The organism is Vibrio sp. Vf1514 (assembly GCF_052076135.1).
GTDB classification, from domain to species: domain Bacteria; phylum Pseudomonadota; class Gammaproteobacteria; order Enterobacterales; family Vibrionaceae; genus Vibrio; species Vibrio furnissii.
In genome coordinates, this window is the sequence record NZ_CP197268.1 from 1 (window position 1) to 57,671 (window position 57,671).

A 57,671-nucleotide genomic window follows, 5' to 3' on the forward strand; every position below is an offset into this window, starting at 1 on the left:
TTAACTCAGTTTTTGTTCGACAAAGGCGAGAATTTCTTTCATCAGCGCGTCATCGACTTTTTTCAGATTCAGCGCCAAATTGGACCCTTTGCGCGAGTAACTGACGCGCCCTTTAACCAAATCGACTTTGTTGCTGACCGCGCGTTTTGGCGGAACCAGTTCTGCAATCCACTGTTCAATCGTCTCAGTCACCTCTTTGGTGATACGAGCCACGCCTTGTGATTGGCAGCGCTGCCACACCAAACCTTCCGCCTGATGGCACTTATTGAGCAACTCCGTTTGTTGCTCGGCGCTCAAATCGTTGAACTGCTTGTGCAGCTTCACGATGGTCGGACGGCCCAGTTCAACCACATTCGGGTACGCTTGCAGCAGCTCAAGGGGCAATGCCGCAGCTTTCAACGCGCCGCTCACCAACGCTTCGCTGCATTGGAACATTTTCGCGAGCGCTTTTTGATCTTCCGCTTCACCGCTATCGAGTTTGGCCTGCATTTCGCGCCCTTTCTCGTACAGCGACAACGGTTTGTGTGCGTTCGCGACATCCGACAAGAATTTCGCATGTTCGCCATTGATGTTGTCAGCGACGTAAACCAGGAACTCCTGATTGGCCAAAATACACGATTTACGGCGACGGCTGCCATCAAGTACTTCGATTTTGCCATCGGCCGTTTTGCGGCCCACGGCTGGGTATTGCTGACCGCGTTCACGCAGTGTGCTCAGCACGTCCGACAGTGCGTGTTCGTTGAGAAAAGCTTGTTCACGGGCGTTTTCCGCAAACACCGTGGTACGTGTCGCCACTTCTGCGGCCGGAATACGCACCAGTTCAAACGTCACCAGCTCTTCACCAGCCACAGACAGCTCAATCACTTGCGCTTGGGCCTTCGCCGCCGCCTGCGCTTCCTGTGGGGTTGACGCACGACGCTTGTCCGCTTTGCCAAAAAGTTTTGCGTTCAGATCCGACGTTTTAATTGCCATGTGTTACTTACCCCTGATTAAGTGAAGTCCAGTGTGAATGAAGTACGCGTTCCAGTTCCAGCGCGCTCTTTTGTACCGCATCTTGCGCGGTGGCTAAGGTTTTCTTACCCCCTTCAAAATCGCTGGTGGTTAAGTCAAACACGGTACTGTAGGTGTCGGCACACGTTTCAAAGGCGCGGCTGCGGGGAATGGTTGCCATCATCACTTGGTCGCCCAGCAGGTAGTTCATTTCCGTCAGCACGGAGACTTGCTTCTTGTTGTCGTCTTCAAACATGGTCGGCATCAAACGTACAAACTCCAGCCCTTTCCAATCGTCCGGGAACATCTCGTATACGGTTGGCAGGTGTTGGAAGAAGTTCACGGTTGACGCCCAGTCCAGACGCTTGGCCGCACATGGGATCAACAAGGCATTCGACGCATACATCGCGTTCCAAACCAGCGGGTCCACGTGGGGGCCGGTATCAATCATGATCACGTCAAATTCGTCAGCGATTTTGTCAATCAGCTTCTCTTTCAGCAGACGCACGATATCCAGCGACTGGTTTTGAGACAGGTATTGCCAAGCTTCGGCGTTAAACATGGCATCTTCTGGGAACGCAGAGATGGTCTTCAAGTTGGGATACTGTGTTGGCAGCATGACGTTCTTTTCCAAAAACGCCTTATCCACTTCAACGTCTTCCGGCACGTTATCCAGCATGATATCGACGGCAGAATAAATGTTACTGTGTTCAGCCAAGCTAATTTGTGGGTTTAAGAACAAACGCAGCGACCCTTGCGGGTCCAAGTCGATCAGGCAGATACGGTAACGCTTGTCGAGATTCAGCGCCAAGCAAGCCGCCAAATGCACAGCCGTCATCGATTTACCGGTGCCGCCTTTCTGGTTTTGGACGTTGATAATCCACGGTTTGTTTTCAGTATTCTTTTTACGCTGATGGAATTTAGGCACGCCCGCCGCATCCATGAGCATGTGCGCTTCCGCCAAAGAAATGGAGTAATGGTTCGCGTTGTTTTTAGTAAATTGATGCCCCGCTTCTTCCATCTTGGCGATGGCTTCATCAAGCTTACGACGCGTCAGTCCTGAACGGGTTTCCATTAAGGCTTTCGACATCGGAGGGAAATGCTCATCACGACGCTCTTCCAATACAATCTCAATGCGGTCCGCTTGAACCTGTTGAGTCAGTTCAGCGAGCGTATAGAGATTATCTATGGTTTGTTCTCTTTTCATAGCCAAATTCCGTAATTAGTGCCTATCAGCAAATAGTACAGCAATATTAACCATATACAACAAAAAGGTGAACAGACAATTTTAGATAAAAATCACATTAAATAGATTTTTAACACGAAATTCATTGAATCATGAAGATTTGCTGAATAAACCGCCCCAAAACTCAGCGGATAAATCCTCTCAAACTGCGTCAGATTTAAAATGTTACATCGTCACGTATTTACATTGTAAACCTCATGAACCACCTCGTGGATAACATCATCTCGATTTCCCACCGGAACGATTAAGTCAAGTGGTTAAATTACGGCGCTTGTCATTTCAATCTCCATTTCGTAACACTCGTTGCATTTCATCAACATGATGGCGCATCCATACACACTCATGCCATACGCGATACTGATTTGATCCAAAGAGGGCTCAGCCGAAAGCATGATCAAGGGGCTCTCATGATCATGTTTCCGTTTGAAATCTATCGCAAAGGAAGAATGATCAAGGGATTTTAATGCATCACACGTCATCGCCGAACCGTTGTTTCAAAATGATCCAAGATCGGATCAATGATCAAGAGATCATGCGTGCCGGAAGCATGTAAATTTCGCGCTGAATTACGGACGATGTCAGACAGAATAGGGCTTGTGGGCAATTCGCTGTGTCATTGGCCCACCGCAAGCGCCAATTGAACCAACAGGCCTAGCCTGCCATTCACCATGATCATGCTTTCGTCGATTCGTCGTTTACGCCTTGTATCACGGCATTTGTCAGTCAACATGCAGACCAACGGCACGAACGATGGAATCTTGTACGAAAATGGCCTTTTCAGCGCTTCTCTTGATCATGTTTCCGACCCCATGTGTCGATGAAACGACAAAACAGCCCGTCAATAGGGGAGAAGAACTCGACGATGAATCAGGGGGTTGTGGATAAGGTGTGCGTCCACCTTGATCATGGTTTAGGGAGTTCGTTGATCATTGATTCGTGATTGTCATGATCATTGATCGGGAAGGGTTTGATCATGCTTTCAATGACTTAATGATCATCGTTTCAGTAAACTCATGATCATGCTTTCGGGTGTCATTTTTAAAAGCATATTGAAAACAGTAAGTTACAAGCAATCTTTCGCTCGGATCATATAATCATATAGATCACTCTATATCAGAATAATCAAAAAGATCAGTTATTTAAAACCAGCAATTTTTTCTTTATTTATGATCTCTTTTTCTTTATTCTCTTGGAACTATAGCGATATTACGGCTAGTGTGATACGGATCTAATAATGACATCAGAAGAAAAGTTGCTGATCAAAGCACCCAGAAGCCACAAAGATGGTCATCTCTTTGAAGTTTCTGAAACCGCAGTGGACTGGATTGAACAATATCAGCATTTCAAAGGGGTGACGAAGAGTATCGTCGAACTCCTGAATTTGATCTCGCTGCGTGGCTTTCGCAGCAAAGATGGTCTGGTATCCACTACCGAATTGATCGATGCAACCGACGGTCAGTTAACACGAGCTGCTATTCAGCAACGCCTCAGAGCTGCGGTATCGATCGGGTTATTTAAACAGATCCCAGTGCGTTTTGAAGAAGGCCTCGCGGGCAAAACCATGTTGCACCGTTTCGTCAATCCCAACCAATTGATCTCGGTATTAGGATCCACCAGTTTGGTGACCGAATCGGTCAAGCAAAGTGAAAAGCGCAAACGTTCAAAAGCATTGGCGCAAACGCAGGTTAATCAACGCTTGCTCACCGAGCATGGCTTGAATACGCCGCCAGCGATGAAAGACGAGGCGGATCAGTTTGTGGTTTCGCCCACCAATTGGGCGGGGATTATTGACCAAGCACTGGCACCACCGCGTACACGTAAAAGCTACCAAAAATCCATGGTGTCGATTTCAGGCACACGTGCGGTGATCGAAACACGATCGTCTAAAAATATCATGACGGTCGACGATCTCATGACCCTGTTTGCGCTGTTCACACTGACGGTTCAATACCACGATCATCACCATGAAGATTATCAGCTCAACGCAAGCCACGTGCCAAACAAAACCCCGCTCTACATCACGGATATTTTGTCGCTGCGCGGCAAAAAGGACAGCGGCCCTGCACGTGATTCGATTCGTGACAGCATTGATCGCATTGAATTTACCGATTTCCAATTGCATGAACTGACTGGCCGTTGGTTGAGCGAAAACATGCCGGAAGGATTCAAGAGTGATCGTTTCCGTTTTCTGGCGCGCACGATCACCGCTTCGGAAGAAGCGCCCACAGAAGGCAGTGATGGTGAGATCAAGATCAAACCAAACCTGTACATTCTGGTGTGGGAGCCGTCGTTCTTTGAAGAGTTGATGACGCGTGATTATTTCTTCCTGTTCCCGCCAGAGATTCTGAAACAGCACACCTTGGTGTTCCAACTGTACTCCTATTTCCGAAGCCGCATGTCGCGTCGTCATACCGATGTGATGCTGCTGAGCGAGCTGAATCAAAAACTGGCACGTAACATTGAATGGCGTCGTTTCTCGATGGATCTGATCCGCGAGCTGCGCCGTTTGTCGGAAGGCAAGGGTAATGACGATCTGTTTGTGGTCAATCTGTGGGGCTATCACCTGACGATCACCACGTTGATCGACAAAGGCAAGTTGAGCGATTACCAAGTTGACATCAAATGCGATGTTGAGGAAGTGCTGCGTTATTCGCGGGCGAAAACCACCAACGCGGGTAAACGCAACATGGCGCCGACGCTGCCAAACCCGCTGCGTCACGAAATGGTGTCGAAACAGAAATTACAAGAGCTATCAGAAATCATCGATGGCGAATTTGAACCGATTCAGCGTAAATCCCCGTCACCACGAGGCAAATTGGGCCGTCGCGTGAAGCTGCGTAAGCACTTGGTCGAGATCAACGCAGACGAAATCACCATTACGTTATCGAAATATACCTCTCCAGAGGCCCTAGAACGCAGTATAACGGCTTTAGCGGCGATGACTGGACATGCGCCTTCATCAATCCGAGAAGAGTGTGTAGAGCTGATTGACAAGCTCGATTGGCTGCGCGTGGATGAGAACGTGATCCCGTATGAGACGTTGAGCAAGTTGATCGAGCTGTATAACACCCAAAATGACAACAAGCATTTGTCGATCGAGCGTTTGATCTCGGGGCTGGCCGTGCGACGGAAAGTGTGTAAACAGGTACACGAAGGGCATCTTGATGAATCTGTTTTTCGGGCATTAGATGAAGTTGCCATTGGTATTTGAAACGGAAACTACAGTATTGATACACAACGTTGACATATGTCTGACAATGTTAAGCCGTCGAGTGGTTAAAGTTTATCTCGAATAGACAACCTTTTGTCCTATCTGATGAATTAATAGATTGGCTCATATTGTTACATTCGTTCTGAATTAGTTTGCGAGTTCTTCCTGAGAGCTCGCTTTTTTTTGCCTGAAATTCAGCCGCTTACCGAAATAGACCTCTTTTACGCCTTGATCATGCTTGCGGATCGCCCGCCGATCAGCGCTTTTCCCTTGATCATGTTTCCTTGTTCCTCATCGCGATCCTGATCCGCTCGTTGCTGCTTGCTGTGATCGCGTGGTGTCATGACTCGCTATCATCCCGGCGCCGACGCGAGCATCAAATCACCATGATCATCGTTCCGTCTGTGAGCGGGGAGAAGAAGATAGGCTTGCCGAGAGGTGGCCTAGAAACCTCCGTTGGGCGTGCTAAAGTCAGAGAAGCATCGCGGGCATTTTCGGCTACGCATGTGTGTTTAATATGCCCATTGAGCATGCTAAAAAACTGAATGAAAAATCACCGCTGAGGCTAAGGGACACAAGGGATGGTGAGTGAAGAAGTGAGAGGTTGATCGGCTTCTTTTTTACGCGGGAATCCTTTCAATGTACTTCGACATTTTGGGGAGCGCAAAACATAATTGAGCCATTTGTAGATTAGATGTCTGAATCCTCGTTGGAATCACATTCTTGCTCAAATCTTCTTAACAAGAATTTGGGGCTTTGCTACAGATTACATGTCCCTGGCATGGTTTGTTCGGAGGTTACAATGTCCATTAATTCAATTGACCATGATGAAATGACTAACATCGCAAATAGTTGGGACTTCACGGAAGAAGTCGTCGCTCCACGCCCAATGAAAAATCTGAAATCAGCGGAAGCTCGTCGTCGTATCGAGACACTAAGAGAAATCCGTGAAAGTGGATTAACCATTGAAGAAGCAAAGGAATTGGGCCTGCTTCACTAAGCAGGACCAGTTGGCGAATTGAGAAGGGTGGCGAAAGCCACCCTTTGTATTTTTAATGCTTTTATTGATTAAAGCCGCTTAAACCGACATTTTGACTCTTAATTTTTTCCATTCCTATGATATATTTCGCTCCACGTTTTTATCGACTGTGGGCTTACTAATGTCTTTCAACCTCGCATTGCTAGATGCTTCAGAGAAAAACAAAATAGAACTCGACAAACAGGCTTCTTTTTTAGTTTGGAAGATGAAGCAGGCAAAAAGTGGATCAGAAGAGATCACTAAGCAGCTAACCAAACTGACTTCCGAGCAGGAAAAAGAGTGGTTTCAACATTCGATAGATAAATACAAACGAGTGATGGGCGTGGCATAACGCTTGGCTCTCAGCAGAAGCGAAGACTATCTGCTAAAATCCGTCGCATCAAATTTGAACTAGAGAGAACATCCCGATGGGAAGAAGTTTTGAAGTGCGCAAGGCCTCTATGGCGAAAACTGCAGGCGCAAAAATTAAAGTTTATTCCAAATACGGTAAAGAAATTTACGTGTGTGCAAAGAACGGTGGCAGCGACCCAGACATGAACTTGTCTCTGCGTCACCTGATCACCAAAGCGAAACGCGATCAGGTTCCTGCGCACGTGATTGAAAAAGCACTGGATAAAGCAAACGGCGGCGGCGGTGAAGATTACCAACCAGCACGTTACGAAGGCTTTGGTCCTGGCGGTACAAGCGTGATTGTTGACTGTCTGACTGACAACGGCAACCGTACGTTCCAAGATGTTCGCCAATGCTTTGTTAAAGTGGGCGCGAAGATTGGTGTGGAAGGTTCTGTATCGCACATGTTCGATCATCAAGCGGTATTCCAATTCAAAGGCGAAGATGATGAAATCATTCTTGAAACGCTGATGATGGATGATGTTGATGTCACTGACGTTGAACTCGAAGATGGTGTGATCACGGTTTTTGCGCCTCACAATGAGTTCTTTAAAACCAAAACAGCACTGAACGCTGCATTCCCTGATCTAACCATTGATGTGGAAGAAATCACGTTCGTGCCGCAAACCCCAACACCAGTGACGGGTGAAGACGCAGAGAAATTCCAGAAGTTCCTTGACCTTCTTGATGACTGCGACGATGTTCAGCAGGTATACCACAACGCTGAAATCGAATAAGCACGCAAAACAAAGAAACCGAGCCTTACGCTCGGTTTTTTTGTCTCTGCTGCTGCGGTTTTTTGACGTGATTGGGCGTGGAAAGCCAAGCGGCCAACTTGCGGATCTGCGGCAAGACGGTGAGGTTAAGAAGCAATGCGACCGGCCAGGCCACGCTAAAGCCACTGAGCCACACGGGCGGCCATTGGGCATTGAATCCCAGCTTGTACCCTGACAGCACGCCAGACATGATCACGGCCATGACAAACGACGTCATCAGTGCTGTTAGCCAAAACTGTTTTCGACTCATCATTCAGAAGTTTCTCTTTGGTTTCATCTTGGTGATATCTAGGATATAACTGTCCATAACTGAGAAAAATCACCAAGAAAAGAAGTATGAATTCCATATACGGAAACATTGATGATCTTTACTTGTTCTTCTGTGTGGTGGAAGAGGGCTCGTTGGTCTCGGCGTCAAAGAAACTGAAGTTACCGGTCTCAACCATGTCTCGCCGTTTATCGGCACTGGAATCGCGCCTCAACCTGCGCTTGCTGGAAAAGCAGGGCAGAGAACTGGTGGCGACGCAAAGTGGTCAGCAAGCCTTTCTGGCGATTCGCAGTGGCATGGAGAATTTGGAAAGCACTTTCAGCCAAATGCTCTCGGAGAGCCAAGACGTGACAGGCAGCGTCAAATTGGCGATTCCGCATAATTTTTACCGCGCGTTTGTTGGTCGTGTGGTGGAAGAGTTCGTGCGTCAGTATCCAAAAGTGAATGTGGAATTGGCGCTCAGTCAGGAGTCTGTGACGCCGGAAACCAACCGCGATCTGTTGATCACGTTCGAGATTGATCATCTGGAAGGCATGATCGCGCGGCCGCTGTTTCAAGCGCATCACGGCTTTTTTGCCAGCCCAGACTATTTAGCCACATGTGGGCCCGTTACGACGCTGGATCAACTGGAAGCACTAGATTGGATCTCGGTCGATCGCGCACAAGCCGTCCCGGTTTTCAGCGGTGACACGTTTGTGCGCTTGATTCACATCAAGCCCAAATTGGTCGTCAATGATATCCAAGCCATTGCGGGCGCTGTTGAACGCGGGTTGGGCGTGGCATCACTGCCATATCGCCATGTGTCACCCAGCATGAATATTGTACAGTTATTGCCGGATTATCATCGCAGTGCCAAGCGAGCACATCTGGTTTATCGGGATAGAAAGTATCAGCCCAGGGCGCTGACCTTGTTGGTGGAAGCGTTGCTTGACGCTGTCAGCACACGTGAGCAAGGCGCGCCCGTTGTAAAAGGAGATTAACATGAAAGTCAGTTTTATTGGTTTAGGGGTCATGGGGTATCCGATGGCAGGCCATTTGGTGAGCGCCGGATTTGACGTTTCGGTGTTTAACCGCACGCAGGCGAAAGCGCAGGCATGGGCAGCGCAGCACGGTGGGCGCGCAGCACCGACTGTGGAAGCGTGTGTGCGTGAGGCGGATGTGGTACTGATGTGTGTCGGCAACGATGACGATGTGCGGAGCATGGCCACCAGCGAACAGGGCGCGTTAGCGTTTATGAAGCCCGGAGCGATTTTAGTCGACCACACCACGACGTCTGCGTTGTTGGCAGAAGAGCTGGGCGCGGCGGCGCAGAACGTCGGTGTTCGCTTTATGGATGCTCCTGTGTCCGGTGGTCAGGCGGGCGCGGAAAACGGCGTACTCACCATCATGTGCGGTGGCGAAGCGGATCTGTTTGATGCACTGCAGCCTGTATTGAACGCGTATGGTCGTTCTTCGGTGCTGATGGGCGGTGTGGGTCAAGGCCAGCGGGCGAAAATGGTCAACCAGATTTGTATTGCGGGGGTGTTGAACGGTTTGTCGGAAGGCTTGATTCTGGCTGAAAATGCTGGGCTGGATATTCCCACGCTGGTTGCGTGTTTGAAAAACGGTGCGGCGGGTTCATGGCAAATGGAAAATCGCGCCGTGACCATGGCAGAGAACTCATTTGACTTTGGTTTCGCCATTGATTGGATGATCAAAGATCTGGGCTTTTGTTTAGATGAAGCTGAGCGTCAGGGCGTGCGTTTACCGATGACCGAAAACACCATCGCAGCCTATCGCAGCCTGTCTGCTAATGGGGAGGGTCGTATGGACACCTCGGTATTGATTAAAGCGGTCAAGCAGGCTGCCAAACAATAGCCCACCTTGTCGCGTAAAAAGCCCCAGAATTCGGGGGCTTTTTCATGGCGGTTTACAGTGTAAAACTGGTTAAACTTTAAACCGGGCAACCAGATCATACAGTTCGTGCGCGCGGCCGTTCAGCCCCTGGCTGCCTTGACGGTTTTCATTGGCCAGATCGGCGGATTGGCTACTTTGATCGGAGATCACCACGATGCGCTGTGAAATTTCTTGCCCAACCAAACTCTGCTCCTCGGTCGCCGTGGCGATCAGCGAGTTCATATCCATAATCGTCCCAATCGACTGCTGAATCTGCTCCAGCGCCTTGGCTGCGGCGTTGGCTTCTTGCACCGTAGAGACACTGCGATTTTGGCTGGAATCCATCGCGCGCACCGCTGCGTCGGAGGCGGCTTTCAACTGCTCAATCATGGCGTGAATTTCGCCGGTGCTGTCTTGCGTGCGGCTCGCCAGTTTACGCACTTCGTCGGCAACCACCGCAAAGCCGCGCCCTTGATCGCCTGCGCGCGCCGCTTCGATGGCGGCATTGAGTGCCAACAGGTTGGTTTGCTCAGCAATGTCTTGAATCACCGCCAGAGATGTTGAAATGTTCTTCACATCGCTCTCCAATTTGGAAATCACACTGCTCGCTTCTGCGACTTCCTCTGCCAGCGATTGCACCGAGCGCGCTGCGGTATCGACAATGGAATGCGCTTCTTTGGCATTGTCGTCGGCCTCTTTGGCCGATTGAGCCGCTTGGCTGGCATTATTGGAAATCTCGTGCGCGGTGGTGGTCATCTCCGTCATGGCGGTTGCCACTTGTTCGGTTTCTTCCCGCTGACCGGAAGCCAAATCATCGACCTGCGTCGCGCGCTGCGTCATCGAATTGGTTTCGTCCACCACTTGCTGCCCGACTAAGTTGACGCGTTTGATGATGTCTTGCAAGCTGGCGACAAAGGCGTTGAAGTTGTCACTTAACTGGGCAAACTCCGGCACGCTAAAACGTTCCATGCGTGCGGTGAGATCGGCATCGCCGCTGGCAAATGAGCGAATCGACTGATCAAACAGGCGCAGCGGATGCAAAATACTGCGGTTGATGAACATCGCGACAATCCCCACCAGCACCAGAATCACCACACTGACCGTGGTTAACGTCCATAAGCTGTGGGTCAACTTTTCCGACGCCAAGGCTTCCATTTCAGCAATTTCCGCATCGACATCATCGGTATAGAAGCCGGTGCCGATGATGAGATCCCATTGCGGCAGATAGACGGAATAACTTAATTTGGGTAACGGTTGGCTCTCTCCCGGTTTGGGGAAATAGTACGTGGTGAAGTCGCCGCTTTTGGCATTTTTGATCAGATCCCGCACCAGATAATTGCCTTGCGAGTCTTTCAAGTCCATGAAGTTATCGCCGAGGCCCGTTTGCCCTTTGCCGAGTAGCACACGATTCCCTTGGCTGTCGTAACCAAACAGATAGCCATTTTTACCAAAGGCGATTTCTTGCAGAATGGTTAAGGCCTCTTCGCGACTGGCTTGGCGATTTTTCAGTGGGGTAAGGGCGCTCTCTGCGATTTGCAAATAGGCTTTCAGCTCTGCTTTTTTCATGTCCATCATCGCTTCACGCGTGTTGGCCATTTGGGTTTTGCTCAGGCTTTGGGTTTCAGTGAAGGTCAAATACATCATGCTGATGGCAATGATGAGCAGCGGCACGATCGACAAAATGTAGAGTCGATGACGAATGGTTAAACTCATAGCGTTTCCCGTCCAGTAACAAGTGGGTGATGGTCTCGCGTTCTGATGAAGCGATTTATTGTTGTTTTACTCAGTAAGCGTAGCGCAGTTTTTCGACGGGGGAGGGGCGTTGATTGGATTTTGTTATTTGGGTCGACATTGGCCCTGCGGGCAGCGGCGCTGACCGGTCAGCCAGCCGGAGAGGGTGTAGCGGTGACGCGCAAACCATAAATAGGCGCGATCGGCGAGAGGACGAATCAAAGGCCAGCGCGTGAGGGCATATAGCCACGGTTTTCCAACCAGCGACCATGCCAAATGCAGCGTGTCCAATCCGCGTACCAAGCGACCTTGTGCATCGTAGGCCAGCAAAATACGCTGCGCTTCTTCAAGATCGATCGCCGGATAATCTGCCATGTCGGGGCTGTGGATATCAATCAGCGTGATGCAATTGTGAACATCTTGTTGTTTTAATGCGCACATTTCGCGAAAACAGAGCGGACAGCGCCCATCAAAAAAAATCGTAATTTGTGACATATTTCGAGCTTATTAACTTTTTTTCTTAGCACAAAAGTATGACAGTTTTTGATCTAAATCAAAGAAACTTTTTATAGATAACAGGTGTTTGAGGGGGATACCCCTGTTTTAGTAAAGGATTTATTTTACTAATGATTCCATTTATGAAAGGTAAGATTGCAATTTGATCTACTGTGATTCGGGTGTATTGCCCGCATAATGCGCCGGATGTAACAAAATGTTTCCGACTGTGACATTTGTGTTTTGGCGTGAGTTGAATTGTTGGACGTATGTCGATGTTCATGACTTGCGTGCACGCGAATGTTACCTCAAGTAAACATTTGTTCAAGCTCAACACACATAAAAATACTCATAAACATCAACCGCAGATTCCAAAAAGTGCCAACTTTTGTCGGTGGAAATCTGCAAATACAGTCGAGAAAGTCAATGGAAGCCTCAAGATACAAAAACATCTTGTCGAGAGCGGGATTGTTTTTTGCAATTTTGCTCCTCTCAGGATGTCAATCTGCTTTGCTTGATCCCAAGGGCATGGTAGGGGTACGTGAAAAAGAGTTGATCATCACCGCTCTTGTTCTGATGTTGATTGTCGTCATCCCCGTGATTCTGATGACAATTTACTTCTCCTACAAATACCGTGCGAGCAACACTGACGTAGAGTACACACCAGAATGGTCTCACTCGACCAAAATCGAAGTGGTGGTTTGGACGATTCCAATCATCATCATCGCGATTTTGGGTGTGATTACCTGGCGTTCTACGCATGAGCTGGAGCCATCCGTCCCACTCCAAAGCGACGTCAAACCGATGACGATTGAAGTGGTGTCACTGGACTGGAAATGGCTATTCATCTATCCAGAGCAGCAGATTGCTACCGTCAACTACGTCGCATTCCCGAAAGATGTTCCGGTGAAGTTCAAAATCACGTCTGACAACATCATGAACTCCTTCTTTATTCCGCAACTGGGCAGCCAGATCTACGCGATGCCTGGCATGGTGACTCGTCTGCACCTGATTGCGAACCACGAAGGTGAGTTCAAAGGTATGTCTGCCAGCTACAGCGGCGAAGGTTTCTCTCACATGAAGTTCGTGGCCAATGCATTGCCTGATCAACAGAGCTTCGACAACTGGGTGAACGACGTGAAATCACAGCCAAACAAGCTGCATGATTTCAGCGATTACCAAGCGCTAGCGAAACCAAGTGAAGACGTTCCTGTGACCTACTTCTCCAGCGTGCCTCATGATTTGTTCTCGGCTGTAGTGATGCAGTTTATGGGTTCTCACGACATGGGTGGCGAAGCGAAAGAAGCGCACGGTCATATGAACATGGCAGAACATAAAGGGTAACAAACGATGTTTGGAAGACTAACACTAGATTCCATTCCATATCATGAGCCTATCATCATGATCACGATGGCCGTGATTGCGATTGTGGGCCTTGCGGTCGTGCTGACCATTACGCGTATGGGCAAATGGCAGTACCTATGGAATGAATGGTTTACTTCAGTAGACCACAAAAAACTGGGCTTTATGTACATTGCGGTTGCGATGATCATGTTAATTCGTGGTTTTGCTGATGCTGTGATGATGCGTAGCCAACAATTATTGTCGTCAGCGGGTGAAGCGGGCTACTTGCCGCAGCACCACTACGACCAAATCTTTACTGCGCACGGCGTGATCATGATTTTCTTCGTGGCCATGCCGCTGGTCATCGGTTTGATGAACATCGTGGTGCCGCTGCAAATCGGTGCTCGTGACGTGGCGTTCCCTTACCTGAACAACTTGAGCTTCTGGCTGTTTGTTGTCGGTGTCATTCTGACCAACATGTCGCTGGCTGTGGGTGAGTTTGGCCGTACCGGTTGGTTGGCTTATCCGCCACTGTCGGGCATTGATGCCAGTCCGGGGGTCGGGGTCGACTATTGGATATGGGCGCTGCAGATCTCCGGTGTCGGTACGACGCTGACCGGTGTGAACTTCTTTGCGACGATTCTGCGTATGCGTACGCCGTCGATGCCGCTGATGAAAATGCCTGTATTCACTTGGGCATCGTTCTGCGCCAACATCCTGATCATCATCTCGTTCCCGATTCTGACCGTGACCATCGCGCTGCTGACGCTAGACCGTTACCTCGGGATGCACTTCTTCACCAATGATATGGGTGGCAACATGATGATGTATGTCAACCTGATTTGGGCGTGGGGTCACCCAGAAGTGTACATTCTGGTGCTGCCGGTTTTCGGTGTGTTCTCAGAAGTAACGGCAACGTTCTCGCGTAAGAAACTGTTCGGCTACACCTCGCTGGTGTGGGCAACAATCGTGATCACGGTTCTCGCGTTTATCGTGTGGCTGCACCACTTCTTTACCATGGGTGGCGGCGCGAACGTGAACGCGTTCTTCGGTATCGCGACCATGATCATCTCTATCCCGACAGGGGTGAAGATTTTCAACTGGTTGTTCACCATGTACCGTGGTCGCATTCAATTCACCACGCCGATGATGTGGACGGTTGGCTTCCTGATTTCGTTCTCTATCGGCGGGATGACTGGCGTCCTGATGGCCGTACCGGGTGCGGACTTCGTGCTGCACAACTCGGTCTTCCTGATTGCGCACTTCCATAACGTGATTATCGGTGGTGTGGTGTTCGGCTGTTTTGCCGCGATCACGTACTGGTTCCCGAAAGCGACCGGTTTCACGCTGAATGAAACTTGGGGTAAACGCGCGTTCTGGTGCTGGCTGACTGGCTTCATTCTGGCATTCCTACCACTGTACGCGCTGGGCTTTATGGGGATGACTCGTCGTATCAGCCAGAACATCGACCCTGAGTTCTTCCCGTTTTTGGCGGTGGCTGCCTTTGGTACCGCGATCGTCGCACTGGGCGTGCTGTGTCAGTTCATTCAGATCTACGTGAGTGTGCGTGACCGTAAACAGAACCTAGACCTGACGGGCGACCCATGGGGTGGCCGTACTCTGGAATGGGCAACGTCATCACCACCGCCGTTCTACAACTTTGCCGTGTTGCCAAAAGGCGACGAGTTGGATGCTTTCTGGTACCAGAAAGAGCGTGGTGAACACGATCTGAATAAAGAAGTGGAATACCAGCCAATTCACATGCCGAAAAACACGCCAACGGGCATGTACGTTTCTGCATGGGCGCTGATCTTTGGTTTCGCGATGATTTGGTACATCTGGTGGCTGGCGGCGATTGGCTTCATCGGTATCGTCGTGACCAGTATCAAGCACAGCTTCAATGAAGACCTCGACTACTACGTTCAGGTGGATGAAATTAAAGCGATTGAAGAAGCGCATCGTCAACGTGCCGCGCAAGCGACAGCGAACCCAGCGTCTGGCGACCAGGGTGACGATGAAGATATGGAGGTGACCTATGCACGCTAATGCTCACAGCGCACATGACCACGATCACCACGACACCGGTGGCATCAAGCTGTTCGGTTTCTGGATCTACTTGATGAGCGACTGCGTTCTGTTTGCAAGCTTGTTTGCAACGTTCGCTGTGCTGTCGAATGCGACCGCAGGCGGTCCAACCGGCAAAGAGCTGTTTGAACTGCCATTCGTTTTTGCTGAAACCATGCTGCTGCTGTTCAGTAGTATCACGTTTGGTTTCGGGATGATTGCGATGAAACGCAAAGACATCGCTGGCCTGAAACGCTGGCTGGCGGTGACCTTCCTGTTGGGGGCTGGCTTTATCGGCATGGAACTGTACGAGTTCCATCACCTGATTGCAGAAGGTGCAGGTCCGCAGCGCAGTGCATTCCTGTCGGCGTTCTTTACGCTGGTGGGCACGCACGGTCTGCACGTGACCTTTGGTCTGATTTGGTTGGCCGTGTGTTACTGGCAGCTGAATACCAAAGGCCTGAACGACATGATGGAAACCCGCTTTAACTGCTTAAGCTTGTTCTGGCACTTCCTCGATATCGTTTGGATCTGTGTATTCACCATCGTCTACCTACTGGGAGTAATGTCATGAGCAACCAACATGTAGATTCTGGTAAAAGCGAATACATCAAGGGCTTTATTGCGTCACTGATCCTGACCATTATCCCGTTCTACTTTGTCGCGACTCAAAGCCTGCCTGAAGCGGTGACTTTTGCACTGATGTTTGGTTGTGCGATTGTGCAAGTGTTTGTGCACTTTGTGTACTTCCTGCACATGGAAACGCGTACCGAAGATGGCCGTTGGAACCTGGTGTCTTTGATGTTTACCGCCCTTGTGGTCCTGATCCTGATTGGTGGTTCAATCTGGATCATGTGGAACCTCAACATCAACATGATGATGTAGTAGGTCATCTATGATCAAAGGTTACATCTCTATCACCAAGCCGGGCATCATCATCGGTAACCTGATCTCAGTCGCTGCGGGGTACTTCCTCGCAGCGAAATCTGAGGCGGCCGATGTGGCTTTGCTGGCATACACCTTGGCGGGTGTGGCAATGGTGATTGCGTCAGGCTGTGTGGTGAACAACATTTTCGATCGTGATATCGATTTGCGAATGGATCGCACCCGTGGCCGCTTGCTGGCGCTAGGGGAAATCAATGTTGACCACGCGTTTGTCTACGCCATCGCATTGTTGCTCGGTGGCACGGCTCTGCTTTATCGCATGGCGAACCCGCTGTCCACCGTGGTGGTGTTGCTGGGATACGTGTTTTACGTGTTCTTCTACACCATGTGGTACAAACGCACCTCGGTGTACGGCACGTTAGTCGGCAGCGTCTCTGGCGCAGTACCACCGCTGGTGGGTTACTTGGCTGTGACCAACTACATCAGCTTGGAAGCGGTACTGCTGTTTGCACTGTTCTGCCTGTGGCAGATGCCGCATTCTTATGCGATTGCGATGTTCCGTATGCAAGATTACAAGGCTGCTGGCATTCCTGTATTGCCGGTTGTCTCTGGCATTGAAAAGGCACGCAAACACATGATGGCGTATGTGGTGGCATTCAACTTGGTGGCTTTGGCTTTATTCCTGCTTGGGGAGTGTGGCTATGAGTACCTGGTGATTGCGGCTGCCGTATGCTTCATGTGGACCAAAGTGACTTTCAAACCGGTGACCGAAGACAACTATGTCGCGTGGTCAAAAACGGTGTTTAAAGTGTCACTGCTGGTGGTGATGGGCATCAGTTCTGTGCTTGGCTTGGAACTGATTCCTCTGACTATCTAGCTTACAACCCGTCACAAGCTCAAAGGCGCCCTTTCTGGGCGCCTTTTCTTTTCTGCGGTCGCGGAATATTTGTTGGTGAGAAAACCGTTACGCATTGGCGCATTGTGCTATACTCCGTGCCCGATCTACAAAGAGGGTTTTTCCATGAGTCTAAAAAACGACATTCAACAAATGCATAACCGTCTCGATACCTGCCGTCACAAGTTGGATGCTGCTAAGACTCGCGGCGATGACGCGATGATCAGCAAGTTCACCGATGAGGTGGAAGAGCTGTCGAAGAAGCTGAACGGCCTGAAAGGCAAAAACGATTACGAGACCAATAAAGAGCGTAAGAAACTGGCGGATATGCCTTTCTCGCGCGAAATCACCAAAGCTGAGCAAGCGGATCTGGGGAAACTGAAAAAATCAGTCAAAGGTCTGGTTGTGGTGCACCCGATGACTAAAGTCGGTAAAGCGCTGCGTTTGGAAGTGATGACCGGATTTGCGCCAAAGCCGTTTTAAGGCGACGCCGCAAACATAAAAAGAGCCAGCGATTGCTGGCTCTTTGCGTTTCTGAAGGTGGGTTAGTACCCCATCAATTGCAGCAAGTTCTCTGCGGTGCGAATCGCCTCTTTGCGGTTGGCGATATTGAGCTTTTGATACAGGTTGCGAATGTGGGTTTTGATGGTGGTGCCTGCCACATCCAGCTCTTGCGCGATCTGTTCATTACTGAAACCAGAGTAGATGAGGCCCAACACCTGCCATTCACGCTGCGTCAGCGGGCTGGTGCGCACTAACTCCGGAATGTTCGGGTGGTTGATGAGCTTCTCGACAAACTCCTCGTCAAAATGCACTGAGCGGCTGCGCTGGGTGGTGGAAATCTCTTTCATCAACTGCTGCGCGCGGTGGCGCTCCAAATCACCTAGCTCAACGCGATGCACTAGTTTTTCCAGCAGATGACCAATCTTGTGTCCATCAACCAGGAAGTTGCCGATCATGCCGGTTTGGTTGGTCAGGCGCAGCGCCTCTTTGATTTTTTCGCGCGCCAACTCTTCTTGGCCACATGTGGTCGCTAGGTTCGCTTCCACAATCAGGTTGCGGTTGATGTCGGTGATGAGCTGGTACTGCTCCGCTTGCGCTTGCATGAAGGTCAGCGTGTGCTGCGCGTCATCAAACTGCTCTAGGTTGATTTGCACGCGTGCAATGTTGCGCCACTGCAATTGAGAGAAGTGGTTGCAGGCGCGTTCTGGGCGTGTGGTGGTTTCGAGCCATGTTTCCATCGCATCCATATCACCACGCGCTTGCCAGTATAGGATCAGCGACAACGACGCGTTCGCCGTCCAGTCGACGTGGTAGTTCGACTGTTTCATTAAATGCTGAATCTGTTCGATAAAGCGGCCGGCTTTATCCAGCTCACCGCGACCAATGGCAATGCGCGCCAGCATGGAATAGCTGTGCAAGTGCTGACTTGGCGAGTGATTGCCAAGCACATCCAGCCCTTTATAGGCGCACTCTTCGGCTTCATCTAACCGGTTCCAGCACCACAGAATTTGCGCGCGAATACGCAGCAAGAATTCGTGCAGCGGCACTTGGTGCAGATGCTGCTCTTCGACCAGTTTGAACGCATTGTCTTGCACCTCGAATGCAGCCTGCACGTACCCTTGTGCGATCAGAATCTCGCTTTGTTGCAGCAGGGCCCACAATGCTTGATGGTAGACCTGATATTGACGCGCCAGTTTCTCGGTTTGCTGCATCATCGACAGCGCGCGGCTCAGTTGCCCCAGCACGTGATTGACTTCGCCCACCACCGAGGTTGCCACGATGCGGCTGCGATAAATGGTGTTGTCGAGCTGGCTCAGGGCCAGTTCCGCCAGCTCCAAGGCTTTTTCCGGGGCGTTTTGGTTGATGGCCACTTGCGCGCGCAGCGCATTGAACTCCCCTTGTTGCCTGTTGCTTGGCTCGACATTCAGCGCTTTCATCTCTTTGTCGGCGCGAATCAGCATGTCGCCGACATCTTCATAGCGGTGTTGGCTCTGGGCCAGCCAAGCTTGCAGCAGGCACAGCTTCGGTTCGCTGTAGAGCTGCGTGGGTGTAAGTAGGTTAATCGCCGCTTCCAATACTTCCAATTCGCCTTGGTTGAACATTTTCCAGCCGTACTGGGTCAGAATACTGGCCAGCAGATCGGTGTCTTGCGCAAGGTGGGCATGGCGCAGCGCTTGATGTGGTGTGCTGGCTTCCAGCCACGCGCGTGCAGCGGCGCGATGCAGCTCTTGTTCTTGTTGCGGAATGCGCGCCATGCGTTGGTGAGCCAGAAATTCAGCAAACAGATTGTGGAAGCGATACCAGTTTTGCTCGCCTTCCAGCGGGTAGATAAACAGGCCGTAGCGATTGAGCGACTCAATCATACTCAACGCGTCGTCACGTTTGGTGAGGGCGGCGACCAAAGCGTCGTTAAAGTGATCCAGCACCGAGCACTGCATCAGGAAGTAACGGGTCTCTTGGTCAAGCAGATCAAACACCTCTTCCACCAAGTAATCCCACAAATGCGCATGGTTAAAGTGCGACACCGATTCAGCGGTTTGCGCCAAGGTGCGTTTTTGATGCTGCGCTTGCAGGGCGATCAATTGCAGCGCAGACGGCCAGCCTTCAACATAATTACGCAGACTCACGGCCGTGGTGTCGTCGATGCCATCCGCAACGCGCTGATTAAAGAAACGGGTGGTCTCTTCGTTATCAAACGCCAGCAGTTCGTTGCCGATCTCAATCATTAGGTCGCGCACGCGCAGGTTGGCGGTCCCCAGTGGCGGCGTCATGCGACTGGTGACCACTAAGGTGAGGTTATCCGGCATGTGCTTGAGGAAAAAGCGCATCGCTTCATGGATCTCTTCATCGGAAATCAGATGATAGTCATCGAGCACCACGAAACACTCGTGATGGAAATTCGACATTTCGGCGAACACTTCACTGAACAGCGAATGCAGCGATGAGAATTGGCGACGCTCAGCCAGCTTTTGCGCATTGGGGCAGCTTTGCGATGTGGCTTTATTCAAGGCTTGCAGCAGATAGTTCATGAAGCGGAACGTGTCGTTGTCGCTTTCATCGATGCTGTACCAACCCACATTGGGTTTGTCTGCCAGCCACTGCGCTGCCATGGTGGTTTTGCCATAACCCGCAGGAGAACGGAACAACACGAGCTTATAGCAAGGCGCTTGTTGCAACAGTTCTAACACGCGCGGCCTGACGATGGCGTTATGCAGCCGTCCGGGGCGAGTTAATTTCGAGGGTATCCACATCGTTGTACTTCCCGTTTCCGTCTCGTGGTAATCAGTAGTGAGGGCTAGCTCACGGTTTAATGATGAAGATGTTACTTGATGTCTTTCCCTACGTTTATTGATCGCCCACGAGATTCCTGCAGGTTTCACACTTCCCGGACAACTACGCCCCAAATTTGTGAGGTTTGTCACCAAAGTGGTGCGTGAGGGCTAAGGTGAAGTGTCCACCCTCTACGAGATTTCATGAAATCTGCGTAACGAATGCGAAGATTTTGTGAATCCCGCCGCACATTGAGCAAATGGTTTCAGAGCCAGAAACCTCTCTTTCATAAATCTCCACTAGGGTTAGGAAGATGATTGTCGTGATCCCAGTCACTCATAATTTCGCTCTTTGCTAAATCATTGAGAGGCAGATCACTCCAACTCAGGTGCGCCTCCTTCTACGCCCTTGCTCCTCCTCCCAACTTCGGCCGGAAACAGGAGGATGTTTTGCTGGCAGAGCAGATGCACGATATGTCGCAGATGGATTAGAACCGAAAAGTGAGATTTCTCAATGAAACCTACTCAACAAAAAAGTTTTGATAAAGCTTTGTTCCAAGAAAACGTAAAACGCCACCTGACTGCAACCTATGCCACCACGATTGAGCACGCTTCGAGCCGCGCTTGGTATTTGGCGATGGGCCGCGCATTGGCAGAATTAACCACGTTTGACCTGCTGCAAACCGAGCAGGACGAGCGCATCGTGAACGCGAAAAGCCTGAACTACTTGTCACTGGAATTTCTGATTGGTCGTCTGACAGGCAACAACCTGATCAGCATGGGTCTGTACGAAGAGATTTCAGCAGCGATGACCGAACTGGGTCAAAGCCTGACTGATCTGCTGGAAGAAGAGCGCGACCCATCATTGGGTAACGGCGGTCTGGGTCGTCTGGCTGCATGTTTTATGGATTCTTGTGCTGCACAAGAATACCCAACGGTCGGTTACGGCCTGCACTATGAATACGGTCTGTTCAAACAGTCATTTGATGAAGGCCACCAAAAAGAAGCACCAGACGCATGGCGTGGTGTCGAAGGTTACCCTTGGGAAGTCGCTCGTCCTGAATTGAAACAGGAAATCGGTTTCTACGGTCACGTGGATGTGTACCAAGACAACGGCAAAGAAAAACGTCGCTGGGTACCGGGCATGATGGTTCAAGCCATGCCGTGGGACTTACCGATTGTTGGCTACCAAAGCGAAACGGTTTACCCGCTGCGTCTGTGGGAATGTCGTGCAATTGCGCCTTTCTCTCTAGAAAGCTTTAACAACGGTAACTACTTTGAAGCGCAGCACGCGTTGATTGACGCGGGCAACATCACCAAAGTGCTGTACCCGAACGACAACCACGAAAAAGGCAAGACACTGCGCTTGATGCAGCAGTACTTCCACAGTGCCGCGTCGATTCGCGACATTCTGCGTCGCCATGAAGCAGCAGGTTTCACGCTGGTAGATTTGCCAAAGCAAGAAACCATTCAGCTCAACGATACGCACCCAACCATCGCGATTCCTGAGTTGATGCGCATTCTGATCGATGAACGCGATCTGTCATGGGATGCAGCGTGGGCGATCTGTTCAAAAACTTTCGCTTACACCAACCACACCTTGTTGCCAGAAGCACTGGAAACATGGAGCGAGTCTCTGATTCAGCGTCTGCTGCCGCGTCACATGGAAATCATCTATGAGATCAACCACCGCTTCCTGCAAGAAGTACGTGCGAAATGGCCGGGTGATGTGGCGAAACAGCAAAAACTGTCGATTATCCAAGAAGGTTTCCACCGCATGGTACGCATGGCGAACATGTGTGTGATTGGCTCTTATGCGGTGAACGGCGTTGCACTCTGAGTTGGTGAAACGCGATCTGTTCCCTGAGTTCAATGAACTGTATCCGGACCGTTTGCAAAACGTGACCAACGGCATTACGCCGCGTCGCTGGCTGAAATTCTGTAACCCAGGCTTGTCTGCGCTGATCACCGATAAAATTGGTGACCAATGGCCGGCAGATCTGGATCAACTGGAGTCGATTGCTCAGTTCGCTGACGACAAAGCATTCCAGAAGCAATTCATGGCTGTGAAGAAAGAGAACAAACAGCGTTTGGCGGATTGGGTGCAAGAGAACATGGGCATCGAACTCGATACCAATGCGATCTTTGACGTCCAAATCAAGCGTCTGCACGAGTACAAACGTCAGCACCTGAACATGCTGCACATTCTGTCGCTGTACCACCGCTTGCTGAACGATCCAAGCTTTGACATGCATCCTCGCGTGGTGTTCTTCGCTGCGAAAGCGGCACCGGGTTACCACCTAGCGAAAGAGATCATCTACGCCATCAACAAGATTGCCGAGAAAGTGAATAACGATCCGCGCATCAACAACAAGTTGAAAGTGGTGTTTGTGCCAGACTACCGCGTCAGCATGGCTGAAATCATCATTCCAGCGGCGGATGTGTCTGAGCAAATCTCGACTGCAGGTAAAGAAGCATCGGGTACCGGCAACATGAAGATGGCGCTGAACGGTGCATTGACCATCGGCACCATGGACGGCGCGAACGTTGAAATTCGTGAAGAAGTGGGCGACGACAACATCTACATCTTCGGTTTGGAAGTGGATGGCGTGGAATCACTCAAAGCCAATGGTTACAACCCGTACGACTTCTACCATGCGGATCCGCTGCTGAAAGCGTCGCTGGATCTGTTGGTGGGCGACGAGTTCACGCCGGGCGCACCGGGCAAACTGCGCGCAACCTACGACAGCTTGCTTGATGGCGGCGACCCGTATTTGGTTCTGGCGGACTTCGCGTCTTATGTGGCGGCTCACGAAGCGATTGACCAGCAATACCGCGACCAAGCGGGCTGGGCGAAGAAAGCCATTCTCAATACCGCGCTGGTCGGCAAATTTAGCTCAGACCGCAGTATTCGGGATTACGTCAACAACATCTGGAAACTGGAAGCGGTGAAACGCTAAATCAGCCCAAAAAACAGCCAAGGCCCGTGCCTTGGCTGTGTCACAACCATATTAATTACAACACCCTACATGTTTTGAAGGGGAGAGTTGTCCCTTCGGAGAGAGCGATGAAAGAACAAAATGCATTAAAGCAAGTCGCAGCGATGGCAAAGATTGCCGATCACTATGTGAGCGCATGGGGCGATGAAGCGCGCGTTGAAGACGACACTATCCGTCGTCTTTTGGCGTCTTTGGGGTATGACATCACCAATGATGACACCTTACTGAAATCGGCAGAGAAAAAGCACAAGAAAGATGTGTTGGATCCTGTTCTGGTGATTCGTGAAGGTGAAGCGGTAGAAGTTCCGCTCTATCTGGGCGTGAGCGCACGCGAAAGCGAATTTAACTGGCGTCTTGAAACCGAGCAAGGAGAGGTACTTGAAGGCTATCTTCAATCTCAAATCGTTCGAGACGAGCGTGCCGAGGGTGGCCCTCTAGTGTTTGCCCTGCCAAGTGATTTGGTGTGGGGCTACCATACGTTGCACATCACACGTAAACGTCGCAAAGCGCCATATGAAATGACGCTGATCATCACGCCGCCGGCCTGCTTTAAGCAACCCGCTCTGGAACAAAGCAAAAAACTGTGGGGCCCAAGTGTGCAGCTGTACACGCTACGCACTCAGCATAACTGGGGCATTGGTGACTTTGGCGACTTGAAACAACTGGTTGCCGACATCGCATCGCGCGGTGGCGATTTTGTGGGTCTTAACCCCATCCATTCCCTGTTCCCAGCCAATCCGGAAGGCGCGAGCCCATACAGCCCGTCGTCTCGCCGTTGGTTGAACATTCTTTACATCGATGTGAGCTCTGTGCCGGAATTTGCGCTGAGCGGTGAAGCGCAGCAACGCGTCGGTAGCCCTGACTTCCAGCAACGTCTGCAAAAAGTGCGCGAAGAGCACTGGGTGAATTATACCGAAGTGGCGCAAATGAAGATGAGCGTATTACCGCTACTGTTTGCGGAGTTTAAGACACGCCATCTCGATAAAAATACCGATCGTGCCAACGCGTTCCTCAACTTTGTTGAAGAGGGCGGCGAGAGTTTGTTGCATCAAGCAACATTTGATGCGCTGCATGCTGATCTACACGCCAAAGACAGCCAAGTGTGGGGCTGGCCGGTATTCCCTGAGAAATATCGCCGTTTTGACAGCCCTGCCGTGCAGAAATACATTGAAGAGAACCAAGACAGCGTACATCTCTACATGTACCTGCAATGGATTGCGGACACGCAAATCAATGAAGCACAAGCGCTGGCGGAAGAGAAAGGCATGTCTGTTGGCTTGTACCGTGACTTAGCGGTGGGCGTGTCGGATTCAGGTTCTGAAACGTGGGCGGATGAAGGCAACTTGATCCTCGATGCCAGCATTGGTGCGCCGCCAGACATTCTGGGCCCACTGGGTCAGAACTGGGGACTGCCACCACTGAACCCGCAAGTGCTGCAAGCTACGGCGTACGATGCGTACATCAAGCTGCTGCGTGCCAACATGAAACATTGCGGCGCGCTGCGTATTGACCACGTACTGGGTCTGTTGCGTTTATGGTGGATTCCTAAGGGTGAAAACGCGACCAAAGGCGCGTACATCTACTACCCAGTGAAAGATATGCTGGCGATTTTGGCGCTGGAATCTCACCGTCATCAGTGCAGCGTGATCGGCGAAGACTTGGGCACCGTGCCGGATGAAATCGTTGAACTGCTGCGTGATGCAGGCGTGCATTCGTACAAAGTGTTCTTCTTTGAAACGTCAAAAGATGATGGCGGCTTCATTTCGCCGAAGCATTACGCTGAGCAATCTATGGCAGCGTTGTGTACGCATGACATGCCGACGCTGCGTGGTTTCTGGCATTGCGACGACCTGAAATTGGGCGGTGAAATTGGTCTCTACCCAGACGCAGAGCAATTGGCGGCGCTGTTTGACGATCGCCTGAAGTGCAAGCAAGGCATTTTGGATTCAGTGGCATGGCACGGTTTCTTGCCTGACGGCGTTGGCCGTGATGCCAGCCTCGTCCCGATGGATTCCTACCTCAGCGAAGCGCTGCAACTGCACGTTGCGGCAGGCGCTTCAGCATTGCTGAGTGTTCAGCTTGAAGATTGGTTGGAAATGGATAAACCGGTCAACATTCCGGGCACTGTCAATGAGTACCCGAACTGGCGCCGTAAGTTGTCCATGAATCTGGATGAAATTTTCGCCCGTGACGACGTGAACCGCATTGCGTCGAAACTGACGGAAGTCCGTGCGAAAGCGAGCCGATAAGATTGACGGAGTGATTTAGCATTTTCTCATGAATTACAACGAGAAGTTGAGCTTAGGTCACTCCAAGTCAAACATGAGTTCGATAAGATGGTTTAACGCTAGCAAGCCCGCACTTTAGCGGGCCTTTTTTTCTTTTTAGTGAGTTAAGGTTAGGAGTCGATATATTGAAAACGACAAAAAAGAAGCCGTCCAAACAGCAACAGGCCTATCTACAACTTTCCCGTGCCGCGTTTGCTGATCCCTTCGCTTTTTTAGGTCCTTATATAACGGGTGAACACGACGCGTTGCGTGTTTGGATGCCCGGTGCTGACGGCGTTGAGCTGGTGATTGACGGCGAACCCCGAATCGCGCTGGCGCGCGAAGATGAGTCTGGATTTGTTCTCAAATCATCCCGTGACCTTCGTTTTACTCATTATCAACTAGCGGTGAATTGGGCGGGTGTTGAGCAGCTCATTGATGACCCGTACCAATATCATTCGATTTATGCTGAGTTTGATGATCTGCACACTCCTAAGCAGATGTATCATTTCCTAGGGTCGCATTTCACGACACAAGAACGTGATGGCAAACAGATTACCGGGGTTCGCTTTTTAGTTTATGCGCCGCACGCGTCATCGTGCAGCGTGATTGGTTCGTTTAACCAGTGGGATGGTCGCCGCCATCCGATGCAACGCCTGGACTACGGCATCTGGGGCTTGTTTATTCCCGGACTCGAAGCGGGCGCGCAGTACAAATTTGAACTCAAAGGTCCAAACGGTGAAGGCTTGCCTCACAAAGCAGACCCTTGGGGCAGTTATGCCGAGCAATACCCATCCTTCGCCTCCGTGGTTTACGATCACGACGCATATCAATGGCAGGATGCGGTGTGGCAAACTCGCCCGGTGACTGAAAAACGCAAAGAAGCCCTGTCGTTTTATGAGCTACACGCGGGTTCGTGGAAACGCGGCGAAGATGGCCGCTTCCTCAACTATCGTGAATTGGCGGATCAACTGGTGCCTTATTTGGTCGATATGGGTTACACCCATGTGGAGCTGATGCCGGTGTCTGAGCATCCGTTTTATGGCTCTTGGGGTTATCAGCCAGTGGGTTTATTTGCGCCAACCAGTCGCTACGGCACACCTGATGATTTCAAATATTTCGTCGATGCCTGTCACCAAGCGGGGTTGGGCGTGGTGCTTGACTGGGTACCGGCTCATTTCCCATCGGATGACCATGGTTTGGCTAACTTCGATGGCACGCCGCTCTATCACGACCCGGATCCACGCCGAGGCTGGCATCAGGATTGGAACTCCTACATCTATGATTTAGGACGCGAGCACGTGCGCCGTTTCCTCGTTTCCAATGCGCTGTACTGGTTTGAGATGTTCCACATAGATGGCATTCGCGTTGATGCAGTGGCATCGATGCTGTACCTCGATTACTCGCGCAGTCACGATCAGTGGATTCCCAACGTCGATGGCGGCCGTGAGAACTATGATGCGATTGCGACGTTGAAATGGATGAACGAGGAGGTGTACAAATACTTCCCGAATGCGATGACCATTGCCGAAGAATCCACGGCGTTTCCGGGGGTCTCTGCGCCAACCTTTATGGGCGGTTTGGGCTTTGGCTTTAAATGGAACATGGGTTGGATGCACGACAGCTTATCGTACATTCAGGAAGATCCGGTGCACCGCAAGTATCACCACAATACGCTGACGTTCCCGCTGATTTACGCCTTTAGCGAGAACTACGTTTTGTCGCTATCGCACGATGAAGTGGTGTACGGCAAGCGCTCTCTGATCTATAAAATGCCGGGTGATGAATGGCAGCAAACCGCCAATATGCGCGCTTATTTGGGCTACATGTATGGTCAGCCGGGTAAAAAACTCAACTTTATGGGCGCAGAAATCGCTCAGACGGCGGAGTGGAATCACGACGATCAGCTGCAATGGTTCTTGTTGGACTTTCCTCGTCACAAAGGGGTGCAAAGTCTGGTGCGTGATTTGAACCATCTGTATCGCCATGAAGCGGCATTGCATGAGTTAGATTGCGATCCGAAAGGATTTGAATGGCGTCTGCAAGATTCTGCTGAAGCCAGCGTGATTGCCCATGAACGCTTTAGTGAAAATGGCGAGCGCATTCTGGTGGTCACGAACTTCACGCCTGTACCGCACGAATCGTTCCGCCTTGGCGTTCCGAATACTGGGCGTTATCAGTTGCTGCTCAACAGCGATGCCACTCAGTACGGTGGCAGTGGTTTTGAGGTCAATACGCTGGTGGCGACGGAGAAGGTAGCCAGTGAGGGGCTGCCTCAGTCACTAAAACTGCGTGTGCCGCCTTTGGCCACCTTGATGTATAAGTTGATCGATTAACGTCATCATTCCGCGATTCAAGCCCGATTTTACAATGTAAATCGGGCTTTTTTTGTATTGTAGGATCCTTGCCCGACAAGCAAGATCTTGCTTGAACAAAGGCAGTTTGTTGCTCTAATGGCAATAATTTAAATATAACTGGTTGATTTTAATGGAATGCCAAAGTGGCATCGACTTTGCTCCCTTACTCACTGAATTCGCGCTGAGCGCACTTACATCACGAACGTTTTATCGAATGGCAAAGGTTGTCTTAACCCGTTGCCTGATAAACAACCAGTTAGAAAGGAATGAGCAATGCCAACTCCATGTTATATCTCTATCGAAGGTCAAACTCAGGGTCTTATCACTGCAGGCGCTTGTACTGCGGATTCTATCGGCGATTCATTCGTTGAAGGTCATGAAGACGAAATGCTGGTTCAGCAGTTCGACCACATTGTCACCGTACCAACTGACCCACAATCGGGCCAGCCTTCAGGTCAACGTGTGCACAAACCATTCAAATTCACCGTGTCTCTGAACAAAGCCGTTCCTCTGCTGTACAACGCACTGGCTTCAGGCGAGAAGATGACGACGGTTGAACTGAAATGGTACCGCACGTCTATCGAAGGCAAACAAGAAAACTTCTTCACCACCAAGTTGGAAAACGCGTCTATCGTAGATATCCAATGTGAAATGCCACACTGCCAAGATCCAGCAAAATCTGATTTCACTCAGAACCTGACTGTTTCTATGTCTTACCGCAAAATCACGTGGGATCACGTGAACGCGGGTACTTCAGGCTCAGACGATTGGCGTAAACCAATCGAAGCGTAAGTTACGCGCGAGCTGCGTTGTCCGTCTCAAGGCGGGCAACCTTGTGAACCTTAAGCACAAAGCATCCAACCCGCACCCTAGCATCCGCTCGGTTTCGGGTGTTTTGCGCTTAAGGTTTCACCATTTTTACTGAGTATGAAGGAATGGCAGGATGGCGACGTTAAAGTATCAGTTTCATGTGGAAGGTCTGGAGGACGACACGCTGGTGGTGCGTGGGTTCGACGGGCAGGAAACCCTGTCCAGCGAACGCATAAATGGGCAGCTATGCCACGGTTTTCGTTATGAACTGGAATTGGCCAGTCGGCTTGCCAATTTAACGCCGGAGATGGTGGTAGATAAAGTCGCGGAGCTGACGCTCTATCGCGACGATGTGCTGGTTCAACGCGTGAACGGCATCGTGCGCTGCTTTACGCAGGGCGATACCGGCCACCACCACACCTTCTATTCACTCACGTTAGTCCCTGCTTTAGAGCGTTTGTCTCTGCGCCACAACAGTCGCATCTTCCAACTCAGCACCGTGCCGGAAATCATCTCCATCCTGCTGCAGGAAATGGGCATCAACGATTACGCCTTTGCGCTGACTCGCGACTGCGCGCAGCGTGAATTCTGCGTTCAGTACCGTGAAACCGACTTAGATTTTCTCCATCGTTTAGCAGCCGAAGAAGGGTTGGTGTACAGCTTCATTCATGAAGAAGGCAAGCATACACTGATATTCAGCGACGCCTCCGACAGCCTGCCGAAACTCGGCGAGCCAATCCCATACAACACGCTGGCAGGCGGCATGATTGAATCACCGTATATCTCGGCGCTGAGCGTGCACACCCAATCGGAGGTGAGCCAGACGGCGCTGCAGGATTACAGCTTCAAAAAAACGGCGTACTCCTTTGCCCAGCAAGCGGTCGGGACCGAAATGGACTACCAGCAGCCAGATTACGAACATTTCGATGCGCCAGGGCGGTATAAAGACGATGTCAGCGGCAAAGCATTCAGCCAGATCCGCCTCGATTACCTGCGCCGCAACGCGCGCACCGCAACGGGCAAAAGCAACCAACCGCTGCTGCGTCCGGGCGTGAAATTTGACCTGCAAGAGCATCTCGATGACACCTTAAACCGAGATTGGTTGGTGGTGAGTGTCACCTGCCAAGGTACGCAGCCTCAGGCGCTGGAAGAAGCTGGCGGCAATGGCGCGACCACCTACGCGAACCAATTCTCGCTCATCCCGGCGCATCGCACCTGGCGCGCCACGCCGCAAGCCAAACCTCAGGTTGATGGCCCGATGATTGCCACAGTCGTTGGCCCAGAAGGCGAAGAAATCTTCTGTGATGAATACGGCCGCGTCAAACTGCATTTCCCGTGGGATCGCTATTCCAACGGTGATGAGCACAGCTCGTGCTGGGTGCGTGTCTCGCAAGGGTGGGCGGGCAGTCAATATGGCATGATCGCCATTCCGCGCATTGGCCATGAAGTGATTGTGTCGTTTCTCAATGGCGACCCCGACCAACCGATTGTCACCGGCCGCACCTATCACGCCACCAACACCGCGCCATATGCGCTGCCAGACAACAAAACCAAAACCGTGCTGCGCACCGAAACCCATCAGGGTCAGGGTTATAACGAACTCAGTTTTGAAGACCAGGCCGGCAGTGAGCAAGTTTACCTGCACGCGCAGAAAGACTTTGATGGCCTGATTGAAAACGACCACACGAGCGTCATTCAACACGACAAACACCTCACGGTGGAGAACGACCGCTTTACTCAGATCAAAAACAATCAGCATCTGACGGTGGGCGGCGAAAGCCGTACCAAAATCGCATTAGATCAAAGCATTGAAATCGGTGGATCGCTGCATCAGAAAGTGGCCGATAAGACCATTTTCGACTCGGGTAACGAAGTGCACCTCAAAGCAGGCAATAAGTTGGTCCTCGATGCGGGCAGTGAACTCACCATCAAAGCCGCAGGCAGCTTTATCAAAGTCGATGCCGGCGGCGTGCATGTGGTTGGTTCTGCAATCAACCTCAACTCTGGTGGCAGCGCCGGATCCGGCTCGGGTTATGGTGGTAAAATGGCCGATTTGCCACATCAGATAGAGGCCACCCCAGCTGCACCCAATCCACTACCTCTACAACTTTCAGCGTCCACGATGGCAACCTTAGCCATGGCAAACGTACCGCTTGCAAAAATGTGTCAAAGGCAAAGTGATGGCTCATGTCCACGAGATGATTGCCCATGTGAACGAGGTGCCTCATGAGTCAACGGAATACCATTAATTATTGGTTAGTGGTGGATACGATTCGTATCCCTGATGCGATATCGGTGATCGCCAATGAGATGAAAGTGGAGCAAGCGATAGTTTTATTCGCAGGTTCCGATTTTGATTATTTGAAGGACAAAAGCCCATTGGTACTTAATATCGGTAGCAATAGCGCAGTATTAGAGCAGTGGCTAACACTTCCTAACTTTGACTCAAGCTCAGTGATATTTGAGTTAGATTCTCGCTACGATGGATTTGAATTCACCGACTATTTACAGTCACTACTTCAGGTTGAGGTTGATAGTAAAGCCTGTTTTTTGCGGTTTTATACCAATGCTTTTTGGAATCAAACCGCATCACAGCTAAACGATATAGACATTGCAACCCTGTTAGGCCCAGCTCAGGCTATTCACTGGGTGGATACCGCACATAATCAACAAATATTGCACTATCCAGTTCAAGTGTCTGAACCTTCTCAAGCCTTTAACCTGACCTCGCCGATTTTTAAGCTGTGGGTGTAAACATGACCGATAGAACCTATACAATTTTAAAGAACGACTGCTTAAGTCTATTAGCTAAGCGTTTCAACGTGTCTGTTGATGAATTGATCAAACTCAACAGCCAACAGATTAAAGATCCCAATCTCATTTATGAAGGTGACGTTCTAAAGCTTCCAGAAGATTTAATCCAGCCCATTGAGTTTGATGGTTCTCGTATTGACTTAGTTGAGCCACCGACTCGGCCAAATTGCGGTAACGATACGTGCCAAAGTCCCATGAAATACGATGACATATTGTATGTGCCTGCCCACCCTAAAACGGGGAAAAAAGCTTGGTATGCCTTAACCGAGCAAGCCAAAGAAAAAATTGCAATAGAAAGGGCGAACATGGCGCAAGCTATAGTTGAGAATGATGCCGAAGCCACGATGAAAAACCTCAATAAATTGGGCTTAATTTCAAAGTTTGCGGCAAAAGTTCACGAACAATTTATGACACCAGAAGAGGTTGAAAAGTATAAGGCCCTCTTACTGGCTAATCTTGTGATTAAAAATGAAGCATTTAGAGTTGATGGGAGGAATCCCAATGACTTTTTGCTTGATGTCGCTCTATTGATTGATGTGCCACTGGAAGAAACTCGTAAGAAGTTATCTGATCGAGAGCAAGCAAAAAACAGGCACTTATACTACGGAAAATTCGGTAGTTTATATCGTCCATCACCAGAAGGCCCAGTGTTTGAAAAACAGATCAATCACCAGTTACGGACTTTGATTATCGACAAAATTAAAGAAGAGATCGAACGGCTTGAAAAGGCTGCCGAAAATGCCGCAAAAGGCCATGTGGCTGATGATGGCAGTAAATTTATTTACGATAAGCAGCTCAAGTACTTTACCAGTACTCACCAAAATGCGTTGGCATTATTGATACGGCAAATGCATTCCAGCCGCGGTAAGTCTGAGCAAAATTTGCTGAGCATGGGCGTGAAACGTTCTCGAGCTTATTTAACATCGTGGCCAAAACAGTTACAACAAGCCTTAGAACAAGGTTCTCGTATGATGATGCTTTCTGTTCAAGAGCAACAAAATTTCGTTGCTAATCAAAAAGCGTTTGTATGTGCGGTAAGTTTAAAAAGTCTCAACCATTATGGTTTGGTCATTAAAGAGCAGTGTTTAACTTTAAATCAGTTGGAAGGCGAATCTGGCATCGCATGTGGCCCTGCAACGTTAAAAAAAATTCGCAATTGGCGAGAGGCGGGCAAAGCACTCGATATCATCAATGATAGTCAGCTAATCGAAAACCTGTATGCAGAAACGGCTGGCGATCAATTTGATAATGATCTTTTGGATGTTAATCTCAACCGAATTATCACAGGCCCGGCAGCGTGGTCCTACTTTACGGCGACGGCACTGAAAGCGGTTATCGATGCGACAATCAATAAACATAAAAATGCTCTGTCCCAGGTACTGGGTAGCGGCGCTTCAACTCCGATTGATGAACTGTTTAAGCAATTACTTTGGGTTAAAAAACTCGCGATAGCTCGCTTAGAGTACTTAAAATCACTGGCTCAAAAACGCGCTGCGCAAGGTGCAGGTAGTTTAGAGTTTACTCTGGGTAATGAAAGCGAAATGCCGCCGACGCTGACCCTGCTATGGGATGAAACTAAATATAAGCCTAAAGAAAAGCAGAAGTCAGGTTTTATTAATAAAGCAGAAGCTAACGATCTCCAAGCGGTGGAGTGTTGCTTACTTTCAGATAAGAAAGTGTTCTATATCCGAGGCCCACATTGGCTTATTCCAGAAAACAACGAGGATCGAGAAGCGGCCATAGCGGCAGGGCATGTACGAGTAATCACCGAAAGGATAACCTTTAGCGCAACGAAATCAACAGGCAAAAATATTGTCGAAGCCGGTTCATTGACTGACGCACTGGATGCGCTGAGTAAGCCAGAAAATAAGTTGGATTTAATGCCTATCAAAGCTAGTGCTGAGTTTGACACTGCATTCTGGCAAGATAGCTACCATTACCAAGGTGGTAAAGGACCAAATGGTGAAACATCGGCTTATTCGGTTGATGCGGGTGCTCAGTTATTGCGCTTATCTACTAAAGCTGAAGCTGATCTCAATTCACCGGTAAGCTCTTACCAAAACTTAATCAAAAAGCGCCGAAATATAGGTGGTTCTGGCTCAATATCTGCTCAGTTCACGGCTCTGCAAGGCCAGCTTAGTTTTGCATTTTGGCTCCCGTTTATCCCTGAAAATAAAGCGATGAAGCCAGGGCAGGTGGAGCAAGTGAAAGGGTATGATATTAGCTTAACCTACGTTGATAAACACAGTCGTGAACATAAATATGAAGCTGGTGATTTGCGGGTTTGCATCGCAGGCTCAGTTTACGGATTGGCTGCTGCATCATGTCAATTAAGCGCTAAGGTCGCTATAGGGCCGAGTGATGTGAGTGACGGCTTTGGTATTAAAGGCAGTACTATAGGGTTATTGGATCCCAATATTTACGATGCTTATACCTTTGGGGGGGGCAATTTAAGGAGTGCAGGACAAGCCGGTTATGCCGGAGAAGCTGCGATTAGTGTGGATGCATTTGCTGGGGTAGAGGCAGGGGGTACTTTAGGCGCTGCGGTGTATTGGGCTCCACCTGAGGTTAAGTGTGTAACTCAGAGTAAGCCTCCTAAGCCACCGAAAAAGTTGGGCTCAATTGATGGCGAACTATCAGGTTCATTTGGTGCGGGTTATCACGCCGAGTTTCGTTTGCTGATTCAAGGTGGAGTTATCATCTTAGTGGCTTCAGCGGGCCTAGTTGTGGGACCCGGCTGCACAGGTAAAGTGGCGATTAATCTTGATGCTAACGCCGCTGATGAGTTTATTGGTTGTTTACTTGGCGTGTTAAAACAGAGTCATTTCCGCCGCTTAGCGATTTTCGGAGAGGCGGATGCCGATGGTATTAACGATAGTTTTAACGAACTCAATAGCTTAATGACGCTTGCGTTCGGTCTGGGTTTGGGGTTGGCGCAGGTATTACTGATGCCTGCAACAGCATTAACGGATTATAAGCAGCAGGTACTGAGTCAGGAATATGCGCCACTATTGGCTAGCCGTGTTTTGGATTCTGAAAAACAAACTGTTACACAACGCTGGGTTGTGGCTTTACCTCCTGAGACATTGAGTAACTTATTCTTGAGTTTGATTCAAAAACAGACAAGCTCAAGACGAGATAGTAATGGCCTCGTAATGGCAACGGCAGAAGAGGATAACGAAACTCAAGCCCAAGCTATTGTACAAATTATGCAGTGGCTAACGGCAGATACGAGCGTTGGTGAAGAAGCCAACCAGAGGCAGTGGAAAGAAACTTTGATTGCGATGGGGAAACTTCCCGCAGGCAAAAAAGACCATCAGGTGGAATGGCAAACCTATCAAGCCCAGTGGCTAAGATTGGCGAGGTTTGTGAAAGCTTCGGATTTCAGCAAGGATAAGATATTTTCTAACAGGTTTGATGACGCGAGTAAAACACTTTGCAAAAATATGGTATTAACTCGTTATGATGAGTCGTTCCAGAGCGGCCTGTTGGTTGGAATTAAAAAGCCAACCCAGTATTTTGCTTACCCGATTGGTCTGGTACAAAATCCAGTGGTCGGTCAAAAAGTGCAAATATGGCTAGAAACAGAGTCACAAAGTGAGCTAGTGAAAAAGAACGAAACTATTATCAATTGGAGTATTCATGAAGCCTTATCCTAATCGAATTGCCCGTTTTGTTTTGCTGCTGAGCATTATGATTGGGCTGGTGGCTTGTAAGCCTAACCCACAAGACGATATTGCCCTATTTCAGCCATTTATTACCGAAAATATTAATATAAAATCTGATGACCCTTATATCTCGAGCACCGTAAAGCCGGGAGATAAGCTGTATGAGATATTGGTCAATATTCAGCATGGAAGACATGATATAGCCGCGAATCAATTACAAGATATGATTGAAGAAAATGATATCGATGCAATGGTCTGGTATGCAAAACTTATATATCGTTCTAGCGTTAATAATATACCCAAAGCATTGTCTCTTTATCAAAAAGCAATGGATGATGGTAACCCTTATGCATATATCATGCTTTCTCCAGGTTTAATCAGTAGTGGTTGTGTTAGATATTTTGGCGAAAAGAACTGTACACTAGAACATTTCAATAAAGCCATTGAACTTTTTAAACCTCTCGCTGCGCAAGGGGATCTGCGAGCCCAGTATTTTTTACTAAAACAGCAAGAGTTAGATCAATCGAAAGAGACTCGGGCTCAGTATATTCAAGAGGTGATTCGATTTTCTCAAAATCATTATTACCAACCCTTGATGGACTATGTAAATACCATTTTAATTTATTCACCGAGTAAAGGTAAGTCTGAATCCAAAACAGTAGAGCAGTACCAATTAGCCATCGATTTGTTAACGATTGCCGCCAATAATAATTATATACCTGCTGTAAATGACTTGGCTTATTACTTAAAAGAAACATCAAAGGAAGAGAGTGAGAGATTAAGAAATTTAGCCTTAAAACTGGGTTCTACAAGCGCAGTGGAATATAAATACCATCGTTCTCATGAAGGCAGTGAAAATAAATATTTCTATAATGCTCTCTATAAAGGGTTGTCAGGGAAATATGCTTTTGATGTTCATACCTTAAATGAGGAAGAAAAGGCTAAGGTAAATGAAAAAGTTAAGTTATTTATGAAAGATATAACACCAATGGTATACATAGATGGTTTTACTCGCCGTAATGATTGGGTGGATTAAACTTTCATTTATACTCACTTTTCTAGATATTCGTGTTTAGGAGCGGTTATGGCCACAACAGGGTATGCCGCCGTTCTGTGCGGCTAGGTGATTCACCAGCGGCGTAAACATCAGGTGCTGTTTGCCGATGCCGATGGTGATGCCTTTCTCTGCGATACATAAGAGCGCTGCATCGCAGCGCTTTTTTCTTTCCTCTCTTTTCATCTACACTTATCTCCTCAATTGAGACTAAGGAAATCTTATGGTTACAGCGTTGTATGCCGTCATTTTGGCTGGGTTATTGATAGGGTTGGCGGTGCAGGTGATCAAGCAGCGTCGGCGCCATCAGGTGAAGTATATGGATGGGGGCGTGAATGCGTTGACTCTGGCGCGCAGTGCGCAGGGCAATGCGGCAGAGTACATTCCGATCACGTTGATTTTGATGGGCTTCGCAGAGTTCAACGGCACGAATGTATGGTGGTTGCATGCGACCGGCATCGCTTTCATTCTCGGTCGTCTGCTGCATGCCAAAGCGATCTTAAATGATGCGATGAAGGGACGCGTGACAGGCATGAAGCTGACGTTTGGCGTGATGGTGGTCTTGATGGTGCTGAATCTGATTTATCTGCCGTACGGCAAACTGTTCTGATCACTCGGTCACATGAGGGTGCCGCTTACCTTGGTATTTGGGGAGCTGCTCCCTCAACGCTTCAAAGGTATTGAAAGCACTCGACACAGAGAGTTTGTTCGCCAGCCAATTGGGTAGCATGCCGCCCGGATCGGCAAAGGCGGTGTAGTCGATGTGTGTCATGCCATTGGTTAGTTTTTCCAGTACCCACGTTGCTTTCACCGCTTTAATTCGCACAAATCCTTCCTTCTCCGGATACTGATCCGACGCATCCTCAATGGTTAAAACCAAAGACCCAGGAAACTGCTGAAACTGCGAATACGTCACCATGTCTCTATCGCGAGCTGGCCAAGGCGCCGAGAAACGCGTGTAGACAATATGTTCGTGGTCTGAAATCTTTTTGAGGACTCGGCTAGAGGCGACATGATCAATCCAGTTGGGCAGATTGCTGCTGTTTTCTAGCAGGTTCATGAAGGCTGCGTATGTGGTGGGTACCAACATTTGCGCGCGAATTTCGACCAAGCCGTCACGATGTTTTCGGGTTTGAATGGTGATGCCGTTGTCGCTTTTTGCCATATGCCACGCAATCGGGGTCGCGTCGTCTGCCCAAGAAAGCATTGGAAGTATCCACAAAGCGGTGCTGAGCCAACGTGCCAACATAAGGTTCCTTGTTTCACAAAAGAGTCGCGATTTCAGGCGGTTCGTTCTATCTCTGACGTTAAGCGTAGCGGGCGAAATGACCATCAGGCAAATGTCGCGTGCGTGAGCGGCGCGATCACGTCGGTTTGGTGTTCCGCCCAACGTCCGTGCGTTGAATGGGGAACAACCGTTTCGCGGCTAGATGAGCTGCAAGCTAGAGAGAATGAAAATGCCCAGCGTACATGAGAGCAAAGAGAATACGGTGGTGAGCGCGATGATGTTGGCGGCCAATGTGGCGTTACCGCCCATAGCGCGCGCCATCACATAGCTGGCCGCTGCGGTGGGCGATGCGCTCATCAGGAAAATCAAGCCCAAATCAATCCCGCGGAAGCCATAGAGTAAGGCTGCGCCGGTGATCATGATGGGGGATAACACCAGCTTGAATGCCGTGGAAAACCATGCTGAACTTTTATCATCTTTGAGAGATCGCATGTCCAACGAGCCGCCAGTACACAACAGGGCCAAAGGCAGTGTCATATTGGCAAAGTAATGCCCAGCCTGCGTGACGATATCGGGGATAGGCACGGCGAGAAAATAACACACCACACCGAGCAGAATCGAGATGATCAACGGGTTCTTGGTCAATGTTTTGAGAATCAGTGCGCTGGCCTTGGGGCCTGTGGTTTCGCCTTTCGGTGTCAGTGCAATGACGGCTTGAATGTTATACAGCACGGTTGTCGCCGCAACGTAAATTGCGGCCAACGCCACCCCGGCATCGGAGTACGTGTTCGCAACATACGCCAGGCCGATGATGGCGGTATTGGCTCGAAATCCGCCTTGAATGATCACCCCTTGATCGCGCGGGTCGCGAAAGGCGCGTTTGGTCATGATGGTGGTAAAAAGGAAGAACGAAAAGTTGGCCACCAACCCAAAGATGATCAGCGCTGCGCTGGAGGAGAAGTCGTGATGAGAGCCGACAATACTGAGGAACAGCATGGCGGGCAGTGTGACTTGAAATACCATACGGGACGCAACTTCAATGAAGTTTTCGTTGATCAGGTTCATGCGTTTAAACACAACCCCCAAAACCAGCATGAGACAAATCGGGCCGGTAATCGACGCGGAAAACTGCAGTTGCTCTATTATCCCTTCCATATCAATCCTTTGAATGTGGTCGCAATTTCATCATTCTTTCACAGATTGAGGTGCGCGAGAAATCAAATTTGCAAAATAGAACGAACGTGCTAAAAATAGAGTGTCTTGTAATTACGGCGGTCAATAATGAGTAAGGGTCGAATCACTCGAGAGAATATATTGCTCACAGCGTTTGAGCTGGCAAGCGCCAATGGTTTGGAAAGTTTGACCATCGGTGAGCTGGCTAAGCAGTGTGGTATGTCTAAAAGTGGGTTGTTCGCGCACTTCAATTCCAAAGAGAACCTGCAAATCGCGGTGTTGGAATTTGCGAATCAAACCTTTATCCACCGAGTGATCGTGCCGGCTCGTGAACTGGGTGATGGCGACATCGAACGCAAACTGCGCCGAATTTTGGACAACTGGTTGGGCTGGAACCAATCGTTTCAAGGCAGTTGTATGTTTTTAGATGCGTGGAAAGAAGCGGCGTACACCGATTGTGCCATTCAACAAACCTTAAAAGCGGCGATTTCGAGCTGGATTCACTATTTGCAGATTCAAATCAGCAAAGGCGTTGAGCAAGGGCAGTTTGTCGCAAGCCTGAATGCTCAGCAAGCGAGTTATGAATTGTATGGGCTCTATCTGAGTGCGCATCTGTTTTATTCAATCTATGGGCAAGAGCAAAGTGACCAGCATTTTTGGCAGGGCGTCGATGCGCTGCTGGCGCGCTGGAAAAAGGCTTAAAGCATTTGGCTCACGCGCGTCCATTTAGCGAGTGAGCCTGAACACAAAAATTTTTACCAATAAAAAGCACGAACGTTCGTTTTTGTGCTGAAGGATAACACCATGAGTGAGAAGATTTATTTCAATACGTCTGGCAAATTCAGTCTGCGTCGCAGCCTCGTGAATTGGACCACCCGCCTGCACCATACGGTGGCGCCGGCCCATGCGCGTAAAACGGCGCGCAAATTGTTGCTCACGCCTGCTCGCATGACGGCAAAGAACGAAGTGCCGCAAGGCATGATCAAAAGTCAGGTAGATTCTGTGGAAGGTAAATTAACCACCTATCGCTTGGGCGAAGGGCCAGTGTGGTTGCTGACTCATGGCTGGTCGGGGGCATCGAGCCAGTTCTTTCCGTTGATGGAGCACATCGCAGCGCAAGGTTATACCGCGCTGGCTTACGATCATCCCGCGCATGGTGAGAGTGAAGGGGCATTTGGTCACGTTCCGGCGTTTGTGCGTGGTTTGGAGGCGATTCTTGACAGTGAACCGGCGTTCATCGGGTTGATCGGCCATAGCATGGGGAACGTCACTGCGCTGGAATGCCGCCATGCCAAGTTGGCAGACTGCCCGATGATGCTCATCGCGCCAGTACTCGATTACTTGGACAATTTGTTTGGCACAGTGGCTCGCTCTGGTTATTCGATGCGTCTGTTTGAAGAAGTGGTTAACGAAGTTCAAGATGAGTACCGTTATCCCATCCATTCCATTCAGCCGTATCAAAGCCTGACGTTACGTCGTACACCAACCATCATTGTTCATGATGAAAAGGATCGCTTTGCGCGTTATGCCGAATCACACAAGGCCGCCGAGGAAATTGCAAACGTCACCTTGATTACGACTAAAAATCAAGGACATGGAAGAATTATGAAAGGAAATGAAGTGAAATCTGCTTTTGAACAAATTGTTAAATTCATTGACTAGGTAAATTGTTTGAATTGAAACACGTGTTTTCCTGATTTGTTAAATTTTGTGGGGTTGGGATTTCTATTTATTTCAATGTGTTAAATTGTAAGTGATAGTTTTGATAGGCTTAACAATTTCGCAATGATTATTATCTCCTTTGTTTGATTCTATGTGATGATCAGGATGCCGATTGGCCTCCATAAGGAAGAATAATAATGAATCGAAACGATAGTGTCCCTTTACCCCACAATACCCGAGAATGGTTTCTTAACCGCAATAGCCTCATCATCCTGGCGGATGTGGTGCTATTTTTTATCTTATTTAAGACGCTGCCATTTGAACCGAATGTTGTCCTCGGTATCAGTATGTTGGCGTTCATCGCTGTCCTTTGGTTGACCGAAGCACTGCACGTCACCGTCACCGCCATTTTGGTGCCAATCATGGCCGTGTTGTTTGGTGTGTTCGATACGCAGGCTGCGCTCAACAACTTTGCCAACTCCGTGATTTTCCTCTTCTTGGGTGGTTTTGCGCTCGCTGCCGCGATGCACCGCCAGGGGCTGGATAAAGTCATCGCCGACAAAGTGTTGATTATGGCGCGTGGCAAAATGAGTGTGGCCGTGTTTATGCTGTTTGGTGTCACGGCGGTGCTGTCCATGTGGATCAGTAATACCGCCACCGCTGCGATGATGTTGCCACTGGTACTTGGTGTGCTGAGCAAAGTGGATGACGATCGTGGCCACAGCACTTATGTTTTCGTGCTACTCGGCATTGCATACAGTGCCAGTATTGGTGGGATTGCCACCGTGGTTGGTAGCCCGCCCAATGCGATTGCGGCCGCTGAAGTTGGCTTGTCGTTTACCGATTGGATGGCGTTTGGTCTACCCACGACGCTGGTGATGTTGCCGATGGCCATTGTGGTGCTTTATCTGCTGTTGAAACCGGACTTGAGTGGTCACTTTGAATTGAATCACCAAGCGGTGGATTGGGATAAAGGTAAAGTGGTCACGCTGGCCATTTTCGCACTGACTGTTTTCCTGTGGATCTTCAGTAAGCCGGTGAACGCCATGCTGGGCGGCTTCAAGAGCTTTGATACCGTGATTGCGTTGGGAGCGATTGTTCTGGTGAGCTTTGCGCGTGTCGTGCATTGGAAAGACATCGAGAAAACGGCTGACTGGGGTGTATTGCTGCTGTTCGGCGGTGGTATCTGTTTAAGTAACGTGCTGAAACAAACCGGCACCAGCGTATTCCTCGCCAATGAACTGAGTGCGATGATTGCCGACATGAACTTGCTGTTCATCGTTTTGGTGATTGCGGCGTTTGTGGTGTTCTTGACTGAATTTGCCAGTAACACGGCGAGTGCTGCGCTGCTCATCCCAGTGTTTGCCAGTGTGGCTGAAGCGTTTGGTATTTCGCCCATCTTGCTATCGGTCTTGATTGCCGTTGCCGCTTCGTGTGCCTTTATGTTGCCTGTTGCAACACCACCGAACGCGATTGTGTTCGCCACGGGTCACATTAAGCAAAGCGAGATGATGCGAGTGGGGATGTTCTTGAATATTGCGTGTATCGCCTTGTTGTCGATGATTGCAATGTTCTTCTGGCAATAACGAAAAGCGGAGCTTAGCTCCGCTTTTTTTTATGGATGCTGATTGGCGTGGGCGCGCGTTAGGCCATAGACAATATGGTCTACGACGCGCCCATTGAGGTCTTCCGCTCGCGTGATGAGGCCTTCCTGAACAAACCCCAAGCGCTTGGCCACGGCTTGACTCGGCAGGTTGCCACTGGCCGCCGCCAATTCCACTTTTTCCAACTGATACTGATGGAACGCCACCTCGATCAACTTGGCTACCGCGCGCGTGGCAATGCCTTTCCCTTGATGAGGTTGTGATAACCAATAGCCGATTCTGGCTTTGCCCAAATCGCGATTAATGTCCTGCAAGCTGCAGTTACCAACCAATTCACCTCGATAGAACATCGCACACACCAACACTTTGCCATCGGCATAATCGTGCAGCATATTTTGTGCAAACAATTCAAAATCTTGCTGGCTTCGGCAATGGGGCGGCCAGGCCAACCATTGCGACAGGTACGCACGCTGATCCGCCACGATTTGCGCATAAAGCGGGGCAAAGGATTCTTCAATCATCGCCAGCTGGAGTTCATCATCCACGTTGAGAGTAAACATTCTAACCACCTGATTTTGTATGTTATTTGTTCTTTATTGTGAGGTGTACCGTAACACTTTTCTCGCGAGGACGGTAAGTTATTCGTACCTCATATCAAGATGAAACTTGTGGCACATAGAATTCGTCACAGATTCCACAAAAACCTTAAGAATTGTCAGGACTAAGTAGTCCGTTTGTATTAGTCTCGAACCACATGATTATTCATCAATCGTTTAGTGTCAGTTAGCCAATATGGAATTGCATACGGAAGAAGTCAGTGTTGACTTACGCAAGGTGTTATTGGGCATTGCTCAAGCATTGGATGCGGTCGGGTTTGACGAACCTCATCATAGCCACCGAGTCGGGTACATGGCTTATCGGTGCGCTAAATTAATGGGCTGGGATGAAGAACAGGCTCAGCTCGCTTTTTCGACCGGCTTGGTGCACGACTGTGGATCCACGCAGTCGTCGGCATCGATGCCACTGTTCTTTCCCTTTCAGCCTGGCAGCTTTGCTCGCCACTGTGAAAAAGGGTACAACCTACTGAGCGAATGTGCGCCGCTGTCGTGTTTTGCCACGCCGGTGTTGTATCACCACACGCCGTGGAGCGAGTTGCAGCACCTGCCGATTGCCGATACGGACAAAGAATTGGCAACCCTCATCTACCTGGTCAACCGCGTGGATCACTTGTATCGCCAGCAGACCAAAGATAAATATGGCAACCTCAGCGCAGCAGCGAAACAGTCCATCGCACACCAGTTACAGCAGCATTCGGGCAGTGTGTTTGAAGCCAATATGGTCCAGCACATGACGGAGCTGGTGGACAACGATGACTTTTGGTTTGCCATGCATCCTCATTACATTGAAGCGCAAATGCTCAACCTTGATGTGGTGCCTTTTTTCTCAAGTAACTTGGGGCTTGAGCAAACCATCGCGATCGCGGAATTGTTTGCCAAAGTGGTCGATGCCAAAAGCACCTTTACCTTTCAGCATTCACTCAAAGTGGCACAGCTTTCCAAGTATCTGGCCAAGCAATTAGCCTATTCGCCCAAAATGCAAAATATGTTGTATTTGGCGGGGTTGGTGCATGACATTGGGAAACTGCGCACGCCGGATGTGGTGCTGCATAAACCGGGAAAACTCACTGCGGAAGAGTACACGTGCATTAAACGTCATGCGACGGACACGCGCTTTATTCTGCAGGGGATTATTACCTCGTCGAGAATCTGCGAATGGGCATCCAATCACCATGAACGGCTGGACGGTTCGGGGTATCCGCTGGGCAAAACGACCTTGGATCTGGACCGGCCTAGTCGAATTATCGCCGTGTCTGATGTGTTTCAGGCGCTAACCCAGTCTCGTCCGTATCGAGATGGTATTTCGCTGGAAAAAGCGTTGAGCATTGTGGAATCGTTGGTGGATGCCAATCAGTTGGATCGCGAGATCTTTACCTGCCTCAAGCAGCACGCCGAATGCTGTTATCAGATTTCGAGCGATGATGACGCGTTGGCGCAGTCTCAAGTGATTTAATAAAAAATGGGCGCCCTTTGGACGCCCGTTTTGCTCATTCGATAAGCAGTACTTATTTCTGATTCACGTACGCTTTAAAGCGAGCTTGCGTTTGTGGATCGGCTTTGTTGTACCAGAAATGCAGCATTTCTTCGGCAGTGGTGTCGCCCGCAGAGCCTTCTTTGCTTGGTTTGATAAAGGCGGTGGCGATTGCGGCTGGTCCGCCTTGCAGGTTGTACTCAAACGTTTCTTGTTTGTAGTCACGGCCAATCTGCATGCCTTGTTTGATCAGGCGATCTTGCTCAAGGCCCACGACATTGCCTTGTTGATCACGCAGTGCCCATTCCATCGCTTTGATGTTGTTTTGCGCGTCATCCGCATTGCGGTACTGCGGCATGTCGAAGTCTAATGTTTTGTCGGTGGCGGTGAATTTGGCGATCACGACATCACTTTCGACACCGATGCGGTCATTCCCTTGCGTGAAGTATGGGTTGTAGCGGAACACGATTTGTTGCTGGCCATCGTCCATTTCAACGCTTTTGGTGGATGAGAAAATGCTGCCTGAAGATTGAGGTTTGGCGCCATTGACCACCAAAAGGTCGATGGAATCTGGAATGTTCAATGTTACTTTTGCGGCAGCTGAAGCACTAAAAATAATAGCCAAAAGACATGATAAAGATTTGATTGTATTCATTAGTTTTATCCTTTTAACCGCTTTCGCGTAATGACCTGTGAGGGTGCCGATTGTCGCTATGAATTGCAAGTTTTCCCCCGAACGGATGGATGAATTTCATCAAAATTTAACAACTCAGGCAATCACGCATACCGCGTAAGATGTGAGCGCGCTGGCAAAGTGTGTATTTTAAGCACGTCAATATCCCGCCCGCTGCACTATAGTGATGACATCACTCACCAACCAGAAGATAACGCGATGGACTTCAATGCAAAGCACGACATCAAGTTAGTGTTGTCGTGTTGGTATAACCTCGATTTCGGCTTGTCACTGCTCAGCAAAACCGCTTCTCACGCTTAACGCCTTGGCCTGATTCAGGCCGCCCTGTGCCGCTTGTGGCATACCCATCCATGAATTAAACGCTGCCACATCCTGCGGGTTTGGGCGGCGCATGAAGGACCGTTAAGTATGAAACGCATTCCAGAACCGTTCCGCATTAAAATGGTGGAACCGATTAAAATGACCACCTTTTCTGATCGTCAGCAGGCGTTAAAAGAGGCCGGATACAACCCGTTTTTGCTGCGCAGCGACGATGTCTATATCGACCTGCTTACCGACTCCGGTACCGGCGCCATGAGTGACAACCAATGGGCCGGCTTGATGCTCGGTGATGAATCCTATGCTGGCAGTCGCAACTACTACAATCTGTGTGCGGCGGTGGAGCACTTCTTTGGTTACTCACTGACGGTGCCTGCGCACCAAGGCCGCGGCGCCGAGCAAATTCTGTTTCCTGCATTAATTGAACGTATGCGCCAAGTGCGCGGCGGCACCACGCCGGTGTTTATTTCCAACTACCACTTTGACACCACCGCCGGTCATATCGAACTCAATGGCGGCACCGCGGTCAATGTGGTGACTCCAGAAGCATTTGATACCACCAGGCCGTATGACTGGAAAGGCAATTTCGACCTCGACAAGTTGCAAACCACCATCGATCACTACGGTGCCCAGAATATTTGCGCCATCATCACCACGGTCACCTGTAACAGCTCGGGTGGGCAGCCCGTGTCGATGGCGAACATGCGTGCGGTGTATGAGATAGCCAGCCGTCATGACATTCCGGTGGTGATCGACTCGGCGCGCTATTGTGAAAATGCCTATTTCATTAAACAGCGTGAGGCCGGTTACGCCGATGCCACGATTTTGGACATCATTCGCGAGATGTATCAATACGGCGACATGCTCACCATGTCGGCCAAGAAAGATCCAATGGTCAATATTGGTGGCCTGTGCTGTATTCGCGATCACGAAGAGCTGTTTCAAGCGGTGCGCACACGTTGTGTGCCGATGGAGGGGTTTGTGACCTATGGCGGCATGGCCGGGCGCGACATGGAAGCGCTGGCACGTGGCTTGTACGAAGCGGCTAACGAAGACTTCTTGCACTATCGCATCAGTCAGGTGGCCTATTTGGGCGAGCGCCTGCGTGAGGCTGGGATTCCGATTCAATACCCAACTGGCGGGCACGCGGTTTTTGTGGATGCAGCGAAGATCTTGCCTCACATTCCCGCCGATCAGTTTCCGGCACAAGTGTTGTGCAACGAGCTCTATCTCGAAGCGGGCATTCGTGCGGTCGAAATCGGTTCGCTGCTGCTGGGGCGCGATCCGCAAACGGGTGTGCAAAAGGCGGCAGAGCTGGAGTTGATGCGCCTGACCATTCCCCGTCGCGTCTATACCAACGATCACATGGATTATATTGCTGACGCGATCATTGCACTGGCCAAGCGCGCTTCGTGCTTTAAAGGGCTTGAATTTACCTATGAACCGCCGGTATTACGCCATTTTACGGCGAAGTTTCGTCCACTCTAACTGAGTTGTTGTTCACTAAAGCCCTCTTTTCAGAGGGCTTTTCTGTTTTAGCCATCATTTCGAATCTTTATTAGTGCAAAAAAATAAATTTGCCTCATTCGCTGTGTCAAAATTCTGAATTTCTGGCACAGAGTAGAATTTAGCGTGCAATCGCGTGCGTTTTCGCTACGAATTGCTCGTTGTGACTCGAAAAGCGTTTTAATTTTTTTTCAAAAAAATAAAGTCTCCCAAATACTGAAGCCGATGTTCTTCAATGTGTGACCGAAGAGCAGCCAACTCATGTTGAGTACAATCTGCAAGGAATGAGAGAAATAGATATGAATCGTATTACTCTGTGCGCCGCAAGTATTGCACTGGCTCTGTCTGGATCGGCCTTAGCGGCTCCGGCGGCACCAAGTATTGATGTCTACGGGTCGAACAATCTGCAATTTTCGAAAATTGAACTCGCGATGGAAACCACCGCGGGCTACAACCAGATGGTGACATACCACGACGAAGCGCCCATCAGCATTACGTTTAACCAGTGGAGTGATGAAACGGGCAACACCTATAAGATTTATTTCGATGGCGAAGAAGTGGCGTCTGGCCCCATTTCAGGCAGCCAAACGACCGCCAGTTTCACCTACAGCAAAGGCGGCCTGTACCAGTTGGAAGTGGCCGCGTGTGATGACAGCGGTTGCAGCACCAGCGCGCCCGTTGAATTGACCATTGCCGATACCGACGGGGCGCATCTCAAGCCGCTGACCATGAACGTGGATCCCAACAACAAAACTTACACCACCGATGCCAATACCGTGGTCGGGACGTATTTTGTTGAATGGGGCATTTATGGCCGCAACTACACCGTGGATAACATTCCAGCACAAAACTTAACGCACATTCTGTATGGATTTATCCCGATTTGTGGGCCGAACGAGTCGGTGAAATCAGTCGGCGGTAACAGCTACAACGCGCTGATGACGGCGTGTCAGGGCGTGCCCGATTACGAAGTGGTCATCCACGACCCTTGGGCGGCATATCAGAAAAGTTTCGCTCAGGCTGGTCATGAATACAGCTCTCCGATCAAGGGCAACTACGCCATGATGATGGCGCTGAAGCAGCGTTATCCTGATCTGAAAATCATTCCTTCGGTCGGCGGTTGGACGCTCTCTGATCCCTTCTTCGATTTCACCACCAAAGCCAATCGTGACACGTTTGTGGCTTCGGTCAAACGCTTCCTGACCACATGGAAATTCTTTGATGGGGTGGACATCGACTGGGAATTCCCGGGCGGTGATGGCGCGGCGCCTGATCTGGGCGATCCAGTCAATGACGGCCCTGCGTACGTTGCCTTGATGCAAGAACTGCGCACCATGTTGGATGGGCTGGAAGCCGAAACCGGCCGCACTTATGAACTGACATCAGCGATTGGCGTCGGTTACGACAAGATTGAAGACGTGAACTACGCCGATGCGGTGCAGTACATGGATTACATCTTTGCTATGACTTACGATTTCTACGGCGGCTGGAACAACGTGTTGGGTCACCAAACCGCACTGAACTGCGGCACGTTCATGCGCCCAGGCCAATGTGATGGAACGGGTGTGGATGAAAATGGCGAAGCATACCAAGGCCCGGCGTATACCGCTGACCGTGGGATTCAGCTTTTGCTGGCCCAAGGCGTGCCAGCCAACAAACTGGTTCTGGGGACGGCGATGTATGGCCGTGGCTGGGATGGTGTGATGCCGTCCAGCTTGAGCGATCCGACCGACCCAATGACCGGTGTGGGCAATGGCAAACTCACCGGATCAACCGCGCAAGGCGTGTGGGAAGCCGGTGTGATTGACTACAAAGGCATCAAAGCCAACATGTTGGGCGCGGATAACACCGGCATCAATGGGTTTGAATATGGCTACGATGCGCAAGCAGAAGCACCTTGGGTGTGGAATCGCGCGTCGGGTCAGTTGATTACCTTTGATGATGACCGCTCTGTGAAAGCCAAAGGTGCATATGCACGTAGCCTAGGTTTGGCGGGTCTGTTCTCGTGGGAAATCGATGCCGACAACGGTGATATTCTCAATGCGATGCATGAAGGCTTGGCGGACGGCGGCACACCGCCAGCAAACCGCGCGCCAACAGCCAATGCGGGTGTGGCTCAAACGGTGACAGGCCCTGCGAGTGTAACGCTGGATGGCAGCGCATCAGCCGACAGTGATGGCACAATCGCCAGCTACCTGTGGGAACAAACCGGCGGTGATGCGGTGACGCTGAGCAACGCAAGCGCAGTTCAGGCAAGCTTTACAGCGCCGGAAGTGACCAGTGAACAGACCTTCACCTTCAAGCTCACCGTGACGGATGACGATGGCGCCAGCGCTTCGGCAACGACGACGGTAACCGTGCAACCGGTTGGCGGCGCTGAAAATACTGCGCCAGTGGCCGTCGTGAACGCACCAGCACAGGTTAATGCAGGGGAGACGGTGGTCGTGGATGCGTCGGCATCCAGCGATGCGGATCTGGATACGCTGACCTTTAGCTGGACGGTGCCTGCTGGAATTGAGGCGGCGATCAATGGCAGCCAAGTGACGTTTGTCGCGCCGGAGTACACCCAAGATACCACGTTGAGTTTCTCGGTGACGGTCAGCGATGGTCAGGCGAGTGCGTCCGCAACGACCGATGTGGTGGTGCTGAAAACATCCAGCGGCGGTGAAACGTGTGACAACTTGTGGGATGCCAGTGCTGTGTACGTGGGTGGCAACCAAGTCACATGGTCGGGTAGTGTGTGGGAAGCCAAATGGTGGACACAAGGTGACGATCCAACGCAATCGGGTGAGTGGGGTGTGTGGAAATTGATCGGGGACGAAGACTGCGCAACGAATTGATTTTAATCCCGTGATTGAAATGAAAGGCTCTGCTTCGGCAGGGCCTTTTTCATGGGGAGTGAAAAAGCATGTTGCCAAAAACGGTATTCGCGTTTAGTGTTATATACATGTATAACACCATATCGGTAATGCACAGTGACAGAATGGCAGGATAACCAACCGATTTTTCGCCAGTTGGCGGACAAGATCACCGAGCAGATTTTGCAGGGCATCTGGCCCGAAGGTGAAGCACTTCCATCCGTGCGAACCGTTTCCGCCGATCTGAAAATTAATCACCTGACGGTGATGAAAGGCTATCAGCTACTGGTGGATGAAGGGCTGGTGGAAAAGCGCCGTGGCCAAGGCATGTTTGTGGCCAGTGGTGCACTCAGCCAACTGAGAACGCAGCAGCGACAGCAGTTTTTAGAACAGCAAATTCCACAGATTGCGGCGACGCTGGCACAACTGGACATGTCGCTGGACGATTTTATGCAACAGTTAAAACAACACATTGAGGATGCAGCATGAGGCCGTATGTTGAAGTAAAACAGGTGTCGAAACAGTATTCGGCTTCGCATGGAGAAACGGCGCTACATCCGGTCAGCTTTACCCTAGCGCCGGGACAGGTGTTGGGGTTGCTTGGCCATAACGGCGCGGGCAAGTCGACGTTAATCAAAGCGCTGCTGGGCGCACACCATTATCAGGGTGAAATTCATATTTTAGGGCGCAATCCCATCCACCAACGTGCTCAAGTCATGGAACATTTGGCCTACATTTCGGACGTCAATGTGCTGCCGGAATGGATGACGGTGCAGCAACTGCTCAAGTATACCTCGGGTGTGCATCCAAGCTTTTCGCTGGGCAAAGCGCAGTCGGTACTGGCCAAAACGGACATTCACTTACACAGTAAAATCAAAGCGTTGTCGAAAGGCATGAAGGTGCAATTGCATCTGGCATTGGTGATTGCCACGGACACCAAAGTGCTGATTCTGGATGAGCCCACATTAGGGCTTGATCTCATCTATCGCGACACGTTTTATCGTCATCTGTTGGAATGGTTTCACGATGGCGAACGCGCGCTGATTATCGCCAGCCATGAAGTGTCGGAAATCGAACACCTGCTGACCGATGTGTTGATTCTTAAGCAAGGCCGCGTGGTGTTGCAAGCGGGCATGGACGAGGTTGAGCAAGGTTACTTTGTGTTGGATGCGCCGACGTCTCTGACGGAGCAAATTGATGCGCTGCAGCCTCTGTCTGCTCAGGCGGGCTTGGGGACGACGCAGTGGCTGTTGAAAGCGAAGCATCGTGAGGCGGTGGAAGGTTTGGGGCGTATTTACAGTGTAAAACTGGCAGAGCTGTTTTTGGCTCTGCAGAAGGAGAACGCATAATGCATGCATCCGTCTACATGTTAGAAAAAGAGTGGATCGAACACAAAGTGGTCACTCGAATTCCGTTGTTTGTGCTGGCGTGCATGCTGGTGCTGTTTATCGGTTTGTTGAGCAATGGCAATCTGCAGAGCAACCTCTCGTTTGAGATGAGTTACAGTGGTTTTGAACCGTTGGATCTGCAATTTGTCGATCAATTCAGCTCGTTCATGATTGTGGTGGCTGGCGCGCTGTCGATTCTACTCAGCACGCTCTACATCCCCAAAACTCTGCGCAAAGAGCGTCAGGAAGGCAGTTCTATGTTCTGGCGCAGCATGCCGGTCAGCAACCTCAAAACGCACGGCGTTAAACTGGCGTTTGGTTTGCTGGTGATCCCGGTGGTGTGCTCCGTTTTAGTCATCGCGTCCGATGTGATGTTTTGGTTGGTGAACATGGTCACGGATGATGCGATTCCGCTGCTGTTTCATCAACGTTCACTGTTGTTTGCGGTGACGCATTGGTTGAGCTACCTCGGTCAAATGCTGCTGGTGGCCGTGGCGTTGCTGCCGTTGGCGTGCATCACGCTGCTGCTGTCTCAATTGGTGAATTCACCCATTCTGGTGATGTTCATTGGCGTGTATGCATTGAAGTGGTTGAGCTTGGGCTTGTTTGGCACTGAAGTGGTGGGGGATTTCTTTCACCAAGTGTTGGGGTTACCGCTCAATATCTTAATGGATGCGAATCTGTCTGAGGTGATGACGCAAATCAGCACCGTCAATGCGCTGATTTACATCGTATTGGGCGTCGTCAGCTTTATGCTGAGCCTGAAATGCTACCAGACGGACGACGTCTCGTGGCGCACCCTGTTGCAGCGCTAGTCAGGACACGAGCAGAAAGGAGGCGATGGCCTCCTTTTTTTGTGCCTGAGATATCGTCGTCACATTCGCGTGCTTCACATTTTATGCAACGCCTGGCGTACTCAGAATGGACAAAAATGGAATCAATACGACACTTGTGACAAGGCATGGCGATAAAAAGTGATTTTCGTTGGGCGGTTCTCATTTATTTCGAGGCTAAAAATTATAATACGGACGCCCTGAGGGCGGCTTCGTCGTGAAGCAAATAATAATGACAATCAGGACAGGGTATGTTCAAAAATCTATCGTTAAAAAATAAGCTGGCCATTTCTGCCAGCGCTGCCATTGTGATCGGGGGCGTGCTGGTCGAAGCACTGTCATTCAATGCGTCGTTGAGTCGGTTGGATCTTGAGGTTGAACAGCGTCTGCAAGGCGTCACCGCGTCATACAATCAATACGTGTCGGACTGGCTGGTGTCGAAACAGCGCGCGTTGACATCGCTGACCTCAGACGCCAAACAAGAGGCTATTGTGACGCACCTGAAACAGGTGAAGCACGCCGCGGCCTTCGACAACGTGTTCCTCGCCTATCCAGATGGTTCACAACAAAACGCCAACGGCGTGGTGCTGCCGCCAGACAACAACGACCCACGCAAGTGGGGATGGTACATCAATGCCAAAGCCAATCCGGCCAACGTGTTCATGGATAACCCAACCGTTGCGGCGGCAACGGGGGCCAATGTGGTGTCGCTTGGTAAAGCCGTGGATTTGTATGGTCAACAATTGGTGCTGGGCGCCGATGTGGAAATTACCGACATTCTCAATAACATGAAACAGGTGGTGTTGCCGGGCACTGGCGACATGTTTATCGTCAACGCGCAAGGCAATATCTTTACGCACGCGAACACCAAACTGCTGAACAAGAGTGTTGCTGAGTTGGGGATCGATTTCTCCGCCATTAAACAGGCCGAACGGTCGGGCAACGACAGCCGAGTCGAAATCAATGGCGACCAATATGTGTTGGTTGCGCGCGCCATTGACGGCACGACGCTGAGCACCGTGGTTGTCATTAACTATCAATCATTGATTTCACCGCTGTTCGATGCGCTGTGGGGCCAATTATTGGTGACGGCGCTGGTGGTCGTGCTGTGCACCATTTTGTTCAATGTGTTGTGTAACGTGTTGTTCCGTCCGTTGAAAAACGTCTCGCATGCACTGGAACAGATTGCCAACGGTAGCGGCGATTTAACGCAACGCATCGTGGTGGAAAACAACGATGAAGTCGGCAAATTGGCCGATAGCTTCAACACCTTCGTTGCCAGCCTACAGCAGTTGATCGGTCACATTCGCCATCAGTCAGAACAATTGACGCAGCAAGCCGAGCATGGCTCGCAGCGTGCCAATCAATCGGCATCAGAGCTGGGTATGCAGCAGCAAGAGATCACCATGGTGGCCACGGCGGTCACTGAAATGGCCTCGGCCACGCAGGAAATCGCCTCGCACGCAGAGCAAACCGCCCACGCAGCGCAAGACTCGTCGACCAGTACCACCAATGGTCGCACGCTGGTCTTGAACACCAAAGCCTCTATTAACAACTTGGCCCATGAAGTCAGTCAGGCCAGTGACGTTATTTCGGTGCTCAATCAACATGCCCAAGAGATTTCGACCGTGCTGGCCACGATTCAGAGCATTGCGGAACAGACCAACCTATTGGCACTGAACGCGGCGATTGAAGCAGCTCGTGCCGGTGAACAGGGCCGCGGATTTGCGGTGGTGGCGGATGAAGTGCGCGTGTTATCCCAACGCACGCACACGTCAACGGAAGAGATCAAATCAACCATCGAGACGCTGCAACAAACCACCCAACAGGCGGTGGGCCTCATGTCGAGCAGTTCAACGCTGGCCGCCAACTCGGTGGATGATGCCGATAAAGCGACCCATGCGCTGGAAGAAATTAACGCGGCGGTGGCACTGATCAGTGATATGGCGACGCAAATCGCGACGGCTGCTGAAGAGCAAACCCACGTGACCAGCGAAATCACGCAAAACATCACGGCGATTAAGGATGTGACCGAGCAATTGGTCGAGGGTGCAGACGACAGTTTGAATCAGTCTAATGTGCTCAAGCAGCAAGCGGCGGAGTTAAGCGCAAAAGTGGCGACGTTTAAACTCGCCTAACTGCCAGTCACCGCAAAAACTGCCAATAACCGCAAAAAGCGACGCTTCGGCGTCGCTTTTTTTGTCGTAAATTCCGCCAAAAGCTGGGTGGAAATTCACCGTATTCTGCGCAACTCTGCAGCGATTTTTCGCTCATCAAATTATGTTTAAATTTGTTAATTTTCATCGTTTTCTCACTTGGTGAGAATGCAATCCTTTAATTCAAATTAAATTCTCGATATATAAGAATTAAGGTTTGAGCTGAAACACGATAAAGGCTAAAAAGCAGTCATGAGCGAAACAAAACAATCTGCGAATCAAGTTAACGAAAAATCACTGCAACTGCTGATGCAGGTCGCGGTGAATGATGAGCCGGTCTCGGCCAAAACATTAAGTGAACAATTGCAGGTGCCCCTCAGCAGTTTGTACCGACATCTGAAACTGCTGAAAGAGTGGAACCTGATAGAAGAAAGCCCGCATGACAAAACGTTGATCATCGGTTCAGCGGCCCTTCTTCTGATGCGCAGTTATGAAACCAGCCAGCACAATCTAGATGCCGTCGACGCCGTGTTGAGTCGATTGCAGAAACAGACTGGCGAAATGGCAGCGTACATGGTGCCGGTCGGATACCGGGCTTTGTGTGTGAGCCAAAAAGAGAGCATGCAGGCGCTTCGATGCAGCTTCGTCCAGGGTCAAAGTCAACCCCTGCTTCGTGGCGCCTCATCTAAAGTTATGTTGGCGTATATGCCCGCGCAGCGTTGCGAAAAAATTCTGCGCTATTTCGGTGAAGAGCATCGAATGGACAAATGGCAAACCGATTTGGAAAAAATACGTCGACATGGATATGCCGTGAGCACCTCCGAAATTGACCCCGGAGTGTCGGGGATCAGTGCTCCGGTGATGAAAGGGAGTAAGTTGATCGGTGCAATTTCGGTGATGGCCCCAGCCCATCGCGTCGAAACTCACAAGCAGCGTATCATTTTACATGTGTTGCAGGCCGCGCGAGCGTTGCCACCAGAAAGGTAATTCATCATGTTAAGTTTATTCAAACGCTACCGTTTGAGCCGCACTGCGGTTCCTCACATCTCCGCGTTTACCTTTATGACCGTGTGTGAGCGTGTGAAACCCATGTCACGCGTAGAGTTTGAATTTGCTCAACAAAGCCTAGAATTTGCCTCTGACTGGTTGTATCAACAACAGTCCAATCCGAATTACGCTGATGCGGGCCATCTGGTACTGAACGATGCATCCGATGCACGCTATCAGCATGTTTTGAGCCGTCATTTGGCGCTCAGCTCTGTCCCCGTCGTGCTGGCGAACTGCCACGAGCTGCTGCTCAACGCATTGCCAGTGCTGGCACTGGATAATGAAGAAATTGGCATCATTCACGTGGGTCATGACTTTGAGCTGAAACAAACCTTAGATCCACAAGTGGGTTCCGTTTACCATTTCGCCTTGTCGCGTTTTTCTAATGCGCGTTTGTTCTGCTTAGGGATCGATGCAGAGCGAGTGCCGAGCCAAACTTGGGAATACGCGGAAGATTTAGGGTGTGACTGGTTGACCGAGGAAGAGTGCAGTTTCCGAAATCGTAATCAGCTCAAAAGCCAATTGAGCCATTACATTGAACACTGCGATCAACTGGTACTCTCTGTGGATCTAGCCTCATTAGTGCCGGGCAATGGCCTGGATGAACACAAGATTCTCGATAACCAATTGGTTCTGCGCGCCATTCGCCAAGCGGTGATGTCTGGCAAAGTGAAAATGATTCAGCTTGTCGGCGCCAAAGACAAACTGATCTACTCCAAACAGACCAAAGAAATTGTCGACGAGTTGTGTAGCCTGTCTGCCGAAGTCGCTCACGCTTACTAAGTGTTGAGTGCATCAAGATGCCACCCATTGAGGTGGCTTTTTTCTTGCGCGCCGTTCACCGCTGACTCAGCGGCGGCGTTTGGTTACGCCTCATACGGCACGAGATGCGTCACCGGAACGATTTTTTCCAGTCGCACCGCGGAGACTTTGAACTCCGGAATTTTGGCCGTCGGGTCACGCGCTTCGGAGGTTAAGCGGTTGGCGGGGGACTCGGCAAAGTGGAACGGCACAAACACCACGCCCGCTTGCATGCGTTTGGTCACAAACGCTGGCGCCTCAATCTCACCACGTCGAGAGCACAAACGAACGCGTTCGCTGTTGTGAATCCCGAGCCGCTCTGCATCTTGCACGCTGATCATGATGCGCGGTCCGGCGCGCTGATCCAGCCCTTTGGTTTTGCGTGTCATGGTGCCGGTGTGAAATTGTTCCAGCAGCCGGCCGGTGGTGAGGATGAGCGGGTACGCGTCATCGGGCAATTCTGCGGCGTATTCAAACGGCACTGCGACCATCTCGCCCCGGCCACGTTTAAAGCTGGTTTGATGCAGAATCCGCGTGCCATTCGGCGCTTGCTCGTTACAAGGCCATTGCAGGCTTTCATGACCAAGGCGCTGCCAATCCATCCCCGCGTATTGCGGCGTGACTGAGCAGATCTCCTGTTGGATCTGCTCAACATGTTGATAATGCCAGTTGCCGCCGAGCGCATTGGCAATCTCGGTGATGATGCGCCAATCTTCACGTGCTGTGCCTGGCGGCTTAATCGCGGGTGAGAGTGCCTGCACGCGCCGTTCCGTGTTGGTGAAGTGGCCCTGTTTTTCAGCAAACGAGCAAGACGGCAACACCACGTCGGCTAACTGTGCGGTTTCCGACAAAAAGATGTCTTGTACCACCAGAAAATCGAGCGTGTTGAGCGCGTCGATGACGTGCGCTTGATGCGGATCGCTCAGCACCGGGTTTTCACCCATCACATACAAACCGCGCAGCTGCTGGGTGGCTGCGGCATCAATCATCTCGGTCAGGGTTAACCCGGGCGTGGTGGGCAGGTGATCGCACTGCCAAGCTTGCGCAAATTTGGCTTGCACCAACGGGTTCGTGACTTTTTGGTAGCCGGGGTAGTCGCCGGGCAGCGCCCCCATATCACACGCTCCTTGCACATTGGATTGGCCACGCAGCGGGTTGATACCGCCGCCCTCCACGCCGATGTTGCCACACAGCAGTTGCAGGTTGGCAATGGAGCGTACGTTGTCGTGTCCGGTGGTGTGCTGAGTGATGCCCATGGCGTAATACACCGCCGTGACGCGCGCGGTGCCAATCATCTCGGCGATTTGAATCACATCGGCGGCTTGGACGCCGGTGACCAGTTCGACTTTCTCGGGCAGGTAACGATCCGACATGACTTCCATGAGCAGCTCCTCAAAGCCATCCACCCGTTGGCGAATATAGGCGTCATCGTACCAAGCATGCGTGATGATTTGCTGCATGATGCCGTTGAGCAGCATCACGTCGGTGCCCGGGCGCTGCGCGACGTATATCGTGGCGTGATCGGCCATCTCGATGCGTTTCGGGTCGGCCACAATCAATCGTGCGCCTTTGCGAATGGCTTGCTTGAGGTGCGAGGCGATGATCGGGTGTGCGGTGGTGGTGTCAGAGCCGATGATCAAAATGACATCCGAATGCGCAATGCTGGCGATGTCGTTGGTCATGGCGCCGCTGCCAAGGGAGGCTTCCAGCCCCGTGACGGTGGAGGCGTGACACAGCCGCGCGCAGTGATCCACGTTGTTGGTGCCCAATTCGCGGCGCATCAATTTTTGGAACAGGTAGTTGTCCTGATTGGTGGTTTTGGCGGACGAGAAGCCGCCCAGCGCATCGCTGCCATGCGTTTGTTG

General features: G+C 50.4%; 45 protein-coding genes and 2 pseudogenes (1 of these 47 running past the window's edge). 33 read left to right on the top strand and 14 right to left on the bottom strand.

Annotated features, from left to right (window positions below):
• A complete protein-coding gene (locus ACS18Q_RS14845) occupies positions 1-972 on the bottom strand; it encodes a ParB/RepB/Spo0J family partition protein (RefSeq protein WP_014257872.1) in 972 nt (323 codons plus the stop codon).
• Between the two features lie 7 nt (positions 973-979).
• Positions 980-2,197 (bottom strand): AAA family ATPase, encoded by a 1,218-nt coding sequence (locus tag ACS18Q_RS14850; protein WP_004727384.1) that lies wholly within the window; start codon positions 2,195-2,197, stop codon positions 980-982.
• 1,273 nt (positions 2,198-3,470) lie between these two features.
• Between ACS18Q_RS14850 and ACS18Q_RS14855 the strand changes: the two genes are divergently transcribed.
• Positions 3,471-5,447 carry a replication initiator protein RctB domain-containing protein gene (locus tag ACS18Q_RS14855; RefSeq protein WP_004727382.1) on the top strand — a complete coding sequence of 659 codons (1,977 nt, stop codon included), beginning with the start codon at positions 3,471-3,473 and terminating at the stop codon, positions 5,445-5,447.
• A 221-nt stretch (positions 5,448-5,668) separates the two neighbouring features.
• Here the strand turns inward: ACS18Q_RS14855 and ACS18Q_RS14860 are convergent, their stop codons facing one another.
• On the bottom strand, positions 5,669-5,791 hold the full coding sequence (locus ACS18Q_RS14860; protein ID WP_277987964.1) for a hypothetical protein: 123 nt from the start codon (positions 5,789-5,791) through the stop codon (positions 5,669-5,671).
• 458 nt (positions 5,792-6,249) lie between these two features.
• Between ACS18Q_RS14860 and ACS18Q_RS14865 the strand changes: the two genes are divergently transcribed.
• From ACS18Q_RS14865 to ACS18Q_RS14875, 3 genes are all read left to right on the top strand, one after another.
• The gene (locus tag ACS18Q_RS14865) at positions 6,250-6,447 is read left to right on the top strand and encodes a PA3496 family putative envelope integrity protein (RefSeq protein WP_004727381.1); all 198 of its coding nucleotides are present in this window, start codon (positions 6,250-6,252) and stop codon (positions 6,445-6,447) included.
• A gap of 160 nt (positions 6,448-6,607) precedes the next feature.
• On the top strand, positions 6,608-6,817 hold the full coding sequence (locus ACS18Q_RS14870; RefSeq protein WP_004727380.1) for a DUF3283 family protein: 210 nt from the start codon (positions 6,608-6,610) through the stop codon (positions 6,815-6,817).
• A gap of 76 nt (positions 6,818-6,893) precedes the next feature.
• A complete protein-coding gene (locus ACS18Q_RS14875; protein WP_004727379.1) occupies positions 6,894-7,613 on the top strand; it encodes a YebC/PmpR family DNA-binding transcriptional regulator in 720 nt (239 codons plus the stop codon).
• 25 nt (positions 7,614-7,638) lie between these two features.
• Here ACS18Q_RS14875 and ACS18Q_RS14880 read toward each other — a convergent pair whose 3' ends face one another.
• Positions 7,639-7,902: a DUF2798 domain-containing protein gene (locus tag ACS18Q_RS14880; protein ID WP_172563115.1), complete on the bottom strand. Its 264-nt coding sequence runs from the start codon at positions 7,900-7,902 to the stop codon at positions 7,639-7,641.
• A gap of 86 nt (positions 7,903-7,988) precedes the next feature.
• Here ACS18Q_RS14880 and ACS18Q_RS14885 point away from each other — a divergent pair, with 86 nt between their 5' ends.
• Positions 7,989-8,900 carry a LysR family transcriptional regulator gene (locus ACS18Q_RS14885; protein ID WP_441257904.1) on the top strand — a complete coding sequence of 304 codons (912 nt, stop codon included), beginning with the start codon at positions 7,989-7,991 and terminating at the stop codon, positions 8,898-8,900.
• A gap of 1 nt (position 8,901) precedes the next feature.
• Positions 8,902-9,777: an NAD(P)-dependent oxidoreductase gene (locus ACS18Q_RS14890; RefSeq protein ID WP_412497548.1), complete on the top strand. Its 876-nt coding sequence runs from the start codon at positions 8,902-8,904 to the stop codon at positions 9,775-9,777.
• A gap of 69 nt (positions 9,778-9,846) precedes the next feature.
• Here ACS18Q_RS14890 and ACS18Q_RS14895 read toward each other — a convergent pair whose 3' ends face one another.
• Both ACS18Q_RS14895 and ACS18Q_RS14900 read right to left on the bottom strand, forming a co-directional pair.
• On the bottom strand, positions 9,847-11,508 hold the full coding sequence (locus tag ACS18Q_RS14895; protein WP_004727375.1) for a methyl-accepting chemotaxis protein: 1,662 nt from the start codon (positions 11,506-11,508) through the stop codon (positions 9,847-9,849).
• Positions 11,509-11,631: 123 nt separating this feature from the next.
• The gene (locus ACS18Q_RS14900) at positions 11,632-12,021 is read right to left on the bottom strand and encodes a thiol-disulfide oxidoreductase DCC family protein (protein ID WP_158108284.1); all 390 of its coding nucleotides are present in this window, start codon (positions 12,019-12,021) and stop codon (positions 11,632-11,634) included.
• 426 nt (positions 12,022-12,447) lie between these two features.
• Here ACS18Q_RS14900 and cyoA point away from each other — a divergent pair, with 426 nt between their 5' ends.
• The 6 genes from cyoA to ACS18Q_RS14930 all read left to right on the top strand — a co-directional run bounded on the left by cyoA (position 12,448) and on the right by ACS18Q_RS14930 (position 17,692).
• Entirely contained in the window at positions 12,448-13,365 is a 918-nt protein-coding gene (gene cyoA / locus ACS18Q_RS14905) for a ubiquinol oxidase subunit II (protein ID WP_049781848.1), read from the top strand.
• A 6-nt stretch (positions 13,366-13,371) separates the two neighbouring features.
• Positions 13,372-15,411, top strand: coding sequence for a cytochrome o ubiquinol oxidase subunit I (gene cyoB, locus ACS18Q_RS14910; RefSeq protein WP_038151782.1), 2,040 nt, complete (start codon positions 13,372-13,374; stop codon positions 15,409-15,411).
• On the top strand, positions 15,401-16,003 hold the full coding sequence (gene cyoC, locus ACS18Q_RS14915) for a cytochrome o ubiquinol oxidase subunit III (protein WP_004727371.1): 603 nt from the start codon (positions 15,401-15,403) through the stop codon (positions 16,001-16,003). The genes cyoB and cyoC overlap by 11 nt, the downstream gene beginning before the upstream one ends.
• Positions 16,000-16,314 (top strand): cytochrome o ubiquinol oxidase subunit IV, encoded by a 315-nt coding sequence (cyoD, locus tag ACS18Q_RS14920; RefSeq protein WP_441257905.1) that lies wholly within the window; start codon positions 16,000-16,002, stop codon positions 16,312-16,314. The genes cyoC and cyoD overlap by 4 nt, the downstream gene beginning before the upstream one ends.
• Positions 16,315-16,324: 10 nt before the next feature.
• Positions 16,325-17,191, top strand: a complete 867-nt coding sequence (gene cyoE / locus ACS18Q_RS14925) for a heme o synthase (RefSeq protein WP_441257906.1) — start codon at positions 16,325-16,327, stop codon at positions 17,189-17,191.
• Between the two features lie 144 nt (positions 17,192-17,335).
• Positions 17,336-17,692, top strand: coding sequence for a YibL family ribosome-associated protein (locus tag ACS18Q_RS14930; protein WP_004727368.1), 357 nt, complete (start codon positions 17,336-17,338; stop codon positions 17,690-17,692).
• A 62-nt stretch (positions 17,693-17,754) separates the two neighbouring features.
• On the opposite strand, the gene malT is transcribed toward ACS18Q_RS14930, so the two are convergent.
• Entirely contained in the window at positions 17,755-20,463 is a 2,709-nt protein-coding gene (gene malT, locus ACS18Q_RS14935; protein ID WP_038151779.1) for an HTH-type transcriptional regulator MalT, read from the bottom strand.
• 532 nt (positions 20,464-20,995) lie between these two features.
• Here malT and ACS18Q_RS14940 point away from each other — a divergent pair.
• The 8 genes and pseudogenes from ACS18Q_RS14940 to ACS18Q_RS14975 all read left to right on the top strand — a co-directional run bounded on the left by ACS18Q_RS14940 (position 20,996) and on the right by ACS18Q_RS14975 (position 36,432).
• Positions 20,996-23,441 (top strand): annotated as a pseudogene (locus ACS18Q_RS14940) (glycogen/starch/alpha-glucan phosphorylase).
• A 107-nt stretch (positions 23,442-23,548) separates the two neighbouring features.
• Positions 23,549-25,729, top strand: coding sequence for a 4-alpha-glucanotransferase (gene malQ, locus ACS18Q_RS14945; RefSeq protein WP_441257907.1), 2,181 nt, complete (start codon positions 23,549-23,551; stop codon positions 25,727-25,729).
• A gap of 164 nt (positions 25,730-25,893) precedes the next feature.
• On the top strand, positions 25,894-28,083 hold the full coding sequence (gene glgB / locus ACS18Q_RS14950; RefSeq protein WP_055465409.1) for a 1,4-alpha-glucan branching protein GlgB: 2,190 nt from the start codon (positions 25,894-25,896) through the stop codon (positions 28,081-28,083).
• Positions 28,084-28,377: 294 nt separating this feature from the next.
• Positions 28,378-28,896: a type VI secretion system effector Hcp-2 gene (gene hcp-2, locus ACS18Q_RS14955; protein ID WP_020331126.1), complete on the top strand. Its 519-nt coding sequence runs from the start codon at positions 28,378-28,380 to the stop codon at positions 28,894-28,896.
• A 151-nt stretch (positions 28,897-29,047) separates the two neighbouring features.
• Positions 29,048-31,144, top strand: a complete 2,097-nt coding sequence (locus tag ACS18Q_RS14960) for a type VI secretion system Vgr family protein (RefSeq protein ID WP_441257908.1) — start codon at positions 29,048-29,050, stop codon at positions 31,142-31,144.
• Positions 31,141-31,668: a DUF4123 domain-containing protein gene (locus ACS18Q_RS14965; protein ID WP_417870843.1), complete on the top strand. Its 528-nt coding sequence runs from the start codon at positions 31,141-31,143 to the stop codon at positions 31,666-31,668. The genes ACS18Q_RS14960 and ACS18Q_RS14965 overlap by 4 nt, the downstream gene beginning before the upstream one ends.
• Positions 31,669-31,670: 2 nt before the next feature.
• Positions 31,671-35,387, top strand: coding sequence for a LysM peptidoglycan-binding domain-containing protein (locus ACS18Q_RS14970; protein ID WP_441257909.1), 3,717 nt, complete (start codon positions 31,671-31,673; stop codon positions 35,385-35,387).
• Positions 35,371-36,432, top strand: coding sequence for a sel1 repeat family protein (locus ACS18Q_RS14975; RefSeq protein WP_441257910.1), 1,062 nt, complete (start codon positions 35,371-35,373; stop codon positions 36,430-36,432). Before ACS18Q_RS14970 ends, ACS18Q_RS14975 begins: the two co-directional genes overlap by 17 nt.
• Before the next feature lie 36 nt (positions 36,433-36,468).
• Here ACS18Q_RS14975 and ACS18Q_RS14980 read toward each other — a convergent pair whose 3' ends face one another.
• The gene (locus ACS18Q_RS14980) at positions 36,469-36,636 is read right to left on the bottom strand and encodes a hypothetical protein (RefSeq protein ID WP_394625514.1); all 168 of its coding nucleotides are present in this window, start codon (positions 36,634-36,636) and stop codon (positions 36,469-36,471) included.
• A 37-nt stretch (positions 36,637-36,673) separates the two neighbouring features.
• On the opposite strand from ACS18Q_RS14980, the gene ACS18Q_RS14985 reads away from it, so the two are divergent.
• Positions 36,674-37,060 carry an MAPEG family protein gene (locus ACS18Q_RS14985; RefSeq protein ID WP_286281365.1) on the top strand — a complete coding sequence of 129 codons (387 nt, stop codon included), beginning with the start codon at positions 36,674-36,676 and terminating at the stop codon, positions 37,058-37,060.
• Here the strand turns inward: ACS18Q_RS14985 and ACS18Q_RS14990 are convergent, their stop codons facing one another.
• Positions 37,061-37,699, bottom strand: a complete 639-nt coding sequence (locus tag ACS18Q_RS14990) for an START domain-containing protein (RefSeq protein ID WP_158108291.1) — start codon at positions 37,697-37,699, stop codon at positions 37,061-37,063.
• 177 nt (positions 37,700-37,876) lie between these two features.
• The gene (locus ACS18Q_RS14995; RefSeq protein WP_004727359.1) at positions 37,877-38,833 is read right to left on the bottom strand and encodes an AEC family transporter; all 957 of its coding nucleotides are present in this window, start codon (positions 38,831-38,833) and stop codon (positions 37,877-37,879) included.
• A 126-nt stretch (positions 38,834-38,959) separates the two neighbouring features.
• On the opposite strand from ACS18Q_RS14995, the gene ACS18Q_RS15000 reads away from it, so the two are divergent.
• The 3 genes from ACS18Q_RS15000 (at position 38,960) to ACS18Q_RS15010 (ending at position 42,099) form a co-directional block, all read left to right on the top strand.
• Positions 38,960-39,553: a TetR/AcrR family transcriptional regulator gene (locus ACS18Q_RS15000; RefSeq protein WP_004727358.1), complete on the top strand. Its 594-nt coding sequence runs from the start codon at positions 38,960-38,962 to the stop codon at positions 39,551-39,553.
• Positions 39,554-39,655: 102 nt separating this feature from the next.
• Positions 39,656-40,513, top strand: coding sequence for an alpha/beta hydrolase (locus ACS18Q_RS15005; RefSeq protein ID WP_014257888.1), 858 nt, complete (start codon positions 39,656-39,658; stop codon positions 40,511-40,513).
• A gap of 197 nt (positions 40,514-40,710) precedes the next feature.
• Positions 40,711-42,099: an SLC13 family permease gene (locus ACS18Q_RS15010; RefSeq protein WP_004727356.1), complete on the top strand. Its 1,389-nt coding sequence runs from the start codon at positions 40,711-40,713 to the stop codon at positions 42,097-42,099.
• A 29-nt stretch (positions 42,100-42,128) separates the two neighbouring features.
• Here ACS18Q_RS15010 and ACS18Q_RS15015 read toward each other — a convergent pair whose 3' ends face one another.
• Complete coding sequence (locus ACS18Q_RS15015) at positions 42,129-42,677, bottom strand: GNAT family N-acetyltransferase (RefSeq protein ID WP_014257890.1); 549 nt, start codon at positions 42,675-42,677, stop codon at positions 42,129-42,131.
• Between the two features lie 232 nt (positions 42,678-42,909).
• Here ACS18Q_RS15015 and ACS18Q_RS15020 point away from each other — a divergent pair, with 232 nt between their 5' ends.
• Positions 42,910-44,187 (top strand): HD domain-containing phosphohydrolase, encoded by a 1,278-nt coding sequence (locus ACS18Q_RS15020; protein ID WP_441257911.1) that lies wholly within the window; start codon positions 42,910-42,912, stop codon positions 44,185-44,187.
• A 52-nt stretch (positions 44,188-44,239) separates the two neighbouring features.
• On the opposite strand, the gene ACS18Q_RS15025 is transcribed toward ACS18Q_RS15020, so the two are convergent.
• On the bottom strand, positions 44,240-44,860 hold the full coding sequence (locus ACS18Q_RS15025) for a DUF2057 family protein (protein ID WP_441257912.1): 621 nt from the start codon (positions 44,858-44,860) through the stop codon (positions 44,240-44,242).
• A gap of 306 nt (positions 44,861-45,166) precedes the next feature.
• Positions 45,167-45,292 (bottom strand): hypothetical protein, encoded by a 126-nt coding sequence (locus tag ACS18Q_RS15030; protein WP_275138623.1) that lies wholly within the window; start codon positions 45,290-45,292, stop codon positions 45,167-45,169.
• 15 nt (positions 45,293-45,307) lie between these two features.
• Between ACS18Q_RS15030 and ACS18Q_RS15035 the strand changes: the two genes are divergently transcribed.
• From ACS18Q_RS15035 to ACS18Q_RS15070, 8 genes are all read left to right on the top strand, one after another.
• Entirely contained in the window at positions 45,308-46,705 is a 1,398-nt protein-coding gene (locus tag ACS18Q_RS15035) for a tryptophanase (RefSeq protein ID WP_441257913.1), read from the top strand.
• A 317-nt stretch (positions 46,706-47,022) separates the two neighbouring features.
• Positions 47,023-49,563 carry a glycosyl hydrolase family 18 protein gene (locus ACS18Q_RS15040; RefSeq protein ID WP_441257914.1) on the top strand — a complete coding sequence of 847 codons (2,541 nt, stop codon included), beginning with the start codon at positions 47,023-47,025 and terminating at the stop codon, positions 49,561-49,563.
• Positions 49,564-49,698: 135 nt separating this feature from the next.
• Positions 49,699-50,070 carry a GntR family transcriptional regulator gene (locus ACS18Q_RS15045; protein ID WP_004727349.1) on the top strand — a complete coding sequence of 124 codons (372 nt, stop codon included), beginning with the start codon at positions 49,699-49,701 and terminating at the stop codon, positions 50,068-50,070.
• Positions 50,067-50,930, top strand: coding sequence for an ABC transporter ATP-binding protein (locus ACS18Q_RS15050; protein WP_143679780.1), 864 nt, complete (start codon positions 50,067-50,069; stop codon positions 50,928-50,930). The genes ACS18Q_RS15045 and ACS18Q_RS15050 overlap by 4 nt, the downstream gene beginning before the upstream one ends.
• Positions 50,930-51,784 carry a hypothetical protein gene (locus ACS18Q_RS15055; protein WP_004727347.1) on the top strand — a complete coding sequence of 285 codons (855 nt, stop codon included), beginning with the start codon at positions 50,930-50,932 and terminating at the stop codon, positions 51,782-51,784. Before ACS18Q_RS15050 ends, ACS18Q_RS15055 begins: the two co-directional genes overlap by 1 nt.
• Before the next feature lie 269 nt (positions 51,785-52,053).
• Entirely contained in the window at positions 52,054-53,940 is a 1,887-nt protein-coding gene (locus ACS18Q_RS15060) for a methyl-accepting chemotaxis protein (RefSeq protein ID WP_055464897.1), read from the top strand.
• A 270-nt stretch (positions 53,941-54,210) separates the two neighbouring features.
• Positions 54,211-54,945, top strand: coding sequence for an IclR family transcriptional regulator (locus ACS18Q_RS15065; protein ID WP_004727345.1), 735 nt, complete (start codon positions 54,211-54,213; stop codon positions 54,943-54,945).
• Between the two features lie 6 nt (positions 54,946-54,951).
• Positions 54,952-55,788: an arginase family protein gene (locus ACS18Q_RS15070; RefSeq protein WP_004727344.1), complete on the top strand. Its 837-nt coding sequence runs from the start codon at positions 54,952-54,954 to the stop codon at positions 55,786-55,788.
• Between the two features lie 83 nt (positions 55,789-55,871).
• Here the strand turns inward: ACS18Q_RS15070 and fdhF are convergent.
• Positions 55,872-57,671, bottom strand: a pseudogene (gene fdhF, locus ACS18Q_RS15075) (formate dehydrogenase subunit alpha) (it continues 2,330 nt past the right edge of the window).

Excerpts from the sequence above, each read along its gene's own strand:
- ACS18Q_RS14845 (WP_014257872.1), bottom strand. The coding sequence starts at position 972 with ATGGCAATTAAAACGTCGGATCTGAACGCAAAACTTTTTGGCAAAGCG.
- ACS18Q_RS14850 (WP_004727384.1), bottom strand. The coding sequence starts at position 2,197 with ATGAAAAGAGAACAAACCATAGATAATCTCTATACGCTCGCTGAACTG.
- ACS18Q_RS14855 (WP_004727382.1), top strand. The coding sequence starts at position 3,471 with ATGACATCAGAAGAAAAGTTGCTGATCAAAGCACCCAGAAGCCACAAA.
- ACS18Q_RS14860 (WP_277987964.1), bottom strand. The coding sequence starts at position 5,791 with ATGACACCACGCGATCACAGCAAGCAGCAACGAGCGGATCAGGATCGC.
- ACS18Q_RS14865 (WP_004727381.1), top strand. The coding sequence starts at position 6,250 with ATGTCCATTAATTCAATTGACCATGATGAAATGACTAACATCGCAAAT.
- ACS18Q_RS14870 (WP_004727380.1), top strand. The coding sequence starts at position 6,608 with ATGTCTTTCAACCTCGCATTGCTAGATGCTTCAGAGAAAAACAAAATA.
- ACS18Q_RS14875 (WP_004727379.1), top strand. The coding sequence starts at position 6,894 with ATGGGAAGAAGTTTTGAAGTGCGCAAGGCCTCTATGGCGAAAACTGCA.
- ACS18Q_RS14880 (WP_172563115.1), bottom strand. The coding sequence starts at position 7,902 with ATGAGTCGAAAACAGTTTTGGCTAACAGCACTGATGACGTCGTTTGTC.
- ACS18Q_RS14885 (WP_441257904.1), top strand. The coding sequence starts at position 7,989 with ATGAATTCCATATACGGAAACATTGATGATCTTTACTTGTTCTTCTGT.
- ACS18Q_RS14890 (WP_412497548.1), top strand. The coding sequence starts at position 8,902 with ATGAAAGTCAGTTTTATTGGTTTAGGGGTCATGGGGTATCCGATGGCA.
- ACS18Q_RS14895 (WP_004727375.1), bottom strand. The coding sequence starts at position 11,508 with ATGAGTTTAACCATTCGTCATCGACTCTACATTTTGTCGATCGTGCCG.
- ACS18Q_RS14900 (WP_158108284.1), bottom strand. The coding sequence starts at position 12,021 with ATGTCACAAATTACGATTTTTTTTGATGGGCGCTGTCCGCTCTGTTTT.
- cyoA (WP_049781848.1), top strand. The coding sequence starts at position 12,448 with ATGGAAGCCTCAAGATACAAAAACATCTTGTCGAGAGCGGGATTGTTT.
- cyoB (WP_038151782.1), top strand. The coding sequence starts at position 13,372 with ATGTTTGGAAGACTAACACTAGATTCCATTCCATATCATGAGCCTATC.
- cyoC (WP_004727371.1), top strand. The coding sequence starts at position 15,401 with ATGCACGCTAATGCTCACAGCGCACATGACCACGATCACCACGACACC.
- cyoD (WP_441257905.1), top strand. The coding sequence starts at position 16,000 with ATGAGCAACCAACATGTAGATTCTGGTAAAAGCGAATACATCAAGGGC.
- cyoE (WP_441257906.1), top strand. The coding sequence starts at position 16,325 with ATGATCAAAGGTTACATCTCTATCACCAAGCCGGGCATCATCATCGGT.
- ACS18Q_RS14930 (WP_004727368.1), top strand. The coding sequence starts at position 17,336 with ATGAGTCTAAAAAACGACATTCAACAAATGCATAACCGTCTCGATACC.
- malT (WP_038151779.1), bottom strand. The coding sequence starts at position 20,463 with ATGTGGATACCCTCGAAATTAACTCGCCCCGGACGGCTGCATAACGCC.
- malQ (WP_441257907.1), top strand. The coding sequence starts at position 23,549 with ATGAAAGAACAAAATGCATTAAAGCAAGTCGCAGCGATGGCAAAGATT.
- hcp-2 (WP_020331126.1), top strand. The coding sequence starts at position 28,378 with ATGCCAACTCCATGTTATATCTCTATCGAAGGTCAAACTCAGGGTCTT.
- ACS18Q_RS14960 (WP_441257908.1), top strand. The coding sequence starts at position 29,048 with ATGGCGACGTTAAAGTATCAGTTTCATGTGGAAGGTCTGGAGGACGAC.
- ACS18Q_RS14965 (WP_417870843.1), top strand. The coding sequence starts at position 31,141 with ATGAGTCAACGGAATACCATTAATTATTGGTTAGTGGTGGATACGATT.
- ACS18Q_RS14970 (WP_441257909.1), top strand. The coding sequence starts at position 31,671 with ATGACCGATAGAACCTATACAATTTTAAAGAACGACTGCTTAAGTCTA.
- ACS18Q_RS14975 (WP_441257910.1), top strand. The coding sequence starts at position 35,371 with ATGAAGCCTTATCCTAATCGAATTGCCCGTTTTGTTTTGCTGCTGAGC.
- ACS18Q_RS14980 (WP_394625514.1), bottom strand. The coding sequence starts at position 36,636 with ATGAAAAGAGAGGAAAGAAAAAAGCGCTGCGATGCAGCGCTCTTATGT.
- ACS18Q_RS14985 (WP_286281365.1), top strand. The coding sequence starts at position 36,674 with ATGGTTACAGCGTTGTATGCCGTCATTTTGGCTGGGTTATTGATAGGG.
- ACS18Q_RS14990 (WP_158108291.1), bottom strand. The coding sequence starts at position 37,699 with ATGTTGGCACGTTGGCTCAGCACCGCTTTGTGGATACTTCCAATGCTT.
- ACS18Q_RS14995 (WP_004727359.1), bottom strand. The coding sequence starts at position 38,833 with ATGGAAGGGATAATAGAGCAACTGCAGTTTTCCGCGTCGATTACCGGC.
- ACS18Q_RS15000 (WP_004727358.1), top strand. The coding sequence starts at position 38,960 with ATGAGTAAGGGTCGAATCACTCGAGAGAATATATTGCTCACAGCGTTT.
- ACS18Q_RS15005 (WP_014257888.1), top strand. The coding sequence starts at position 39,656 with ATGAGTGAGAAGATTTATTTCAATACGTCTGGCAAATTCAGTCTGCGT.
- ACS18Q_RS15010 (WP_004727356.1), top strand. The coding sequence starts at position 40,711 with ATGAATCGAAACGATAGTGTCCCTTTACCCCACAATACCCGAGAATGG.
- ACS18Q_RS15015 (WP_014257890.1), bottom strand. The coding sequence starts at position 42,677 with ATGTTTACTCTCAACGTGGATGATGAACTCCAGCTGGCGATGATTGAA.
- ACS18Q_RS15020 (WP_441257911.1), top strand. The coding sequence starts at position 42,910 with ATGGAATTGCATACGGAAGAAGTCAGTGTTGACTTACGCAAGGTGTTA.
- ACS18Q_RS15025 (WP_441257912.1), bottom strand. The coding sequence starts at position 44,860 with ATGAATACAATCAAATCTTTATCATGTCTTTTGGCTATTATTTTTAGT.
- ACS18Q_RS15030 (WP_275138623.1), bottom strand. The coding sequence starts at position 45,292 with ATGCGCCGCCCAAACCCGCAGGATGTGGCAGCGTTTAATTCATGGATG.
- ACS18Q_RS15035 (WP_441257913.1), top strand. The coding sequence starts at position 45,308 with ATGAAACGCATTCCAGAACCGTTCCGCATTAAAATGGTGGAACCGATT.
- ACS18Q_RS15040 (WP_441257914.1), top strand. The coding sequence starts at position 47,023 with ATGAATCGTATTACTCTGTGCGCCGCAAGTATTGCACTGGCTCTGTCT.
- ACS18Q_RS15050 (WP_143679780.1), top strand. The coding sequence starts at position 50,067 with ATGAGGCCGTATGTTGAAGTAAAACAGGTGTCGAAACAGTATTCGGCT.
- ACS18Q_RS15055 (WP_004727347.1), top strand. The coding sequence starts at position 50,930 with ATGCATGCATCCGTCTACATGTTAGAAAAAGAGTGGATCGAACACAAA.
- ACS18Q_RS15060 (WP_055464897.1), top strand. The coding sequence starts at position 52,054 with ATGTTCAAAAATCTATCGTTAAAAAATAAGCTGGCCATTTCTGCCAGC.
- ACS18Q_RS15065 (WP_004727345.1), top strand. The coding sequence starts at position 54,211 with ATGAGCGAAACAAAACAATCTGCGAATCAAGTTAACGAAAAATCACTG.
- ACS18Q_RS15070 (WP_004727344.1), top strand. The coding sequence starts at position 54,952 with ATGTTAAGTTTATTCAAACGCTACCGTTTGAGCCGCACTGCGGTTCCT.